General features: G+C 55.4%; 40 protein-coding genes. 20 read left to right on the forward strand and 20 right to left on the reverse strand.

Annotation, left to right across the window (positions count from 1 at the left end; translation table 11 throughout):
- Positions 1-154: integrase core domain-containing protein (locus J7399_RS20315; protein ID WP_209089866.1), on the forward strand; the 154-nt coding region annotated here is incomplete at its 5' end.
- A gap of 228 nt (positions 155-382) precedes the next feature.
- Here the strand turns inward: J7399_RS20315 and J7399_RS20320 are convergent.
- The gene (locus tag J7399_RS20320) at positions 383-2,098 is read right to left on the reverse strand and encodes a phosphoenolpyruvate hydrolase family protein (RefSeq protein ID WP_209089744.1); all 1,716 of its coding nucleotides are present in this window, start codon (positions 2,096-2,098) and stop codon (positions 383-385) included.
- The gene (locus J7399_RS20325; protein ID WP_209089752.1) at positions 2,095-2,736 is read right to left on the reverse strand and encodes a phosphoenolpyruvate hydrolase family protein; all 642 of its coding nucleotides are present in this window, start codon (positions 2,734-2,736) and stop codon (positions 2,095-2,097) included. Before J7399_RS20325 ends, J7399_RS20320 begins: the two co-directional genes overlap by 4 nt.
- A gap of 188 nt (positions 2,737-2,924) precedes the next feature.
- Here J7399_RS20325 and J7399_RS20330 point away from each other — a divergent pair, with 188 nt between their 5' ends.
- Genes J7399_RS20330 through J7399_RS20365 form a run of 8 tightly spaced genes read left to right on the forward strand, consistent with a single transcriptional unit; the run spans position 2,925 to position 10,024 of the window.
- The gene (locus tag J7399_RS20330) at positions 2,925-3,791 is read left to right on the forward strand and encodes a branched-chain amino acid ABC transporter permease (RefSeq protein WP_209089755.1); all 867 of its coding nucleotides are present in this window, start codon (positions 2,925-2,927) and stop codon (positions 3,789-3,791) included.
- The gene (locus tag J7399_RS20335) at positions 3,791-4,768 is read left to right on the forward strand and encodes a branched-chain amino acid ABC transporter permease (RefSeq protein WP_209089757.1); all 978 of its coding nucleotides are present in this window, start codon (positions 3,791-3,793) and stop codon (positions 4,766-4,768) included. The genes J7399_RS20330 and J7399_RS20335 overlap by 1 nt, the downstream gene beginning before the upstream one ends.
- 1 nt (position 4,769) lies before the next feature.
- A complete protein-coding gene (locus J7399_RS20340; protein ID WP_209089759.1) occupies positions 4,770-6,008 on the forward strand; it encodes an ABC transporter substrate-binding protein in 1,239 nt (412 codons plus the stop codon).
- Complete coding sequence (locus J7399_RS20345) at positions 5,999-6,772, forward strand: ABC transporter ATP-binding protein (protein WP_209089761.1); 774 nt, start codon at positions 5,999-6,001, stop codon at positions 6,770-6,772. Before J7399_RS20340 ends, J7399_RS20345 begins: the two co-directional genes overlap by 10 nt.
- On the forward strand, positions 6,762-7,481 hold the full coding sequence (locus J7399_RS20350; RefSeq protein WP_209089763.1) for an ABC transporter ATP-binding protein: 720 nt from the start codon (positions 6,762-6,764) through the stop codon (positions 7,479-7,481). The genes J7399_RS20345 and J7399_RS20350 overlap by 11 nt, the downstream gene beginning before the upstream one ends.
- A gap of 29 nt (positions 7,482-7,510) precedes the next feature.
- Positions 7,511-8,719, forward strand: coding sequence for a Tm-1-like ATP-binding domain-containing protein (locus tag J7399_RS20355; protein ID WP_247743002.1), 1,209 nt, complete (start codon positions 7,511-7,513; stop codon positions 8,717-8,719).
- Between the two features lies 1 nt (position 8,720).
- Positions 8,721-9,581: a phosphoenolpyruvate hydrolase family protein gene (locus J7399_RS20360; protein ID WP_209089769.1), complete on the forward strand. Its 861-nt coding sequence runs from the start codon at positions 8,721-8,723 to the stop codon at positions 9,579-9,581.
- Positions 9,581-10,024, forward strand: coding sequence for an SRPBCC family protein (locus J7399_RS20365; RefSeq protein ID WP_209089772.1), 444 nt, complete (start codon positions 9,581-9,583; stop codon positions 10,022-10,024). The genes J7399_RS20360 and J7399_RS20365 overlap by 1 nt, the downstream gene beginning before the upstream one ends.
- A 428-nt stretch (positions 10,025-10,452) precedes the next feature.
- On the opposite strand, the gene J7399_RS20370 is transcribed toward J7399_RS20365, so the two are convergent.
- The 3 genes from J7399_RS20370 to J7399_RS20380 all read right to left on the reverse strand — a co-directional run bounded on the left by J7399_RS20370 (position 10,453) and on the right by J7399_RS20380 (position 13,309).
- A complete protein-coding gene (locus tag J7399_RS20370; RefSeq protein ID WP_209089781.1) occupies positions 10,453-11,730 on the reverse strand; it encodes a TRAP transporter large permease in 1,278 nt (425 codons plus the stop codon).
- A 6-nt stretch (positions 11,731-11,736) separates the two neighbouring features.
- Positions 11,737-12,264 carry a TRAP transporter small permease gene (locus tag J7399_RS20375; RefSeq protein WP_209089784.1) on the reverse strand — a complete coding sequence of 176 codons (528 nt, stop codon included), beginning with the start codon at positions 12,262-12,264 and terminating at the stop codon, positions 11,737-11,739.
- Between the two features lie 64 nt (positions 12,265-12,328).
- Positions 12,329-13,309: a sialic acid TRAP transporter substrate-binding protein SiaP gene (locus tag J7399_RS20380; RefSeq protein ID WP_209089787.1), complete on the reverse strand. Its 981-nt coding sequence runs from the start codon at positions 13,307-13,309 to the stop codon at positions 12,329-12,331.
- Between the two features lie 299 nt (positions 13,310-13,608).
- Between J7399_RS20380 and J7399_RS20385 the strand changes: the two genes are divergently transcribed.
- The gene (locus J7399_RS20385; protein ID WP_209089792.1) at positions 13,609-14,373 is read left to right on the forward strand and encodes a helix-turn-helix domain-containing protein; all 765 of its coding nucleotides are present in this window, start codon (positions 13,609-13,611) and stop codon (positions 14,371-14,373) included.
- Between the two features lie 918 nt (positions 14,374-15,291).
- Positions 15,292-17,577, forward strand: a complete 2,286-nt coding sequence (locus J7399_RS20390; RefSeq protein ID WP_209089795.1) for an ATP-binding protein — start codon at positions 15,292-15,294, stop codon at positions 17,575-17,577.
- Between the two features lie 293 nt (positions 17,578-17,870).
- Here J7399_RS20390 and J7399_RS20395 read toward each other — a convergent pair whose 3' ends face one another.
- The 4 genes from J7399_RS20395 to J7399_RS20410 are packed head-to-tail and all read right to left on the reverse strand — an operon-like array spanning position 17,871 to position 22,271.
- Positions 17,871-19,364: a cryptochrome/photolyase family protein gene (locus tag J7399_RS20395; RefSeq protein ID WP_209089798.1), complete on the reverse strand. Its 1,494-nt coding sequence runs from the start codon at positions 19,362-19,364 to the stop codon at positions 17,871-17,873.
- A 26-nt stretch (positions 19,365-19,390) separates the two neighbouring features.
- The gene (locus J7399_RS20400) at positions 19,391-20,626 is read right to left on the reverse strand and encodes an FAD-binding domain-containing protein (protein ID WP_209089808.1); all 1,236 of its coding nucleotides are present in this window, start codon (positions 20,624-20,626) and stop codon (positions 19,391-19,393) included.
- Positions 20,623-20,760: a DUF2256 domain-containing protein gene (locus J7399_RS21235; RefSeq protein WP_209089811.1), complete on the reverse strand. Its 138-nt coding sequence runs from the start codon at positions 20,758-20,760 to the stop codon at positions 20,623-20,625. The genes J7399_RS20400 and J7399_RS21235 overlap by 4 nt, the downstream gene beginning before the upstream one ends.
- Positions 20,757-22,271, reverse strand: a complete 1,515-nt coding sequence (locus tag J7399_RS20410; protein ID WP_209089814.1) for an FAD-binding domain-containing protein — start codon at positions 22,269-22,271, stop codon at positions 20,757-20,759. The genes J7399_RS21235 and J7399_RS20410 overlap by 4 nt, the downstream gene beginning before the upstream one ends.
- A gap of 299 nt (positions 22,272-22,570) precedes the next feature.
- On the opposite strand from J7399_RS20410, the gene J7399_RS20415 reads away from it, so the two are divergent.
- On the forward strand, positions 22,571-22,885 hold the full coding sequence (locus J7399_RS20415; RefSeq protein WP_348539492.1) for a hypothetical protein: 315 nt from the start codon (positions 22,571-22,573) through the stop codon (positions 22,883-22,885).
- Between the two features lie 14 nt (positions 22,886-22,899).
- Here J7399_RS20415 and J7399_RS20420 read toward each other — a convergent pair whose 3' ends face one another.
- Complete coding sequence (locus tag J7399_RS20420) at positions 22,900-24,528, reverse strand: hypothetical protein (RefSeq protein WP_209089816.1); 1,629 nt, start codon at positions 24,526-24,528, stop codon at positions 22,900-22,902.
- A 32-nt stretch (positions 24,529-24,560) separates the two neighbouring features.
- Positions 24,561-24,896, reverse strand: a complete 336-nt coding sequence (locus J7399_RS20425; RefSeq protein ID WP_209089819.1) for a hypothetical protein — start codon at positions 24,894-24,896, stop codon at positions 24,561-24,563.
- Positions 24,897-24,965: 69 nt separating this feature from the next.
- Between J7399_RS20425 and J7399_RS20430 the strand changes: the two genes are divergently transcribed.
- Positions 24,966-25,916, forward strand: a complete 951-nt coding sequence (locus tag J7399_RS20430; protein WP_209089822.1) for a YcaO-like family protein — start codon at positions 24,966-24,968, stop codon at positions 25,914-25,916.
- A 27-nt stretch (positions 25,917-25,943) separates the two neighbouring features.
- Here J7399_RS20430 and J7399_RS20435 read toward each other — a convergent pair whose 3' ends face one another.
- From J7399_RS20435 to J7399_RS20450, 4 genes are all read right to left on the reverse strand, one after another.
- Positions 25,944-27,272 carry a hypothetical protein gene (locus tag J7399_RS20435; RefSeq protein WP_209089826.1) on the reverse strand — a complete coding sequence of 443 codons (1,329 nt, stop codon included), beginning with the start codon at positions 27,270-27,272 and terminating at the stop codon, positions 25,944-25,946.
- Between the two features lie 88 nt (positions 27,273-27,360).
- A complete protein-coding gene (locus J7399_RS20440) occupies positions 27,361-29,325 on the reverse strand; it encodes a hypothetical protein (protein WP_209089829.1) in 1,965 nt (654 codons plus the stop codon).
- A gap of 209 nt (positions 29,326-29,534) precedes the next feature.
- Positions 29,535-30,260: a response regulator transcription factor gene (locus tag J7399_RS20445; RefSeq protein ID WP_209089831.1), complete on the reverse strand. Its 726-nt coding sequence runs from the start codon at positions 30,258-30,260 to the stop codon at positions 29,535-29,537.
- Entirely contained in the window at positions 30,257-31,450 is a 1,194-nt protein-coding gene (locus J7399_RS20450; protein ID WP_209089833.1) for an ATP-binding protein, read from the reverse strand. The genes J7399_RS20445 and J7399_RS20450 overlap by 4 nt, the downstream gene beginning before the upstream one ends.
- A 211-nt stretch (positions 31,451-31,661) precedes the next feature.
- On the opposite strand from J7399_RS20450, the gene J7399_RS20455 reads away from it, so the two are divergent.
- Genes J7399_RS20455 through J7399_RS20475 form a run of 5 tightly spaced genes read left to right on the forward strand, consistent with a single transcriptional unit; the run spans position 31,662 to position 36,950 of the window.
- The gene (locus J7399_RS20455; protein WP_209089835.1) at positions 31,662-32,675 is read left to right on the forward strand and encodes a substrate-binding domain-containing protein; all 1,014 of its coding nucleotides are present in this window, start codon (positions 31,662-31,664) and stop codon (positions 32,673-32,675) included.
- A gap of 3 nt (positions 32,676-32,678) precedes the next feature.
- Complete coding sequence (locus J7399_RS20460; protein ID WP_209089837.1) at positions 32,679-34,151, forward strand: sugar ABC transporter ATP-binding protein; 1,473 nt, start codon at positions 32,679-32,681, stop codon at positions 34,149-34,151.
- Positions 34,148-35,074, forward strand: coding sequence for an ABC transporter permease (locus J7399_RS20465; protein WP_209089839.1), 927 nt, complete (start codon positions 34,148-34,150; stop codon positions 35,072-35,074). The genes J7399_RS20460 and J7399_RS20465 overlap by 4 nt, the downstream gene beginning before the upstream one ends.
- Positions 35,071-36,048, forward strand: coding sequence for an ABC transporter permease (locus J7399_RS20470; protein WP_247743000.1), 978 nt, complete (start codon positions 35,071-35,073; stop codon positions 36,046-36,048). Before J7399_RS20465 ends, J7399_RS20470 begins: the two co-directional genes overlap by 4 nt.
- The gene (locus J7399_RS20475) at positions 36,045-36,950 is read left to right on the forward strand and encodes an SMP-30/gluconolactonase/LRE family protein (protein ID WP_209089841.1); all 906 of its coding nucleotides are present in this window, start codon (positions 36,045-36,047) and stop codon (positions 36,948-36,950) included. The genes J7399_RS20470 and J7399_RS20475 overlap by 4 nt, the downstream gene beginning before the upstream one ends.
- A gap of 169 nt (positions 36,951-37,119) precedes the next feature.
- Here the strand turns inward: J7399_RS20475 and J7399_RS20480 are convergent, their stop codons facing one another.
- The 5 genes from J7399_RS20480 to J7399_RS20500 are packed head-to-tail and all read right to left on the reverse strand — an operon-like array spanning position 37,120 to position 42,457.
- The gene (locus tag J7399_RS20480) at positions 37,120-38,013 is read right to left on the reverse strand and encodes a carbohydrate ABC transporter permease (protein ID WP_209089844.1); all 894 of its coding nucleotides are present in this window, start codon (positions 38,011-38,013) and stop codon (positions 37,120-37,122) included.
- 3 nt (positions 38,014-38,016) lie between these two features.
- A complete protein-coding gene (locus tag J7399_RS20485) occupies positions 38,017-38,922 on the reverse strand; it encodes a sugar ABC transporter permease (protein WP_209089846.1) in 906 nt (301 codons plus the stop codon).
- 52 nt (positions 38,923-38,974) lie between these two features.
- Entirely contained in the window at positions 38,975-40,225 is a 1,251-nt protein-coding gene (locus J7399_RS20490) for an extracellular solute-binding protein (RefSeq protein ID WP_209089849.1), read from the reverse strand.
- Positions 40,226-40,252: 27 nt separating this feature from the next.
- The gene (locus tag J7399_RS20495) at positions 40,253-41,329 is read right to left on the reverse strand and encodes an ABC transporter ATP-binding protein (protein WP_209089859.1); all 1,077 of its coding nucleotides are present in this window, start codon (positions 41,327-41,329) and stop codon (positions 40,253-40,255) included.
- 3 nt (positions 41,330-41,332) lie between these two features.
- Positions 41,333-42,457 (reverse strand): enolase C-terminal domain-like protein, encoded by a 1,125-nt coding sequence (locus tag J7399_RS20500; protein ID WP_209089862.1) that lies wholly within the window; start codon positions 42,455-42,457, stop codon positions 41,333-41,335.
- Positions 42,458-42,597: 140 nt separating this feature from the next.
- Here J7399_RS20500 and J7399_RS20505 point away from each other — a divergent pair, with 140 nt between their 5' ends.
- Both J7399_RS20505 and J7399_RS21240 read left to right on the forward strand, forming a co-directional pair.
- Complete coding sequence (locus tag J7399_RS20505) at positions 42,598-43,299, forward strand: GntR family transcriptional regulator (RefSeq protein ID WP_209089864.1); 702 nt, start codon at positions 42,598-42,600, stop codon at positions 43,297-43,299.
- A 49-nt stretch (positions 43,300-43,348) separates the two neighbouring features.
- The gene (locus tag J7399_RS21240) at positions 43,349-43,555 is read left to right on the forward strand and encodes an L-rhamnose mutarotase (RefSeq protein ID WP_348539493.1); all 207 of its coding nucleotides are present in this window, start codon (positions 43,349-43,351) and stop codon (positions 43,553-43,555) included.
- The last annotated feature ends 144 nt before the right edge of the window (positions 43,556-43,699 follow it).

Below are 43,699 nucleotides of genomic sequence, written 5' to 3' on the forward strand. Positions count from 1 at the left end.
CGGTGAGGTCTTCTACAGCTTGCGAGAGGCGCAAATCCTGATTGAACAATGGAGGAAACACTACAACACCAAGCGACCACACAGTGCCTTGGGCTACCGCCCGCCGGCCCCGGAAACCATCGTCCCGTTGAAACCCAGGCCGAGAATGCACTAACATTCAAATTGGACCACTCAGGTGGGGCTGATCAATTAGTCGATGTGCGCACGACATCTAGGTCATTTAGAAGCTTTCCAAGGGGGACATCTCAGCCCGAGTATTGAAGCTCCGAAGTGTCCGTCAGTGCGGACATTTAGCGGCCCCAGTTTTGAAGCGATCAGACGTTAGACTAATGGTCAGCCATCGCGCCAAGCTCGCGCTGCTGTTTCCTTCAGTGCCGCTTTATCAGGTCTGCAGGCCATGTTTTTTTATTTTGTTGTAGAGCGTGCGTGTGGTGATGCCGAGCTCTGCGGCGGTCTGGCCGCGGCGGAAACCGTTGCGGGCCAGGGCTTCGGCGATCCATACTTTTTCGGATTTAGCGGTTGCGGGGAGTGCGGGCTCTTCAGGTGTGGCAGGGGCCGTTTGCGGCTTACTGCGCAGGAACTCGACCGCGCGCAGGTCGATGGTGCCGCCATTTGCATTGCGGATGGCGCGCTGCACGGCAAAGCCGAGTTCGCGCACATTGCCGGGCCAAGGGTGCTCTAAAAGCGCGCGTAGGGCGGCGTTTGAGAATTTTGGTTCCATGCCGGTCTGCTTGCGTCCCAGATGCAGGGCGAGCTCGGGGATGTCATCCACTCGCTCGCGCAGCGGGGGCAGGATGACTTCGTGACCGGAGAGGCGATAAAACAGGTCACGGCGAAATGCGCCGGTCTCAGCGATCTCGTCAAGCTGTTCGCAGGTGGTGGAAATGATCCGGGCCGACACATCGCGGAGAGTATGATCGCCGACGCGCTGCACGACCCTTTCATCTGCGAATTTCATGAGCTTGCCCTGATGGTCCAAGGCAAGAGCTGAGACTTCGTCAAGGATCACCGTGCTGCCCGCCGCCTGTTCAAGCGCGCCGCGCTGGCTTCCGCTGCTGCCGCCACCGCGCCCTAACAGATAGGTTGCGCCATCTTCTGAGGTCAGGGCAGGACAATCGACCACAACCGGCTGACGCCGCGCGGCGGGGCCGCTTTCATGAAGGTGCAGTGCGGCGCGGCTTTTGCCTGTGCCGGTTTCTCCGACGAGCAGAACGGGGATATCCGCGTGGGCAAGGTCATTAAGATCAGCGCGGATGTGTTGCATGGCATGGGACGAGCCGACGAGGTCGTGACCGGAGCTTTCTGAGCTGGAGGAACTGCGCGCCAGCGCGGGGATGGCGGTGAAGCCGCGCGTCACTTCGTTCAGGGTTTGCTCGACAGGCAAGCGGTCCAGCGTGGAGCCGGCCACAAAGCCTTCGACCCTGCAGATGCGCGTGACGGCCAAGGCCTCCTCGGGAGATGTGATCGGGCCGCCGTGGCAGAGCTTGTCGACGGTGGCTGGCACACCCTCCAGCACCCGATCAATCAGCCGGGCGGCCGTGTCCAAAGTCAAATGGGTGCTGACCCCGGTCGCGCCGCTGGTAAAGCCGACATTCACGCAGATCGCCGTGGCGCCCGCATCAACCATCCTGCGCGCCTGTTGGTTCGTGCGTACATATGCGAAAGAGGTCAGCCCGGCCTTGGAGGCGAGGCGCACGAGGTCAAGCTCACGCGCAAAGCCCAAACCCTCTTGCTCCAGAACTTCGGAAATGCGCCCGTCAAGCAGGGTTGTGGAGGGAAAGTTGCAGATGCCGGAAAAGCCCAGATCGCGGGTGCGGCTGACAAGGTTTTCGATATCGAGGGTCGGGTCGCTGACGGAGTATCCGGCTGTCAACGGAGCATCGCAGCGGCCAAGCATTTCACGTTCGGCAAATTCGATCACCCAATCATTTGCAGAACGGACCGGTAGGAAGCTGGTCAATGATGATGCGCCTTGCACCCTGAACCGGCCTGCGTTGAGCGCAAGCAAGTAATCCGCGCCGGCTTTGTCCGCGGCTTTTGCCGTCAGGCCCGAGCCGACGACGGCCGCAAAGAGGAAGGGTTTTTCGGATGTACTCATGGCGCGCCCCCAAACCAGATCACCCCGTCTGCGGTCAACGTGCTGAGTGGCAGTGACTTCTCGTGCCATGCGGACGTATAGACCAGCACTTCGACAGTCGAAGCCTCGGATTTGAGCGCGTTGATTAACCTTTGTAGAGATCCGAGTACCATGTCTGGCGCGATGCCACCTTCTGAGACCAGCAATCCCGGGTGCAGCACCAACCGCTTGAGGCCGGCCTTCATGGCTGCACGTGCCTGTTGCAAGGACAGAAAGAACGCCATCGCATCCAACCCCGCGCTCTGCGCCGACGCGAGAACGTCATATTCAAACTCTGGCGTGGCGGGGATTGTGGCCATTGTCTCCTTTAAGATGCCTTCCAAAAGGATCGAGGAGGGCCAGTTTGCCACGCCTTTATACCCTAACTCTTTGAGGCGCGCGAAGAAGGCGGAGGTGGAGCCAAACGGATCGCTGGCCAGTATCGACGCCCAGTCGCCCTGGTTTGCCGTTTCGCGCAGCGCCCGGTTGTGATCCATGCGCGGCATCACAAAAGACAGATCCGCCTGACGGGGTGTCAGGCCATCAAGCACAGGGCAATAGATGCGGTTTCGCGGGACAGGTGCTGTGACGCAATGTCCGGTCAGGGTCAGTTTCTGCATTCCGATTTGTAGGAAGAAATAGGTCTTAATTGGAAGTAAATTCTGAAAATTTCCGGTATTTGCAAAGAACGGCTTCTTGATGATTATCTAAGTACCTGAAAATAATAGATTAATTTTTCGCACGACAATTCATCAAGATCTGCGCCCTTGCAGAAATTTCCGGCATGGTCTTCGGCAACGGAGGACTCATGACACTTTTTCTTATTGTCACCTTGAACGGTTTGACGCTGGCAGCGCTCTACTTTCTCGCAGCCAGCGGCTTCAGCCTCATCTTTGGTCTGATGCGGACCGTGAATATGGCGCATGGCGCGCTTTTGCTGTTGGGCGGCTATGTCGGGTATAGCGTTGTTGACCTCACCGGTTCCTGGGCGCTTGGCGTCATGGGCGGTGGTGTTGCGGCGGCCTTGGCAGGGGCGTTGGTTCAGTTCGGCGTTCTAGGCTGGATGCAGGGCGACGAACTGCGCCAGACGTTGGCTTCTATCGCGATTTCGATCATCATGGCGGACCTGATGCTGTGGTATTGGGGCGGTATCACCTATCAGGTTGAGCTGCCGGAGGCATTGGCGGGCGGTCAGCGTTTACCGATCCTCGGCGTGGGCTATGCCAATATCCGTCTGGCGCTGATGGGCTTTGCCTTGGTGGCGGGCATTGCGCTGTGGCTCTTGATCCAAAAGACCCGATTTGGCGCCGTGATCCGCGCAGGTGTGGATGACCAAGACATGCTGCGGGCGCTTGGCTATCCGATCAATCGCATCTTTGTTCTGGTCTTTGCCCTTGGTGGTTTGCTGGCTGGCATGGCAGGTGTGGTTTCGGCGAGTGCGTTGTCGATTGCGCCGGGCACGGATCTGCAATTCCTGCTGTCGTCGCTTGTTGTGGTGATAGTGGGCGGCATGGGCTCAATCGGTGGTGCGGCGCTTGGGGCGCTTTTGGTGGGGCTCGCCGAGCAATACGGGCTCGCCTATGCGCCGACCTATGGTGTCGTTTTCACCTTCGCAATCATGGTGCTGGTTCTCGCGGTGCGCCCGCAGGGGCTGCTTGGAAAGGCTGAACAATAATGAAACACGCTGCAATCCTGACCCCGCTTTTGCTCCTGCCTCTGATGTTGAATGATTTCTGGCTGACCCAGGTTGCGACCCGCGCGCTGATCCTTGGAGTTATGGCGCTGAGCCTGAGCTTTCTGGCCACATATCTTGGCGTTGTCTCCTTTGCGCAGGCCACGTTGGCCGGAGTGGCGGGATACACCGTCGCCTATTTCGGGCCGAACACTGTGGGTGTGGGCACTGAGTTATCCTTCTGGCTGACGGTGCCGCTGGCCTTGGTGTTGGCGACCCTTTCGGGTGCGATTGTCGGCCTGATCGCGCGTCGGTCACGCGGGATCTACGCCATCATGATCACTTTGGCGATTGGCGTGGCTTTCTTCTACTTCACCCGCCAGAACTACACCTTCTTTAATGGCTGGACCGGTTTCTCCGGCGTGCGCGCTCCGATGATTGGCGACATGAGCCTGCGTGATCCGCTGCCGCTTTACCTTCTCTCATTGGCAATTGCCGTGATTGCGCTGGTGCTGGTCAACGGCTTTGTCCGCTCGCCTCTGGGGCTGGCCATTCAGGCTGTGCGCGACGCGCCAGGGCGCGTGCTGGCTCTGGGGATTTCAGTCACCACGCCGATTGTCGCAGCCTTTGCCTTCTCGGGTTTTCTGGCCGGAACCGGTGGCATTCTGAATGCCTGGTATCAGGAGCGTGTGTCGTCCTTTTCGGTCGGGCTGGGGCCCATCATCGACCTGCTAATCATCGCGGTGATCGGTGGTCTGCGCCACCCCAGCGGGGCGTTTGTCGGAGCGGTGGTCTTTGTTCTGCTCGACACTTTTGCTGTCGATCTGATTGACCGCGAACGCTTCAACACACTGATCGGCGCCGTTCTGTTGCTGATCGTGATCGCAGCGCCCAACGGGTTGCAGCAGCTTGTGACGGACTGGGGCGCGCGCCTGCGCCCAAGACAACAAATTGAGCAAATCAAAAGGGAGGAACCTTAACATGAACAAGCTCAAACTCGCAGCATCGGTGCTCGCGCTCAGCGCGATGGCCGTGCCGGCCTCGGCCGCCGACATCAAAATCGGAGTGATCTCGATCCTTGAAGGCGCTTTTGCCGCGCTGGGTCAGGATGGCATCCGTGGCGCCGAATTGGCGGTAAAAGAAGTGGGCGGTGAAGTGGACGGCAAGTCCATTGAAGTGATCACCATGTCCTCGGACGCAAGCCCTGACAGCGCAGTGAACGCGGCCCGCAAGCTGATCGAGCAGGATGGCGTTGACATGATCGTGGGCCCGCTGTCTGGGTCCGAAGGTCTGGCGCTGCGCGATCTGTCCAAATCTTACCCGGCTGTGACCTTCCTTAACGGCTCTTCTGCCGCACAGGACACCACGCTGCGTGACAGCTCCGAAAACTTCTTCCGCTTTGGTGGCGACGGTGCCCAGTGGATGGTGGGTGTGGGCGACTATGCCTACAACGAAATGGGCTATGAAACGGTGGCCGTGATCGCCGAAGACTATTCCTTCCCCTACACGCAGGTTCTGGGCTTTATGAGCGAGTACTGCAAAGCTGGTGGCAAGGTGCCTGAGAAGTTCTGGACCCCTATCGGGAACAAGGATTACTCCTCGGTTGTGTATTCGATCCCACAGGATGTGGACGCGATCTTTGTCGCGCTTGGCGGCGCGGATGCGGTCAACTTCCTGACGCAGTACAGCCAGGCGGGTGGCGACAAACCGATCATCGGCGGCTCGATCACCATCGACCAATCGATCCTTGACTCCAAAGGTCCTTTCAAGAAGCTCCTGGTTGGCGCGCCTGCAGGCACCCCGACGGTGAGCGATTATGACGGCGAAGAGTGGAAAGCCTTCACTGCCAGCTACACCGAAGCCTTTCCCGATGGTTTCTCGGCCCCCTCGATCTTTGCGCATCACTACTACATGAGCGCCAAGGCGGCGATGCTGGCTCTGGACGAGGTGGACGCGGATCTGTCGAGCGATCAGGAAGCGTTTCGCGCAGCTCTGACCGATCTGACATTTGTCACCCCGACCGGCGGCACCATGCGTCTGGACGAAAACCGCAACGGCATCGTCGACAACTTTGTGACCGAAGTGTTTGAACGTGAGGACGGCACTCTGGGCAACCGCGTGGTGAAAGTTGTGCGCGATGTGAACCAGCTGCTGGGGCAGGAAAAAGAAACCTTCCTGGCCGCAGGTCCGGTGAGCCGGGACAATCCTTCGTGCCCATAAGTGCTGCAAATACCACCGTCAATGCCCTGGAAGCTCAGGGCATTGGCAAGCGCTTCGGCGGGTTCTGGGCTGTGCAGGACATCACCCTGTCAGTCCGTCCCGGCGAACGCCGCGCGATCCTTGGTCCGAACGGGGCGGGCAAGACCAGCCTGTTTAATGTGCTGACCGGCGATCTGAGCGCATCGACCGGCTCGATCACCCTCTTTGGAAAAGAGGTGACACGCGAGCCGATCAACAAACGCATTCGGCGTGGGCTGCGCCGGACGTATCAGCACGCCCATCTGTTCAACGGGCTAACCGTGCAGGAAACTATGTTTCTGGCGGTGGCCGGGGTGCGCGGCGGCTGGGGTCAGATCATGCCCGTGCGCAAGACCGACGCACGCATGGTCGAGGCAGAGCGGCTGGCCCATGTCGCCGGCGTCGCCGATGTGCTGAGCCGCGAAGTGTCCGAGCTGAGCCACGGTCAGCGCAGGCAGCTCGAGATTGGCATTGCTCTGGCGGAGAACCCTAAAATTCTGCTCCTTGATGAGCCGGCGGCAGGCCTGTCTCCGGCGGAGCGCCCCAAGCTGAGTGCATTGCTGATGTCACTGCCCAAAGACGTGACTGTCGTGCTGATCGAGCATGACATGGATATTGCATTGCAAACCTCTGAAAGTGTGTCGGTTCTCTATAACGGCCGGATGCTGGCCGAAGGCGCGCCTGACGAGATCATGCGCAATGAACAGGTGCATGAAGTTTATATCGGGGGCGCACATGGCCACTGACGCTTTGCTTGAAATACGCGGGCTCGACCTGCGCTATGGTTCGAGCCATGTTTTGCATGGGGTGGATCTGAATCTGGGCGACCGGCCGCTGGGCATTCTGGGACGCAACGGCATGGGGAAGACCAGCCTGTGCAATACCATTCTGGGCCTGCACCCGAACTCAGCCGGGACGATCCGCTTTGACGGCGTTGATCTGTCCGGGCTGGCCCCGGAAAAACGCGCCAGCATGGGCATCGGTTATGTGCCGCAGGGGCGGCGTGTGTTCCGCTCGCTGACGGTTGAAGAGCACCTGAAAATTGTGGCGCGCAAAGGCGGCGCGTGGACGATTGACCGGGTTTACGCGACCTTCCCGCGCCTTAAGGAACGTCGCCGGAATTTGGGCAATGCGCTATCAGGCGGTGAGCAGCAGATGTTGGCCATCGGCCGCGCGCTGTTACTGAACCCGCGTCTGATGGTTCTGGATGAGCCGACCGAGGGGCTGGCCCCGGCAATTGTTTCGGATGTGGTGAAACTGATCGAATTGATCGCCCAAGAAGGCATCGCGGTGCTTTTGGTCGAACAGAACCTGCATGCGGCTTTGGCCTCGGTCAAAGATGTGGCGATCATGGTTGGCGGCGAGGTGGTCGAGCGGATGACCGCGCAGGCGCTTGAGGAAGATACCGCCATGCAAAAGCGACATCTGGGGCTTGAGCCCGGGCAGGCGGGCTGAGGCAGCGGCAGGAGGAGAAGAACGTGAAGATGATCAAGAAAGCCTATGTCGTTGGCACGGCGGACACAAAAGCAGCGGAGCTGTCATATGTGCGCGATCTGATTGAAGCTGCTGGAACGCCGACAGTTCTGGTCAATGTCGGCACCAAAGGCGGCGAAGAGGTGGCGGATGTCAGCGCGGCAACCGTCGCGGCCTGCCATCCTGAAGGCCCTGCCACGGTGTTCGTGAACGATCGCGGGCGCGCCGTGGTCGAAATGTCCAAGGCGCTTGAGGCTTATGTATTGGGGCAGGAAGATCTGGGCGGCATCATCGGTCTGGGCGGCTCCGGCGGGTCGGGCATTATTGCCCCTGCCATGCAGGCATTGCCCATTGGCCTTCCAAAGGTGTTGGTCTCTACGCTCGCCTCTGGCGATGTCTCAGCCTATGTGGGCGCGTCGGATGTGAATATGTTCCATCCGGTCACGGACGTGTCCGGGATCAACCGCGTGTCGCGCAAGCTGCTGGCCAATGCGGCCCACGCGTTGAAAGGTATGATGACCCACGCCATTCCTGAGAGCGCGGATGATCGCCCGGCTTTGGTCCTCTCGATGTTTGGTGTGACCACACCAGCGGTCCAGGCCATCACCGACGAATTGTCGAACGCGTTTGATTGTCTGGTGTTCCACGCCACTGGCTCTGGTGGTCGCTCAATGGAGCAGCTGATCGATCAGGGGGAGATCGCCGGTGCGCTGGACATCACAACCACCGAAATATGCGACCTGATTGTGGGCGGATTTCTGTCTGCGGGTGAAGAGCGGCTGGATGCCGTGGCCCGGACCGGGATCCCTTACGTAGGCTCTTGCGGCGCACTCGATATGGTGAATTTCTGGTCGCCAGAGTCCGTGCCGGCCGAGTTCAAGGGACGCACGTTTTATCACCACAACGCTCAAGTGACATTGATGCGGTCCACAGCCGAGGAATGCGCCCAGATCGGGCGGTGGATTGGTGAAAAGCTCAATGCCTGCAAAGGGCCGGTGCGCTTCTTGCTGCCGCTGCGCGGGGTGTCGGCGCTCGATATCGAAGGCGGCGCATTCCACGATCCAGAGGCAAACGCCGCGCTGTTTCAGGCGTTGCGCGACACCGTGAAGATCACGGCAGATCGCCAGCTTGTCGAGCTGGACATGCATATCAACGACCCTGCTTTCGCCGCGGCGGCGATCAGCAGCTTCAAAGAAATCTATACGGAAAAGGACAGCTGACATGGCGGTTACAGGACGCAAAGACATCCTTGATCGGTTGCGCGCGAAGATCGCGGCAGAGAAGGTCATCATCGGCGGCGGCGCGGGCACGGGCCTGTCGGCCAAATGCGAAGAAGCAGGCGGAATTGACCTGATTGTCATCTACAATTCAGGCCGCTATCGCATGGCCGGACGCGGCTCGCTCGCGGGCTATATGTCTTATGGCAATGCCAATGAGATCGTCAAAGACATGGGGCGAGAAGTGCTGCCCGTCGTGAAAAATACTCCGGTTTTGGCGGGTGTGAACGCGACCGACCCGTTCTGCATTATGGATGAGTTTCTCGATGATTTGGCAGGCATGGGCTTTGCCGGTGTGCAGAATTTCCCCACCGTGGGCATCATTGACGGCCGTTTCCGCCAGGAGCTTGAAGCGACGGGCATGTCTTATGAGATGGAAGTTGAGATGATCGCGAAGGCGCGCCAGCGCGATCTGCTGACCACGCCATATGTGTTCAGCGCTGAGAACGCAGCGGACATGGCCAAAGCGGGCGCAGATGTCATCGTGGCGCATTTCGGCCTGACCACAGGTGGCGCAATCGGCGCGGGCGATAGCGCACCGACAATCGAAGACTGCGCGCGCCTTTATGATGAATGGGCGGCGGCGGCCCGCGCGCACCGCGACGACCTGATCTTTATCTGCCATGGCGGCCCGCTGGCCGAGCCTGAGGATGCGCAAGCCTTCCTTGATCTTTGCCCTGACTGTCATGGGTTCTATGGTGCCTCATCGATGGAGCGCTTGCCGACCGAGCGCGCCATTTCCGAGCAAACCGCAAAATTCGGCGCAATGCGTTGCGGGACCGCAGCCAAAAAGGGAGTTGCCTGATGATCAAATCTTATTCTTCTACCGTTATCGCTGTGCCGGTGGCGCAGGTCTGGGAGCGAGTGCGCGATTTTAACGGGCTGCCGAGCTGGCACCCTGCCGCCACGGACAGTAAGATCGAAGAGGGGCATGCCAATGGCGAGGTGGGCTGCGTGCGCAACTTTGCCCTAACCGATGGCTCTGGCCGCATCCGCGAAACGCTGCTGGCGATCTCCGATCTCGAGCACACGTTGTCATATGACATGCTCCCCAATGGGCCTTTGCCGTTTGTGAACTACATCGCCAAGATGAAATTCACGCCGATCACTGACCGCAACGAGACTTTTGCGGAATGGTGGGCAGATTTTGAGGCCGGAGACGGTCAGACCCAGCATTGGCATGATTTCGTGGCCAATGATGTGTTTGTCGGCGGGTTTCGTGCTCTCGAGGACAGCTTTAAGGGGTGAGGTCTTGCTTGCTGGCCGGTTAAGTCTTGGCCAGCAATTTTTTCGTCTCTTTCGAAGTGCAATGATCATTGAAGTTAGATGGCAGCGATGCGCGCCGGTCAGGTTGGAGACATCGCGAAATCTGTCGACCCGGCCCAGAGCGCGGCGCAGCACTTAGGTGTTGTCGGCCACCGCTTTGGCCTGTTGCACAGTGCCTGTTGGCAACCTGCGCAATAATTTCACCCGACACAGCGCACTTAGGCGGGCCAATGTCAGTCTTCTTCGCTCGGTAGCCGCACTGAGGTAGCCCTCGACGTGGCTCTTGATGTTTGTAGCGACCGAACGTGAAACGTTGTGAAGGTAACACAATACAAAACCGAACAGAGCTAACCTTTGATCGCTGGCTCTAATGTGGGCATTTCGACTTCGTGATTGTCACAAAAACTGGCTCATCCATAGAGCAGTTCAGGCAGCCAAAGCACCAGCTGCGGTATGAAGGTGAGCAGCAGGAGTACGCCAATCAGCGGAACTAAGAAGGGCAGGGTGGCCTTTACACACTGCTCAAAGGGCACTTTTGAGACCCGGGAGAGTACAAATAGCACCATGCCCACAGGTGGCGTCAACAAGCCCAGCATCAGGTTCAAAATGACGATGATGCCAAGGTGAATGGGGTCGATCCCGAATTGCGCGGCCACAGGCATCAAGACAGGCACCAGAATCGAGATTGCGGCGATGGTCTCCATGAAGAGGCCCACGATCAGAACGATCGCCATGATCAGCAGCAATACTACGGCTTTGCTGTCGGTGAAGGACAACACGAATTCAGCAAATTGAGTGGCGATCTGATTGGCTGTCAAAATCCAAGCAAACACAGAGGCTGCACCAACTATCAGCATAATCGCGGCCGTGGTTTCGATGGTTTCCAAAGAAATCACGGCAAGTTTGCGCAGAGTGAGTGTTCGGTAGACCAAAGTGCCTAGCACCAGCGCATAAGCCGCCGCGCAGATGGCTGCCTCAGTTGGTGTGAATGCGCCGGACACAATGCCACCGACGATGATAACTGGGGTCATCAGGGGCAAGAAGGCTGCCTTGAAGCGGGTGCCAATCAGGGTGGCGCTAAAAGCAACGTCGCGGGGATAGGCGCGTTTGCGAGACATCCACCACACCATCACCGACAGAGCGCCCGCCATCATCAAGCCTGGCACAATGCCAGCGACGAACAATTGGCCAATCGAGACCGATGCCATGACGCCAAAGATCACCAAAGGCAATGAAGGCGGAATGATGGGGCCGATGGTGGATGACGCTGCGGTGACGCCCACGCTGAAATCGTCATCATAGCCCGCTTCGCGCATGGCTTTGATTTCAATTGCGCCAAGACCACCGGCGTCAGCCACTGCAGCGCCGGACATCCCTGCGAAGATAATACTTGCGCCGATGTTCACGTGGCCAAGACCGCCATGCATCCAGCCCACAATGGCGCGGGCAAAACCGAAGATACGCGCGGTGATGCCGGCAGAGTTCATCAGCGCACCGGCAAGGATAAAGAAGGGGATGGCCAGTAGCGGAAAGCTGTCCATGCCATTGACCATGTTATGCATCAATAAAACTGGCGGTAGGCCGGAATGCAGAATGTAGGCGAAGGAGGAAAGCGCGAGCGAGAATGCGATTGGCATGCGCAGCAGCATCAAACCAAAGAGCGATGCGAAAAGTATGAAGAGGCCCATGGGTTCTTAGCTCCGTGTCGCGGATTTCAGTCGTGTGAAGAACTGTAGAATGATGATCAATGCATTGATCCCGGCCAGAGCCATCACGCCCGCGTAAAGGTAGTATTTAGGGAAAGGGAGAGAGACCATTTGCTGAAACGAAGTGCGCTGGATAAGCTCCCAAGCTGACCACAGGATGGTCAAAAACAGTGCACAACTCGCCAGTAGAGCAAAGAGATGGACCCACTTCAGGTGACGGCCATAATACTTGTCTACAAATTCGAGTGCGATGTGCGACCCCATCACCTGACAGCGGATTGCACCGCAAAAACTCAGCAAGATCAGGAGATACCGCGCCGCTTCCTCCGTCCATGCGATTGAGTCGTTGAGGACGTAGCGGGTGAAGAACTGCAGGAACACAACACAAAACAACGCCGCAAAAAGCGCGAGAAGTGGGTAATCGGCTATGCTGATTTTGAAGTTATTGAAGTGCAGCTCGTCTTCTTGAGCCAGGGCGTCAAAATCGATTTCAGGCGCTTGGGTCATGTCCTTCATCGGACCTTTCCTTTCCATATGTTGCTGAGCCTGCCGATCGAAATTGGCAGGCCCAGAACCATTTTTATTCTTTGATCGCTTGCAGGCGCGCGAAGATCTCTGGCGTCCAAGGCACATCTGCGCTGGTCAGCATTGGAGACACCGCATCCATGAAGGGTTTGCGATCCACTTCGTTGACGGTCACGCCCTGTGCGCGGAACCAATCAGCGAGTTCTGCCTCTGAGGCAACAATTTCATCAGAGGTGCTAGAGGCGGCTTCCGCCAAAGCATTCAGAAGGGCTTGGCCGTCATCGCCCATTTTGCCGAGGGTGACCGGCGACACTACCATTGCCAGAGAGTTGGTGATGTGGCCCGTTAAGTTGATGTTGGACTGCACTTCATGGAACTTTTTAAACTGGATGGTTGGCAGTGGGTTTTCCTGCGCGTCTACAACGCCTTGTTGCAAAGCGAGATAGACCTCCGCGAAGGCCATTGGTGTTGGATTTGCACCAGTTGCTTTTGGGAACATCTGATAAGCAGGCGCATTTGGCGTGCGGATTTTCAGCCCGTCCATATCTTCTGGCGACATGATTGGCTTGTTGGAAGTGACGTGGCGTGCACCATAGTAAGTCATTGCGGCAATGGTGTTGCCGGAAACCTTGCTGTAGGCCTCGCTCATTTCTGCAAACAAGTCGGAACCGACGTAGGCTTTCCAGTGGTCGTAAGAGCGCATCGTGAAGGGATAATCAGAGATGCTGATCGGACCATAAGACTGACCCAAGAAAGCAATACCTGTGTAGATCACATCGACCGTGCCCAGAGACAAGGCTTCGTTCAGCGCAGCTTCTTTGCCAAGTTGGGAAGCTGGGAACACCTCCATCGTGTAGCGACCTTCGGTGACCTTCTCCAGTAGGTCTGCGGCCCGCTCTGCTGCTGCGTGGTATGGCGTTGAGGCTTCATAGACGTGGCCAAAGCGTAGGACTTCCTGCGCCCAAGCGGTGGATACGCTTGCAGTGAGCGCCAAAGTTGCGCCTAGGGCAACGGTGCGGATGTGATGTAGTTTCATTTTTTTCTCCCTGGGTATGTTTTGAAACTTTTGGCTAAAATGCTGGTGCGTTCGCTAAGAGCGGTGTTCTTACGGAAACCGAGGTTTTGTCCCGGCTTTTTGGAGGGGCGCTCAAATCCAAACTGAGGAGGTCTTTGGAACGATGGCGTACTGCGCAGCTTTGCAACAAGCTGCGTTTTTTCGACGATTGCGCCCTGCGAGATGTCTCCAAATCTGGCATCAACTCACATCTTCCTCCCTGATGTGGGTTGAATGATTTGCATATTTGAAACAGTGTGTCAAATACGAAAGGGTGACGCATGACGAAATCGACTCAATCCTCCTATTCCGCACCAGCTCTCACGCGTGGGCTGAAAATTCTTGAGATTGTGAGCAAAGCGCCAGAGCCGCTAAGCACCCAGGACATTGCCGCCGAACTCGGTCGCAACCGAAACGAAGTGTTTCGGATGATCGCGGTTTTGGAAGCTGAGGGTTTTTTGGAAAAAGCAGGGGCGGGCTATGGGTATGTGACCACATCTAAACTGCTGGAGATGGGACTTAGTGCCCCAATTATAAAAGATATTTTTGAGGCGATTTCACCGATGGCGGACCGCTTTTCTACCCGTACAGGTGCACCATGCCAATTGGTTTTACCAAGCGGCGATGAGATGGTTGTTATGAAGCGATGGGAACCGCCTCTGCGGATGTCAATCAGCGTACCCATTGGTTCTCGCAGACCGTTGGAAGACTCGGCATCGGGTATCGTAATGCTCTGTGCAATGAACCCATTTCACTACTCAGAGACTGAGGCGCGCATTCGAGAGCGAAACCCAGAATTTTGCTCCGACGACTTGGAAGAATACCGCGGATCTTTGGCTCAGAATGGAGTATTGCGCTTCAACAGCCGTTTTATGGGCGGAGTTGTGGATCTCTCCGTGCCGTTGGTTTCTTTGGGCGGACAACTTCATGGAGCACTCACGGTGCCTTACGCCAACAACGCCACATGTGAGGCTGATGTGGAAGAGATTGAGGCCGAGCTTCTAAAGATCAGAAACACCATCGCGACTTCGATTCTACGCGCCTGATATGTTCAATATCAGTCTCGTCAGTCTGATTTAGGGCAGGACGCAATTGTTGTTCGCTTCCAACTTGGAGAGGTTGTGCTGCCCGTGGGTTTTCGGCCTCTCAAAGCAAAATTTGACTAGAGAGTTCATGCTCCTCGGCTAAGCCTAGCTCGGTAGAGGCGTTGTTTTCCCCCGAAACCAGCGAATAGCGCATGAAAAAGGACAAATTTCACACTTGTTGCATTCTGCTACTGGCTTCAGTCAGAGCTAAGACGAACATCGAACTTAAGTGTTTGCGCTTGGCAATATTGCTTTGCATTTGGCGTGCTTTGTGTGTCGGATGGGGCGGTGCAGTCAGTTAGCTAGGAGTATGAGCTTCGGTGCTTTTGGCACTGCCTTTTGGGTCCGTTCTTCGGCCCTAAGTGCGATTGCTTAGAACGAAACCGATGCTGATCGCCGCCAAAACTGGGATCTCACGCAAGAGCTTGGCCAGCCTATCATCAGCGTGATCATGTCCACCATAGATTGGCGACGGAAAAGCTGCGACTAGGCCCACATTAACGCAGCGGTGTTAACGCGGTATTGTACTCTTTTGCGGCAGTTTAGTATCGGTGTTTGGTGAGGGAGGAAACGCTGTTGTATGAAATGTCACACTGGACTCTTGTGCGGCTTCAGCCAAGGCGCGACAAAAAGGGTTTGTTTCCCACGCATTTGGTTGGGAAACTTGAGCACCTGTAACCACACCTTTTGCTTGGTCACTTGCCTATTGAGACAAATACCTTCATTTGCACCAAATAGGGTGCCTGGCCTGATAAGCTTCTCCGATGCAAAGAGACATTTGGCGAGTGTCAAGATCCCAACACAATTTCACAAATGCAATACCTGGGCGCTCCTGACAGAAATTCGCAGTTGGTCCACCAATCAAAAGGCAACGTGGTAATGGAATTTGCTCCAGCGAATGTACAGGATTTGCATGATCTTGTTGCACGCCAGACAGATCGACTTGCGACGGCAATGTGGATTTATGATTTCGACGCAAAGCGCGTCATTTGGGCCAATGCAGCCGCGTTACGTGTTTGGGATGCGGTGACGTTGGACGAGCTGCGCTCTCGTGATCTGGGGGCAGACATGTCCGATACGGTCCATGCGCGTCTTCAGCAGTATCGGGCAGATTTGTCGAACCCTGACCTTGTGTTGAATGAATCCTGGACATTGTATCCTGATGGCAAACCTCAGCATCTGAATGTGACGTTGCTGGGCGTGACGTTGCCTGATGGACGTATTGCCATGTTGTGTGAAGGGACAAGTGATAAGCAGCGCGCGCCAACCACCGTTCGCAGTGCTGAAGCGCTATTGCATACACCGGTTGCGATCTCTCTTCATATGGAGAATGGTGAAACGCTTTATCAGAATCCTGCAGCACGAGAGACCTATGATCCCAAGAAATCTTTTTGGTCGCGATTTGTGGATGCTGAGGTTGCTGATGAGCTTCTGACAGAGCTTTGCGTGGGAGAAGACACGCGTAAGGTTGCGCGCGTTCAGACCACTTTTGGAGAACGTTGGCATGAGATTATCATGCAAAAACGCGTGGATGCGGTTGACGGTGATATCGTCATTTTGACCAGCGAAATTGATGTAACTGAGGTGAAAGAGGCTGAAGAACGCGCTGAGGCGGCAGATCGTGCCAAAACAGAGTTTCTTGCGGTGATGAGCCATGAAATTCGCACACCTTTGAACGGTGTCATCGGCACAGCCGACCTTTTGGCGGATACAGCTCTGGACCCGCAGCAAAGCCAGTTTGTCGCGACCATCAACAGTTGCGGTACATCGCTTCTGACCATCATCAACGACATCTTGGATCTCTCCAAGCTGCGCGCCGGTCAGATGACAATTCAGGTACAGCCTTTTGCACTGACGCAAGTGTTTGAAAGTGTTGGTGCACTTATGTCTGCGCGTGCAGCCGAAAAAGACCTTGATCTGACAGTACGGGTCGATCCGGTCTTACCCAAGACTTTTGTCGGTGACGCAGGTCGACTGCAGCAGGTGGTGCTGAATTTCGTGAGCAACGCCATCAAATTTACAGATAGCGGATTTGTGCGGGTTGATGTCACCGGAGCCTGCGACACGGATGGTCAATGGCGTCTGGTGTGCCGTGTGCAGGACACAGGATGCGGTATCCCGGAGCATGAGCTGGGCCGCGTTTTTGATGAGTTTGCCCAAGTGGACGGGACGTACACGCGCAGTCATGACGGGACCGGGCTGGGGTTGGCGATCAGTTCGACGCTGATCACCCTTATGGATGGGGACATCTCTGTCGAAAGCACTTTGGGCCACGGGTCGACGTTCGCTTTTGAAATCAACCTGAAAGCCGCTTCAGACGTAACGCTCGCACAGGATGCCAAGGCGCAGATTGGCGGCAAAACTGTTTTGGTGGCGGATAATGACACAGCGCGGCGTGCCATCTTGTTGGAGTTGCTGACGGCCTGGGGCGCTGCGACACATGTGGTTTACTCAGAGAGATGTTCGGATCAGTCTCTTCCGCAGGCAGATCTCGTGATCGTTGACGAAGGTAGCCTGTCGGTATGGCAGGAGATGTCACACAACCAAAGCGATGCGTTACCAATTTTGCAGTTGAACTCTGTTCAGTCGACGCCGACGGAACTGGACATGCAAGCCACTAGCGGGATTGTCCATTTGATGAAACCCCTGCAAGCGACGCAACTGCGCAATGCTATGATGCGCCTTCTGAGCCCGGATGGTTTCAAACTATTGGCCGAAGCGCCCAAGCCCATTGCATCTGAAAGCCCTGTTTCCACGCCTCTTGTGGACTCTGATGACGAGGGAGCAACGGGCGCAGTGGACGTTTTGATCTGTGATGACAACATGACCAATCAGCGCTTGCTTATGGCGATTGTAAAAAAGCACAACTATCGTTTTGTAGTTGCTAAAAACGGGGTTGAGGCCATTGAGCGCTATCAAAGCCACCAGCCCCGTATGATCCTGATGGATGTCTCCATGCCTGTGATGGATGGTTTACAGGCGACCCAGAAAATCCGCGAGTTGGAGGCAGACACATCCTCCTATACGCCAATCATTGCCGTGACCGCGCATGTGAATCAAGGTGAGCGCGAGAGGTTCTTAGCCTGTGGTATGGATGACTACCTTGCCAAGCCTTATCGAGCTGGTGAGGTGCTGGATCGGATAGCGGGGTTTCTTTCGACATAGCGCATTCTGAGCTGCCTTATTCGACTGGTCTAGTATGCTTGTTGGTGCATTGTCGATCTGGCCATGCAATTTTGCCCACTGGTTCCTCACCGGATTGTAGGTCTGTGGAGATAGTTGAGCTGGTGTGTCGAATATGAGCGCTTTTAGCGGGCTGGTGTCGGACGCAGATCATTGCCTTGCATCTTGCGTTTTCAGGAATGTAAGTGAGAGCGAACTAAGCTCTGCGGGCATTGAGAGTTCAAGCGGACTTAGCAACGCTATTTGCGCTTCAATAACCTCATGTTTGGCCTCATTCATGCCAGACCACTCAGAAACTCTTCGGCGTTTTCTAAATGCTTCGCTTTTGCCTCCGGTGAAATCTTTGCGCCTGTCCGGCAAATCATGGCCCAGCGGGGATTTTTGGCGAGCGCGTCGGAATGTTTGAAGATGAAGCGCCAATATAGTCCGTCCCAAGTGTCGGACCAATCTCCTTTGGGCCAATGGCTCATTTTGCGAATGTAGTTTGACCCGGAAAAATATGGCTTGGTGGTGATCAGACCACCGTCAGCATGTTGGCTCATGGCATAGACGTTGGGAACCATGACCCAGTCATAGCTGTCCACAAACATTTCCATAAACCAGCGGTAGACATCATCTGGCTTGATCTCGCACAGAAACATAAAGCCGCCCAGCACCATCAACCGCTCTGTGTGGTGGCAATAGCCGGTTTCCAAAATACGTTTGATTGTGTCGTCAATCGGGGCAATTCCGGTGGTGCCTTCATAGAAGGCAGCAGGCATTGGCCGACCATGACCCCAGTGGTTTGAGGTCCGCATGCGCACGCCCAGATCCTCATAGGTGGCGCGCATAAACTCGCGCCAGCCAATGATCTGGCGGATGAAACCTTCGACCGAATTGAGCGGAAATTTTTTGCGCTTGGCGTAGTCCAGGGTTGCGCTCAAAACCTTATCGGGCGTGATCAACCCAATGTTTAAGACAGGCGTTAGAACGGCGTGCCAAAGCCAACTCTCTCCCTGCACAATGGCATCTTCAAAATCACCGAACTGCGCAAAGCGCCTTTCAAGAAACTGATCTAGCCAATCTGAGGCCGCGCGGTGCGACGTTGGATAATAAAGGGTGTCGAGATGTCCAGGCGCGTTTGGAAAGTCGCTCAGAACGCTGTCTTTCGCGGCTTGATCGATATCGTCGTGGTGGGGCCAGTCTATCCAGGGCAGGCTTTGCAAAAGCGCTTTGGGCACCTTCTTGCGATTGTCTTCGTCAAAACTCCATTGACCGCCCAAGGGGGCATCGCCGTCCATCAGGACGTTCAAACGGCGGCGTTGGCTTTTATAGTATTCCGCCATAAACCAGCGTTTGCGCCCGGCAGACCACGCTTGATTGTCGGCGCGCGTGTTCAGAAAGCCGGGTGAAGGCAGGACTTCAAGCGCGAGCCCCACCTCGGCGGCCGCCTGCCGCAGCCGTCTCTCAGCGATGAAATCGACGGGGTCGGCCATGACGACATGAGAGATCTGCTGGGCGGCGAGCCGTTCGAAAAGGTGCAAGCAAGCTTTGGTGCAAGGTTCATATGGGATGAGCTCCACATCAAGCCCTTTGGCCTCCAACTCTTGTTGATATCTGGCCATGCTCGCCCGATGGAGCCAGAGCTTCTGTTTGTGCATCTGAGTGGGATATTGCGGATCGCCAAAGAACAAAGGGTCCTCAAACAAGGCCACCTTTTGCAATGGAAAATCAAAGGCGGGGTGCTGGGCAAATAATTGATTTGGAAGCACAAGAGCGGCGTATGTCACGGTGTTTCTCGGTTTGAGTGATGGGCTCAGCGGACCAGATCCAGCTCACGCAGGATGGAGGGGATCTTTTTCTTGAGACCAAAGAAGCCGGCCTTGGCATGCGGCCAAGAACGCGCATCATAAGGGCGCAAAATCCGATGCAGGTGTATTCCAGCGGCGCGCAGTTTCGGCTCGGCGGCGTCCAGCCGCGCGCGGGCTGGGCCAACAGGGCAATAAGGTGTGACGATGGTGTTGACGTTGCATTCTTTGGCTGCCCTGATCAGGGGTTCCGCCCAATCCTCATGGGCCTCTCCGACCTTCCCAAAAGGCAACAATGCGCTATCCATGGCGTCCTTCGCGAAACTTGATGCCACATCGCCGATCTGGCCAGGTGAGCGGCCATGTGTCGCCGTTAAGCCAATCACATCGACGAGCGGACATGGTACGGTGTTTGCCACCTCCATGTCTTCTTCTGTGATCAGGAGCAGATATGGCTGCGTGGGCGGCTGATTTGAACGGGCGTGGAGCGCGATGCGCGGATGCTGTTCCGTTTCAACCAAAGGTTCTGCGATATCGGCCAAACCTTGAGGCTGAAACCTGCCATTGGTGTATTTTGCGATATTGTCGGGGCGCGCCAGATAGGTCTTCCTCTTCGTATGGAGCCCAGCCACCCAGCGCCAGCTCAACGTGTTTGAGGCAGGATCCCCGTCTACAAGATGGCGCATGAAGACATCCGCCCCCAATTCCCATGGCAGCCTGAGCGTGAAAATCCAGATTGAGGCCACCCACATCCGCGCGTGATTGTGAATATAGCCGGTAGCGGTGAGCTCTTTCATCCAATGATCAAAACAATCGATGCCAGTGCTGCCGGAGATCGCATCCTGATACGTGGTGTTTAACGCGTCATCGCCTTCCAGCCGCTTTAGGCACGCCAGAAGGTTTCTCTGATAGCTGGTCCAGACACTTGGCCGCTGTTCCAGCCAGCCCTTAAAATAGGTGCGCCAAAACACTTCTTGTATGAATTTCTCGGCAGCTTTCTCCCCATGGGCCGCCAGTACACGAAAAAGCACTTCTTCCTCAGTCACTAGGCGGTGCCTCAGCCAAGGCGACAGCACGGAAACATTGTTGCGTCTGTCAGACCCGAAATCATAATTCCGGGTGCGCGCATAGTGACGTCCAGTGCGAGATACAAACTGTTCCAGACGTGTCAAACCCGCTTTTCGCGTGGGTTCAAACCGCACCTGTTCCAGAGGGTCGTCCAGCTCTTCAAATCCCGAGGTCATGCGGCCGCCTTGCAACGTTGCGAACAGTATTTGACGGCCTCCCAGTCCCTCTCCCATTTTTTGCGCCACGCGAAGGGTCGTTTGCAAACTGGGCAGAGTTTCTGCGGCAAATCCGCTTTTTTGCGCATTTTCATGTGACGTCTCCGAGGGGCAGGCTGAGTTGGGCAGGGTTCGCGGCGATCTTTGATTTTCTCTTGTGGGCGCGCCCGGATTTGCGGCTGGCATGTTTGGCGGCAATGGCCTGTGCCTGATCTCGAAATTCAGCCCGCCGCCGCACCGCCCAAACCTTTTCTCGTGCGGCCTTTGCCGCCGCCAAGTGGTCAAAAACACGCCTCGGATATCTTTGATCAATAACGGCATCGGCGTTTTCCGCGTTCCATGGCTCATGGAGATCTTGATCTGTTATCTCGGCCAGCTCAGGCACCCAGCGGCGAATGAACCTGCCTTTTGGGTCCTGATCCAAACCTTGCTTGACCGGATTGTAGATGCGGACAGTGTTGATACCGGTTGTGCCGGATTGCATCTGGACCTGGCTCCAGTGAATACCGGGTTCATAGTCTGTAAACATCCTTGCCAGATGTAGCCCCGGCGCGCGCCAGTGCAGCCACAGATGATAGCTCGCGGTGGCCATCACCATCGCGCGCATACGAAAATTCAACCAGCCCGTGGCGCGCAAAGACCGCATGCAGGCATCCAGAAACGGATAACCTGTTTCGCCCGACGACCACGCATGTAGAATTTCCGCTTCTGGGTCTTTGGGGCGCAAATCGTCATACAACGGGTGCAGATTGCGAAACTCGATCTGGGGTTCGTCTTCCAGCTTTTGAATGAAATGGCAGTGCCAGTGCAAACGGGCGGAGAAAGACCGCATCGATTTCTGCCATTCCGTGGCGCCTGCTGGCAACGCGCACCGGGCGGCTTCTGTGGCCTGAGCAACTTCGCGGATCGATACTGCGCCCCATGCAAGGTATGGGGACAACCGCGAGCAGGCGGCGGCCCCTCGCAATGGGCTGGACATCAACCGTTGATACTGCTCGCCGCGCTTGTTCAGAAAGCTGCTCAGAACCTCCAATGCCACTTTACGCCCGCCCGCCTGCCGGTGGGGACAGGGTGTCTCTTGCAGTCCTAGGTCTTTGGCGCTGGGAAGCGTGCCAAGCTCGAGGCCCAGTGGTGTAAGCTGCGGAGGGGATACTGTTGGTTGCACCATCTGTGCGTCCCAACGATTGGCCCACCCGTTTCTGGATTTCAGTCGGCGAATTACGCCGTGGTTCTGAAGCTCATACCATGGCACGCCAGCTTCGTCGCACCAGGCTGCAACCTCTTTGTCCCTGCGATAGGTCCAGTCGTTTCCTGTCTCTTCATGCGACCAAAGTGCATCCAGGTAGCCTCGTTTCTTTAGGGCTTCAAAGGTCTCGATCACTGTGCCAACTCGAACAATGAGTGGCTGTCCGAGCCGTCCGGTTTCGTCGCGCAGTTCAGCAAGGGTTTCCGCCACAAAACCCCACTGCCGCTCTGATGCGTCCGGTTGCAGCCACAGGCCTGGTTCAACGACATAAAGCGGCAGCACAGGACCACGCCGTGCGGCCTGAGCCAAGGCAGCATGATCTGAGACACGTAAATCCCGCTTGAACCAAACGACTTGCAAACCCGCGCTTCTCTTTGTGAGTTTTTGTTTGAGATCATACGCGTGATGTCGCGTAACAGATCAGAAAAAGCGCTGATAGAGCGCGTTGATTGCTTGAAATTTGGGTATGCGCTATTTGGATTATGCCGCTGGTTGGGCAGCTGCTGCAGCAATATTTGACTGGGGCTCCGCGGCCAAATTTGGCAAGTGGCTGAAGCTCTTGACTAAGGCCATTTCGCGGCTGAAGCCAATGCCGCTCATAAGGCAGTCTTTGGTGAAGGGGTAATCCCTTCCGTCACCTATTGCGATCCTGAGGTAGCATGGAGCGGTTTAACAGAAACAGGAAGCCAAAGCGCAGGACACCAATTTTTGAAACGACTTTTTGTGGATGGCATCGGGCCGATCATCATCCATGGGGCGAGAAGAGGAGCCGATCAAATCCCGATACCAAGCGGATTCTTGGAGGGGGTGTTGTTGGTCAGGGCGCGGGCGATCTGATCGCTGAGATCGCCTTGGCGATAGAGATGGGAGCGGATACAGAAGATATCACATTGACCGTGCACCCTCATCCAACTTTGTCGGAGACAATAGGACTGGCTGCCGAACTGTTCGAAGGCACCATCACCGACCTTTAAGTATTGGTCGCCGCTCATAACCCAGCGACGCGCAGGAGGTTTGCAACCCAAGTATAATGCTCACCATTCTTGAAGCAGGTCGGCCAGGCCCAGTTTTCTGCGGTAAAGCTGGGTTGCAGGTCACGGATTTGGCGAGCGTGTCTGCGGGCGAGTGGTAGGTTTTTTGCGTCCGCGGATAAAACACATAGCACCACGCGCGCGCGTACGCTGCCTGGGCTGACGCGCAGCACATTATGGGCGTGTTGCCATGCGCTCTGGTCACCGGACAAGGCCAGCGCCATGGCCAAATTGGCCTCGATCCAGATTGGCGGGTGGGGGGTGAGTGCGAGGGCCTGACGGCACAGCGCGATCTCGCCATCGAGTTGATCGTCATACCCCAAAAGCCCTGCGTGATATCCGAGCAGTTCGGGACTGTTCTGAAACTGATCCAGAACCTGTTGCATAAGGCGGCAAGCCTCGCTGGTTTCGCCAGCGACATTGCGGGTAAATGCCTCAAGTGCTGCGCAATAGGCATCATTGGGGTGGCTTGCACGCAGAGTCTGGCAGGTAGAAATCACCTGATTGAGTGTCTGCTCAGGCGTGGTATCCATACCCAAGCGGATCATGTCCAACCGGCAAAACCCGATCGCGACGTGGGCAGGCAAATAGCCCTCATCCAGTGAAAGACAGGTCTCATATTGTTGGATTGCACACCTTAGCCCGTCCTGTGTGGTGTGGCTTTCCTGAATGCGACCTTGCTGAAAGGCGGTCCAGATTTCGGTTGTGGTGGTGCGCGAGGACCAGATGTCGGACCAGTGGCCGTCACGCAGGTTCAGCTGCAAGGCCTGTACGACCTGCATTGAAATTTCTTCGACGGCATTAAACGTGTCTTGTGCCTGAAACCGGAAACGTCCCGCCCAAAGACAGGTTTTGTCGAGTGACGAGGTCAACTGCGCAGAAACACGCATACCCTCGGCGCCGATGATCACCCGTCCGCTTAAGATGTACCCCTCGACCGGGCCTTCCTGGCGGCTGGCATCCCGCAATTCAATCACATCGGAAAGCGTTCCGAGTAAGAACATGAGTTCGTCGTGGATTGAGCTCGCTGCAATATCCAATTCGGCATCACTGCCGACCTGCTCCATCTGTTCGACCATAACGGTGGGGCGCTGACGTCCCCATTGGGGTAGCCCTCTTGGCTGAAACGGCAATCCGTTAGGGGTTTCCTCACTTGTTTCGAGATCCCAATAGGCCTGCCGTTCTAAGGTCAGCCAGTCCTCAAATTCCGGATCAGCGACGTCCAGTCCTTCGAGCAATTCAGAGCGGTCCGGCAACAACTGCTCATCAAACAAATCGACCTCAAGCGTGTCCAGTTTGATGGTAACGGTTTCACGATCGATTTCCAGAAAATCGAGGCCGAACTTGCCGAAATGTTTGGTCAGCACGCTCAGCTCTTTGCGCAGTGAAGAGGCTCCCTGCGCCGGAGCGCTTGTGCTCCACAGCCGGTCCTGAATCCAGACCCGGCTGCGGACCGTGTTTTTTGACAACAAGACCAGCGCGATCAGCGCTTTGGCCTTGGTGCCGCGCGGCGTTGCGTCCCGCCCATCATCGCAGATGATCTGAAACGGGCCCGAAAGGAAAATCTTGGTTCGAGCTTGGCTCATGGTCATCCGTCAGACAGGCCGCAAAGCCTTTGTTACTTGCCGCACCCGCGGACCGAGATTTCACCCATAGCTTCGGCTGCGATATCGCGCAGATCATACTCGTCCAGAGGGGAGGGTTCGGGTTTGCCTCTCTTTGAGGAGATATCCGGGATCACCACGTGAACCTGTTTTGGGCTATCGTATACAAAAGTAATCTCCGGGTTCAGGGACTCGCCGCTTTCGCTGGTGCCGGCGAACATGTTCCGAATGGATTTTTCGCCTGCTTCGCGGTTTGCGCCTTGCGACTGATCGGACGCAGCCGCCAGTTCAAGAATTGCGTGGCCAAGTTCCTTAAGTGAGAAACTGTCATTCAGTTTCAATCGTGCCATTCCAAAAGTCCTTTTTCTAGTTCAATAATAATAGTTAATAACCCCTTAAGCAGTTTGCCGGAACTGAAAATGACCGACACATTCATTCAAAGTGCCGAAACCGGGAAACTTATTTCCAAACCATCCTTTGCCGACTTTCCTGACAACGCCCCAATTCATGTGGCGTTTCGGCTGATCGAGCTGCGTGCGGGCAGCATTTCTCCGCCAGGAGCGATGAAGCGGCGGGTGGCTTTCGGGGTAGCGGATACTCCCGAACAGGCTGCGCGATTGTCGGGTTTTGAGGCAATTGAGCGTTACGCCCTGCAATACAGTTCAGATCAGGATCGGACCTGCCACAGTCTGATTGCGTTAGGTGGTGGTTCATACGAAATGCCGAGGGCGGCCTTGGCGATTGGGGCGCCAGACACCAATGGCGCCGTTACCTCCAAAGGGGCCGCAGCAGGACAAACACATGCTGATGCTGCTTTGCGCGCGGTCTATGAATGCCTTGAGCATGCCTTGGATCAGATGGGGGAGTATACTCACCGCGTCGCGCCAGACTGTTTGCCGCAAGCCCTAAATGCGTGGCTATCGCGGCATTTGCGCAAACTTGACATCCATGTGCAGCCGGTCCCCGACATTGGGCTACTTGTGCGCGCCGTGTGCAGTGATTTCGATGGTGGGCGGCCTAGCTATGGCACGGCTTTTGCCAACGACTTGGAACAGGGAGCATTGAGCGCGGCAGGGGAAGCAATCGTGTCGTGGCGCAATATGGTCACTTTGGACCACAAAGGGGTCACGCCAAAGGATATGGACGCTGAGGAGGCGCGTTTCTTTGAGCTCTACCGTGGTGCGCGAGGGGATCGGCCGATGTCGCCACAGCAAAAGTTTAGCCGCGAAGCATGGCAAACTTTGCCACCCGATCTTAATCGCGCTCTGGAGTACGCGGCCAATGTCTTGGGCAAACCGGTTGCTGTGTTTGACATGACCGCTGCAGACATACCTCTGCCTGTTGTAAAGGCCGTGCCTGTTATGAGTTGATATGCTCATAAACCGGCCAGCGCTCTGCTAGCTTTCGCGCAACCCCCGCGTGCCGGGAACCACTCCTAGCGGATTTTCATATTGATCCGCGAAGGTGGCAATCTGTTTGCATCTTTCATAGCTCGGCAGCCCGCGGGTAATTGAGGCACACGGTCGCGTGGGGATGTCGCGAAACTCATCATTGGCGATCGGGCGCGGCGTATCTCCGATCACAACCAGCGGTCCCACCTCGATCAAGCGCGCCAAAAGGTAGCCTGACACAGGCGACGTTCGCGCCCCGTTGGTCCAAAGCAGGTCATCCAGAAAATGCGGATCTTCGTCGCCGGGGCCGAACTCAAGCCGCATCATCATGCCGTCTGTTCCTCGAGAAAAGCGCCCCCATTCTTGTGGAACAGGTTCACCATCAAGGCTCAGATCCTTGGTTCTGAGCGCACGCAGGTAAACCCCCAAAGGATTGGCAAAGGCCATCACCCGCCCCTGAGGCGGGTTTTTGCCGCGCAAGAAAACCTGATCGTAGGCTGCCTGAGCTGCGCCGGTATCAGCATTACGGCAATAAAGATCTTCGCGATCTACCGACAGGAAGATTTCTTCCAGTTTGGCGCGTCTGCGTTTGCCATCCTGATTGACCGCATAGGGAAATGACCCGAAATGCACGACAAAAATCAGATCGCTGAGCCCGTTGATGTTTTCGGCCATGAACAGCACATGTTCCATATTCAATGGGTGTTCGGGCGGTTGTGCCCTGCCGAACCCAACCAACCTTCTGCGGAAGATCTCGGTGCGGGTTTTGACAGTTAAGCTATTCCATTGCTGCTCAGAGATGCCAAACAGCTCTTCGGCCTCATAACGTCGGCCAGTGATACTGGTTACACACTGCAGGAAGTAAGGCAGGTCATGAACCGCCATCGCTTGCCACCACTCCATCAGTTCGGTTGTTGCAATGAACCGTTTGGGCCGCAGATTTCCATCGCTGTCAGGGCGCATGATCAGCGCATATTCTAGGTATTCATTATGCAGCTCTGCCCGTCCAGGCCATCCCCAGTCCGAAAGTTGAACAGCCAGTTCTTCGCCGAGACAATCCAGGGGTTCACGCGGGTTCGCTGGCCATTTGATAGAATGAGCGATTTTGCCATCAGCGATCTGCGACGGGTCAGTGACCAAAAAAGGGTTGGCTTTGTGCGAATTTATCTTGTCGAGTATAGTGTCGTTCCATACGGCAAGAACCGCATCGCTTACATCCGGGTCCGCGCGTCCTGGCGACTGAAAAGTGTACATCGTTACGTCCCTCAAACAATTCGGGATTAAGTTTGTGCGACCGCAAGAAAGTCCCTGCTGCCGCGCCTTCCCAGAGAGCATAGATTGGGGCAAGCTCTGCGGGGGATGGTGAAGAATTCACCGGCGCGGCCACCAAAGCATTCACCGGTATGTCGTTTTTGCTCGCCTGTCACGATTGGGGTTGCGGTGGCAGGTGGCGGGTCCACCAATCACTCAGGCTACAGCCAGATACGCGGATTTCAGAGCTGCCGGCCCCATTGCCAGAGATCGTCAGAAAGTCACCATCGAAGGTTTCAAGCGTCATGGTCACATTCGAGCGGAAGGTCGCCATATGTTCCGCTAAGATGCCGACAGCAATCCGCTCGCCCATGCGCAGGCTGTCGAAACTGTCGCTATAATAATTCACACCGGCCATGCAGCCCGCGAGGGACATGTTTTCAGCCAGTTTGTTCAACTCACCGTTCAAGGTCAGCACGTCAGAGGCATCGTCACCCTTTGTTTCCTTTAGGTTCAGGCCTCCGTCTTCCGGCACAAATGCAGCTGGCGCACCGGCCTCTTTCAACGACATCGGTCGCTGGTCCGCGCTGTGGGTGCAGAAAAATGCTTTGAGTACAGTCACACACCCGCCAGCTATCGTTGCATGCCCGGCCCCATAGGACGGATGCATGGGCGATCCTCCCGGGGAAGCCACCGGCAACAATAGGTTGCGTGTCATTTGGGGCAGGCGGCTCCAAGAGCGGGTGTTGTGCTTGAAGCGTCGTTCAGATGGAGCTGCAACAATCGCTTCAATCAGGTTGAAGTCCTTGGAAGAGGCCGACCCCAGCTTGTCCACATGCTGAGTGGCCATCGCCTCCGCCGCGCCAAGCTCTGCGCCATAGCCGTTTTCAACCAAGCAGGCCACGCTGCCCAGTTTTTCGGGGCGTGCCCGGTTATGTGTCTCAAATTTCTGCCGCCAAGAGGCCCTGTGCGCCCGTTTGGCGGTCTCTTTCAAAAAGGACAAAAGATGCTCTTTTCCCGAGTCGTCAAAATGTCGCCTATCCTCATGTTGGGATAGGCCAAGATCACTTTTGGTATTCCAATCAAGCAGCAATGCGGCCGCATTTAGATAGGGCTTACAAGAGGCATCAATGCAGGCCAGCGTGGCGAGGTCACGCGGCGTTTCAATAAACTTTTTTTTGCCTTCAAAAGCAGCGCGCTCTTTTTTTGTATTGGCGCCGTTTTGCACATCCAGCCACTCTGCCCAATCACGTAGATAATCTACACCGGGTGCGCGTTCGATGATCCGCGGGTCCCAACGCCCGATCTTAAATTGAGCGCTCTTGTCTGGAAGCGCATCGCTCTTTTCTTCTGGCCCAGCAGCCCCTTGGAGCAAAAACTGCGAAACATAAGGGCCATCCGCGCAACCGGCACTCGACCCGCGGAAAAGAGTTTGCGGCGTCAGGTTTTCGCCATCTCGCGTGCGCCTGTTGGAAGAGACCATGCTGAGCGGATTGCCTTCGGCATCGGTTGGCGTTTGCTCAGGGTCAAACCAAGGCATATTGGATAAGGCAGCAGCGACTTGCTGAGAGGTCTTGCTGGTCCGCATGGCTTCAAACGAAAGATCCCGGAGATACGCCATGGCATAAAGTTCAGCCATTTCGGCTGCCAACTCATCCGACCCTAGGCAGGGCGCGGGCGCTAAGGCAACAGAGTTTGCTTCTGGCGCTTGCGCAACCAATTGATGGTACGCAAAAGGCATGTCCCAATTGCGCCAAGAAAATTCGCTACCTTCCGCATTGGGGCGGGTTTGGAAGCTGCCGCAATATGCCGGTGAATCAAAAAGCGCGATCCGGTTGCCCATGTTGTCCGTGTAGCTAGGATCCGAAATTTCTTCAAAAAAGTTATTGTAGGAATACGTTGTGACGATTCCGAAAGCATTGTGCTCCAATCCTTTGGAAAACCGCGTTGGCCATGTGCCGGGAAATGCGTCTGCCTCGCCGTTGCAGCGGGTTTCAACGGCCAAAGCACTCAGAGGAATGGCTGCCGCACGGCACTTGAGTGCCTCGACCACTTGGCTGGATTCCGATACTTTAGTGGTGGCGTAAGCAACATTTGCTTCTCTTGTCATGATGCCCTCCTTGGTGCTTGGGTGCATCAGGAACAGGCGGCATTACCGGATCGTTACCGCTTTCGCTGAGATCGTTACTTTGAGAAAAATTTGACCGAAATTTAGGACGGTTTTGGTGTTTGTCTTTTTCCGAAAATCTTGCGCTTAGCGAGGCTAGGTAATGGATTGGCGGATTAGTCAGCTAGGAATTAGCGGTGATTGAGCGATAGGCTAAATGGCAAACTCAAAACTCAGGGTCAAAAAGTCGCCTTGCTTAACCATTCACCAAGGTCTTTTTCCGCAGATGAGATGACTTCGGTATTCAAGATCTGGTTGCGTATCGCTTTTGACACTGCCCTGACGCGCTTGTTGATCGCTACATCAGCATGCGCCAGGGGCAGGTCGTTGACGTCCAACTTTTCATAGATTGACAGCAACCGGTTCTGCACAGTCCGTAGGGCGAGTTTGCGGCGCTGCGCTATGATCTTGTCCGGCAGTCCAAGCGCCAAATCAGAGAGAATTGCTAGCTCGACTTCGGTTAATGCTTCACTTGAGCGGCTCTGTTCGCTTTGAATCTGATGGATCTCGCGATCGACCATGATCTGGCCTTCGAGCAGCACCGCGCGTAGCGCCAGTTGCATGCGAGAGGGGCTCGCGGTTTTGAGCACGTATCCATAGGCGGCTTCTCTAGGGACGATCCGCGCAATGCCACGCAGATAAGCTTCGTCAGAATAGTTTGACCAGAACAGAATGCGCGTGCTCGGCCGCTCGGCCCAAATCGTGCGCGCGGCCTCAATCCCGTTGCGCTCTTTCATGCGCAGGTCCATCACAATCGCTTCGATAGCATCGTCGCGAGCCATCTGTTCACCCTCGCGGCCGTTTGTGGCCAATTCCACTTCTATAGCTTCAGGCAGCGCTTCGGAGACCAGTTCCGTGAGGTAGCTGGCATGCATAGCATCATCTTCAACCAGGAGAACCTTCATGCTGGAATCTCGTCCTTGCTGGTGCACTCTGATGTCGGTAGACAGACAATGACCTCGGTGCCATTGGAATAGGAGACATCGAACTGAGCGGCGATGAGCCGGGCGCGGGTGCGCATATGCATCAGGCCGCCCGATGCTCTTGCTGGCTCCAGTGCGGGATGTTTTTGACCATCATCGTGTACCGATAGATATAAACCGTCGCGGCAGGCGATCTCGACTGTGATGGACTGCGCTTGCGCGTGGCGAACAGCGTTGTTAATCGCCTCTTGCGCGATCCGAAACAGTGCGATCCGTTTTGCTTGAGGCAACTGATCGACAAGCCCATCTGACAAGTCGCGTACATCAATCTCCAGTTGCTGGTCCGGCCCAACGGCGCGCTCCAAATGTGTACGAACTGCGTGCTGAAACCCGAAAAGTTCCAACAGAGAAGGGATCGACATGTCTATGATGGTTCGCAAATCCTGAATGCATCTCTGCATATGGTCGCGCAAAGCGGCGATATCTCGTTGCGATTTGCAGCATTCCAACTCGCGGCTTATCCGCGTCAGGTCCGCCAGCGTTTGGTCGTGCAGGTCCATGCCAATCCGCTGGCGTTCCTGTTCCAGAGCATCGGTCAGACTTGACGCCCCAAGCCGCAAGCCTTCTTCGCGCGCCTGCACTTCAGCACGCATGATGGCCTCGCGTTTGGCTTGTTCGGTGGCGCGCAACGCATAAAAGTAAGGTGCCAAAATATCGGCAATATTGCGTACCTGCTCGACGGCGTTTTCGTCGTAGTAGTCTGGCTGTTGGGATGAACAGTTGAGGGCGCCAATCGTGCGGCCCAGCACTTTCATCGCGACATTGACACGACTGCGCATCTGGTGCCGGATGATCGGTCCTGCATCAGCGCCTTCAAATATGTAACGGGGGTCTTCTAAGGCGTTGCCCGTTAGCAGGCTGTCACACTTGCCGGTCAGGATATCGCGCACAGGTGATACCGCGACCGGAGCACGCGTACGGCTCCAACTGGTGCGAAGGCCGACTTCGTAACTTGTGTTGAGCTGCCCGTTTTCATCGACCAGACAAACATCCAAGTGATCCACATGCAAAATGCGGTCGATCTCGGATTTGACCGAGCGCAGCGCGGATTTGATATCGAGGTTTCCCGCCAGATGGTTTGAGATCCGCAGGTAATAGGCAAGATCAGCCATTTAAGACCCTTTGCAAAGCAGGCCTTGAGACTATAGCCAGAGCGATACCGCATGTCATGCGGGTTGCCGCAACCTCTTTGCGGGAAGCCGCAAGCAATGCGCGTGCACTACTCTTACCCTTGTCGCCGAAACCCGGAATCTTTGTCGCGCAAGCCCCTTTTTAGGGCTCAAGAATGCATGTGCGGCGTTGTGGCCGCTCAGGGAGGATACAATGAGACTTAAGGCCATTTTATTGGGTGCTACGACCGGATTAGCCGCTTTGGTTGCGACACCTAGCATAGCGGACACATCAGACAAACGCATTGCGTTGTCCAACAACTACGCGGGAAACTCATGGCGCCAGGCGATGCTTGAAAGTTGGCAGAAGAATGGTGACGCAGCGGTGGCTGATGGCGTCGTTGCTGCCGCTGACGCGTTCACGACTTCGGAAAACCAAGCCACCGAACAGGCGGCTCAAATTCAGAACATGATCCTGCAGGGGTATGACGCTATCGTTATAAACGCTGCGTCGCCGACAGCCATCAACGGCGCAGTCAAGGCGGCCTGCGATGCAGGCATTACCGTTGTATCGTTTGACGGTATTGTGCAAGAGCCCTGTGCATGGCGCATTGCAGTCGACTTTAAGCAGATGGGACGTGAGCAGGTAAAATACTTGGCTGAGCGCTATCCCGATGGCGGCAACCTTCTGGAGATCCGTGGACTTGCTGGGGTTTTTGTTGACGACGAGATCAGCGCGGGCATTCATGATGAAGTCAAGAACACGAATTTCGAAATTGTCGGGTCGGTTCATGGTGATTGGGCTCAGGACGTGGCGCAGAAAGCGGTTGCCGGTATATTGCCCAGCCTGCCCGATATTGTAGGCGTCGTGACCCAAGGGGGCGATGGATATGGCGCCGCGCAGGCGATTGGCGCAACGGATCGTGCGATGCCGACCATTGTGATGGGCAATCGTCAGGATGAATTGCAATGGTGGGCTGACGAAAAAGCGGCCAACGGGTATCAGACCACTTCGCTGTCCATTGCACCGGGTGTCAGCACACTCGCATTTTGGGTGGCACAACAGGTTCTCGATGGGAATGACGTTCCCAAGGATTTGACCGTACCATTCCTGACTATTTCGGAAGCCTCTCTGGAAAAGGCGCTCAAAACCACACCGAAGGGGTCGGTCGCAAACGTGGAATACACGCTGCAACAGGCCAAAGACGTGATTGCGGCGGCCAAATAATTTATGCCTGATACTCAAACGATACCCGGCGCACTAGATGCGCCGGTTGTCTCGCTCGATGCGGCGGATATGTCCTTTGGCCCTGTTCATGCCCTGCGCCAAGCAACAATGGCCGTAGCTGCCGGGGAATGTGTTGGTCTGGTGGGGCACAATGGCGCGGGTAAGTCGACCTTGGCTAATGTGATCAACGGACGGCTTTCGCCGACAGGTGGAGCGGTGACGCATCGCTATGCCAATATCGCGATGACAAACAGTGAGAACGCGCGAAACGCTGGAATTCGTAGCGTGTTTCAGGAGCTATCCCTTTGTCCAAATCTTACCGTTCTGGAAAACCTGCGGATCCCGTACCGGAACATGCCGCGAAGAAATTGGCGGCGCACTGCGCAGCAAAAAGTTACTGACGCACTGGATCTGGTTTTTCCCGGGCATGACATCCGCCCACATGCCACCGTGGGTGCTTTGACCATTGCGCAACGGCAGATGGTTGAGATCGCCATTGCGTTTGCCGATCGGGATAGCGAACCCAGCCTTGTTATTCTGGATGAGCCAACATCGTCGCTCGACGCTGCGATTGCTCAGCAATTGCTGGCTCACATCAACCGGTTTTGTGCTGCAGGCGGGGCTGTTCTGTTTATCTCTCACATGATGGGAGAGATTTTTGAGGTCGCGACCCGGATCATCATCATGAAAGACGGCCAAATTGTTGACGATCAACCTGCCCGAGCGTTTACACGTAGCAGTATCGTGGATGCGATGGGCCATGTTGCACCAGATCATGATGAGGCGGTGGTCGATCGTGCTAACCGCCCACTCGGAGATGCAGTGATCCGCGCCGAAAACGGCTTGAGCGCTCGTAAAGGTGAAATTGTAGGTCTTGCCGGTCTAGCCGGGCATGGGCAGGCCGAAGCGCTGGCGCAAATTTATTTTGATCATTCCCCCTTGTGGAAAACCACAAAGACACCGGAAGTCGTATTCGTCGCCGGCGACCGGTCCCGTGATGGGGTGATGCCGCTATGGTCGATCCTGCGCAACCTTTCACTGACCACCCTGAACGAGTTCAGCCGTAGGGCCATGGTGGATCATGGCGCAGAGGTTGGATTGGTGCAGAGCTGGAAGGAGCGGATCGGTATTCGCACCGATAATTTACGTAATTCGATCCTGTCCTTGTCAGGCGGCAATCAGCAAAAGGTACTGTTTGCCCGCGCGCTTGCCTCCGCTGCACCCATCGTGTTGATGGACGATCCAATGCGCGGTGTAGATGTGGGCACTAAGAAAGAAGTTTATCAGATGCTTCAAGATGAAGCTGCCAGGGGGCGTAGCTTTCTTTGGTATTCTACGGAAACGGACGAAATTTTGGAGTGCGACCGGGTGTTTGTGTTCCGCACCAGTAGAATTGCAGCAGAGTTGATTGGCGAAGAAATAACCGAAGAGAATATCCTGCGTGCTTCCTTCGAAATGCAGGAGGCCGCCGAATGACTGCTGAACGGATGCGATTGCTGCTGCCTGTTCTGTCACTGGCGGTGCTTTTGGGCGCCGTCTTCTACTTACAACCCCGCGCCATGAGCTATTTCGGGCTAAATCTGCTGTTCAATCTGGCGATCCCTGTTGCCTTGGCGACGATTGCCCAGATGATGATTATCATGGTCAATGATATTGACCTCTCCATCGGTGCCTTTGTCAGCTTTTGTGCCTGTGTGACAGCGACATTTGTGCATGACACGCCACTAATCGGCTACTCTATTCTGTTGCTTGCCATTCTGGGATACGCCGCGCTGGGAGCTTTGATACAGTTGCGCGGGCTGCCAGCCATCGTGGTGACACTGGGTATGTCTTTCGTTTGGGGCGGACTGGCTGTGTTGATCTTGCCTTCCCCCGGTGGCGCTTCCCCTGAGTGGCTGAAGGCTTTGATGGTTTTCAAAACACCTCTGGTTCCGATTGCGGTGATAGCACCTCTCATTATTGCTTTTGTGGTGCATGTGCTGATCAAACGTTCCTGGGTCGGCGTGGTCCTGCAGGGGCTCGGAGGAAATGAACGCGCAATGGAGCGGGCGGGCTGGTCTGTCGTCCAGTTGCGCGCGGGGGCGTATGGTTTGGCGGGGCTGTTCGGGGTGCTGGCGGGCATGTGTCTGGTTGGGCTCACGACAGCCGCCGATGCCAATATCGCGCTGCGCTATACGCTCTTGTCGATAGCTGGGGTGATCCTGGGTGGTGGCGAGTTTGTCGGCGGGCGCATTTCGCCGTTTGGGGCTGTGATTGGTGCGCTGACACTGACATTGGCGGCCAGTTTTCTGTCTTTTCTGCGCCTGTCACCGGATTGGCAAATTGGTGCGCAGGGCGCGATCTTGATACTGGTTCTGGCGGTCCGCTTGCTGTTTGTACACAAAGGGGCTACCGCATGACTGACAAGATGCTGTCTTTAGAACCAAGCGCCAATCGGCTTTCTGGCCTGATCCGCAAACCTTGGCTTTGGGCTTATATTGCGGCGGCGCTGACATTTGCTGCGACCAGTTTGGTTGCAGGGTCCGCAGCCGGATCGCTTCTCTATGCGGCACTAACCTTTGCGTCTTTTTCGGCCATTGTCGGTATCGGGCAGATGCTTGTGATCACCATGGGCCCGGGCAATGTTGATTTGTCGATCCCCGCCTCTATGACGCTGGCGGCGACCTTGGCACTGAAATTCATGGACACGCAAATTGAGTTGATCCTGCCCGGATTCTTGATTGCGATCGGTGTGGGCATGGGCTGTGGAATCCTGAATTTCGCTCTGATCCTGCTGCTGCGCATCCCGCCGATTATTGCCACGCTGGCTGCGTCGTTTCTCTACCAATCTCTGGCGATTTGGTCCAACCGTGGCTTGCGGATCAAACCGCCCGAACCTCTGGCAGAATTCGCAACAGGGGGCACCCTGGGTGTACCCAATGTGGCACTGGTCGGGATCGCACTGGCGGTTTTCGCATATGTATTGTTGGAGAGGGCCATTGCGGGGCGTTGGATCTCCGCCATAGGGCAAAATCTGCGCGCTGCACGGTTGAGCGGCGTGCCTGTAAACATCGTACGCTTTGCCGTCTATGTAAACTCTGCTGTTTGCGCCGCGCTTGCCGGATTTCTTCTGGCTAGTTTTTCCGGCGGGGCCAACCTGAACATGGGGGCTGAATACATGCTGATGTCGATTGCCGTCGTAGTCATCGGTGGATCGTCGATCGGCGGAGGTAATTCGAACGTCCCCGGTATCTGGGGCGCAGCGCTTTTCATGTTCCTGATCGTCTCGATGCTGAACTCATATGGTCTGGGGGCCGGGATACGACTGATCCTTACAGGGCTTGTGATTGTGTGCGTCGTCGCGCTTGCCAGTCGGAAAAGATACAACGCATGACCCGTGCACAGCTCTATGACATCGTTAAGCCCGAGTTCCGCGATTTGATTCACGAAAATCTGAGCCTGACACGGATTTCGAGCGGACATGTCTGGACGGAAGGTCCCGTCTGGTTTCCTGCGCATAGACAGCTTTTGTTTTCAGATATTCCGAACCAGCGCCTTTGCCGTTGGACACCGGATGGCGGGACCAGCGTATTTCGCGCGCCCTCGAATTTTGCCAACGGCAACACACGCGATCTGCAGGGGCGTTTAGTGACATGTCAGCACGGAACGCGTTCGGTGGTCCGTACAGAGCATGATGGAAGTCAAAAAGTCATTGCAGATGCCCATGAGGGGAAGCGGCTAAATTCCCCCAATGATGTGATTGTACATTCCGATGGCTCGATCTGGTTTTCTGACCCCGCATACGGAATCCTTTCGGATCTTGAGGGCAGCCGTGCTGACCCCGAGCAAGAGGGTAATTTCGTCTACCGTGTGGCCCCTGACGGACAGTGGATCAGGCCGGTTGCAACAGATTTTGTTCAGCCCAATGGACTGGCGTTCTCAAAGGATGAAAGCCGGCTCTATGTGGCGGAGTCTGGCAGCAGCCATGATGCTTCAGTACCGCCAGTTCTAAAAGTCTATGACGTTTTGACCGACGGAGAGTTAGCGTGTGTGCGCGACTTCGCGGAAATCGACAATGGTTTGCCAGATGGGTTGCGTGTCGATCATTATGACAACGTCTGGTGCTCCGCTAATGATGGCGTGCACGTCTTTGCGCCAACCGGGGATCTGATTGGCAAGGTTTTGGTCCCTGAACGGGTCGCCAACCTTACCTTTGGCGGAGAGCGCGGGAATGTCCTCTTCATCACCGCCACAACCTCAGTCTATTCCGTTTTCGTGAATACCGGAGCGAGCTAAGCGTTCTCGTGTCGTCAATCGGATGGCGATTTGGGCTCCGGGTGACCGAGAGCACCCCACGGAAATCATCGTCGATAGAGCGTATCAAACAGGATTTCGCCCAAGCATTTTTGGTGACCGATGTCGTCAAGACTGCGTTATCCAGCGGCGATCTATATGGCTGGCCAATTCACCCTTTTTCAGCGCCTGACAGTGTTCCCGCACGCACGTATTTTTGGGAAGCAAGAAACAGCAACAGCACCGGTGCGATGACCAAAATTGCCGCAACAATTGCTTCCGGCTTGTTGATTGGAATATCGCTGGCCACATCATTGCCCAATGCGCCGGAACTGCTGACCAAGACGGCAAGGCCGATGGGCAAGCTGTAGAGCTCATCTTTGGTGAGCAGCACAAAGGCCAGAAAATAGTTGCTCCAATTGGCGAGAAAACTGAAGAGGGCGACCAGTGCGATCAACGGTTTGGAGAGAGGCAAGGCGACCTTGCTAAAGACTTCAAATCGGCTCGCGCCATCAATGCGCGCAGCATCTATGAGCCCATTGGGCAGCGAAGTGGCGTAGTAGATATAGGCGAGATAGACCCCAAACGGAAAAAACGCGGTGGCGATGATCATGCCTAGATAGCTGTTGTTCAATCCGAAGGCCTGCATCTGGAGGAAGATCGGCAGCGCAACCACGGTGTTGGGGGTGATCATCGCCACCAGCGTCAGCACCAAAATGGTCTTGCGCAAGGCGAAATCATAAGTTGCCAGTATGAACCCCGCCGGGAGCACCGCGACCAGTGACAGGCTGACGCCGCCGATGGTGTAAATGGCAGAGTTCAGGGCCCATCGGCCAATCTGAAAGTCATTGTAGGTTGTCAGATTGTGCCATGTCTGGGCCAACATCTCAAAGCGACCCAAAGAAAATGGCCCCGATGAAAACAGCGTGGGTTCGTCCCGAAAGGCTGCGAGTAGAAGCCACAGAATTGGTGTGGCGTAAAAGACAAAGGCAAGCCCGAGGCAGAGCCAAACGATGAACCATCCCAACCGGGCATTCAAAGGGGGTGTTTTCTGAGCAGCGGCCATGGGTCAATCCATTTTATAAAACCGCGTGCCAAAGACAACGCAGAGAGAGATGAAGATCGCGACCCCGAGGAGCATGGTGCTCATCGCGGCGGACGCGCCAAAATCACCCAAGTTAAACGCATATTGGAACGCCAACTGGTTTACTGACCAGTCAGGGCGTGAATAGGTCGATCCTGCCAGCGACATAAGCTGGGGTTCCACAAACATCTGGATACCGTTTGCAAAAGACAGGATGGCCATCAGCGCAAGGGAACGCCAGACCATCGGCAATTTGACCCGCGTTGCAATCTGGAACTGGTTGGCCCCATCCACATGGGCGGCCTCAACCACTTCTTTTGAAATGCCTTTAAGCGCGCCGCCAATAACCACGATCCAGCCGCCGGAATAGGCGAGATAGGCCATCAAGGCAAAGACGACAGGGTAGCCGAAATGTGACACGACTTGACGGCGGTTCTCCCATCCAAGCGCTTCAAACAAAGCGCCATAGGGGCTCACGGCGGGGTCCAGAAGAAAGAGCCAGAGGATCACGATAGCGGATGATGTTATCGCGCCAGGTAAAAAGAACGAGGTTCGCAGTACAGACGCCGTGCGATCCGGCAGGGCGTCCAGCATCAACGACAGACCCGCTATGCCGACAACCATCATGGTTAGCCAGATGGCGACATAGGTGATCACATTCTGAATGGCTTCAATCAGGCGGAAGTCATTGAGAACAAATTCGTAATTTGTGAAGCCCCAGAACACCCAGTCGATTGTGTCCATGAAGCTGAGACCGATCGCATAGACAACCGGCGCAATCCCGAAGAAGCCAAGCAATGCCAGATAGGGTGCCATCATCGCGATGATGAACCAGCGATCCTGCCGGCGGCGTTTTTTAGGGTCTGAATTGGGCGCTGAGATTTGTGTCATGGATGCCTGTGAGCGAGCAAGGGGAGGCGGCGTGTGCCGCCTCCGAACAGGGTTAGTTTGCGATCTTATACCCGGCAACTTTGGCGGAGTTTTCTATTTCAGCTGCATAGTCTGCCAGCTTGTCCACGATGCTGTCGTCAGATGCTCCGTCGATCTTGGCAAAGGCTGCCATGATATCAAAGCGGTATCCGGCATATGAAGGATGTCCGTAAGGTGCTGAAGCTTCCATTTTGTCGTAGACATCTGTTGCGGCATACCAAGGATCGCTGGCGACGCGATCTTTCCAAACCGCGGAACTGTCCGCATGGGCAGGCATGGTGGTTGCTTTGCCCTGCAGGCCGGTGTCTGTGGTCATCCACTCAATGAGTTGCACTACCTCATCGGGGTGCTCGGATTTGTGGTAACCGCCAAAAACACCGCCACCCCAGCTCCAAGCGACAGGTTGCTCCTGATCCTGAAACTTCAGAGATTCAGAGGCTGCAACGATGCCGCCATCCAGCTCATAGAGAGGTCGCATTACGTGTTCACCAAACCATGTCGGGCCGTTAAACATCAACAGCTTGCCGTCTTTGACGTCGGTCACAAAGGACGGCTCAAACGGGCCGTGAGGGCTCAGGGCGCCATTCGCGCGCATCCGGTCCACCATGCCTGCGGCTGCAACGCAACCGTCATTCGCCATATCGATTTTGATCGTATCGGTGGATCCTTCCACCAGGAACCCAGGCTCACAACCGCCCGCAATCAGCATATTCACCACCGGTGTCGGTTGCGTACCTGTACCGACGATCATCCCGTTTTGTGCAGCCACCTCCCCAATTTTTTCAAACTCTTCCCAAGTTGCCGGGACCGCCAGTCCCAGTTCATCAAACTTCGGTTTGTTGTACCAAATGATGAAATGGGCCAGATCGTTGCGCAAGCACAGGAGGCGTCCGTCTCCGGTTTCGCATGGCGAGAGTGAGCTTGGCAGGAAGCTGTCAACGACGGTGGCGTCTACCTTGTCGCTGAGATCCATCAGATAGTTTGAACGGCGGGTGGACAATTGCGCAATCTGCTGTAGCTCTGCCATGAAGATCACATCGGGCACATCGTCCCCTGAGCGCATCGCAAGTTGCAATTTTGCAGTCTGGTCCGGCGGGGCGACCGTAACAATATCGAGCTCAATGTTGTCATGGGCGGCATCGAACGCTTTGAAAGGCTCTATGCGCGCTGTGTCTGACCATACAGTCAACTTCACCGGATCTGCCGTTGCACTGCCCGCTGCAAGCGCTGCGGCGACGGTTGTCAGAAGTATCCGTTTCTTCATCTTGGGTCTCCTCCCTTAGTGACCGGATTATCGGATGGATTGGCCTGTGCCATCAAAGACGTGGAAGTCGTCAGGGGCGATTGAGACGGGTACGATATCGCCCCGTTTTTCGCTGGCTGAGGCTGGTAATTGCACGACCAGAGGTGTTTCGCTGCCATAGTCGATATGGGCGTAACTTACGTGGCCGAGTTGTTCTAGTGAGACGATTTCCCCTCTGAAATTCAAAGCGTCAGTTTGCTCGGTTCCGATCTGCACGGCTTCGGGGCGAATGCCGAGCGTCAGATCCGACTGTCCCGTCAGGTCGCACTGGTTCAGAGCAACGGATTTTTGCTCTGCCAGTTCAATCTGAACCAAGTTCGAGCCAGCCGCAGTCGCCGCGATGAAATTCATTTTGGGCGAGCCTATAAATCCTGCGACGAAGAGATTGTTTGGGTGATTGTAGAGCTCCAGAGGGGTGCCAATTTGCTGAATTCTGCCACCGTCAAATGCGACGATGCGGTCAGCCAGTGTCATTGCTTCGACCTGATCATGGGTCACGTAGACCATTGTAGCGCCGACATTGCGGTGCAGTTTTTCGATCTCAAATCGCATTTCAATGCGCAACGCAGCATCCAGATTTGACAATGGTTCATCAAACAGAAACACCTCGGGATTGCGCACAATCGCGCGGCCGATGGCAACGCGTTGGCGCTGACCTCCCGACAGTTGGCTAGGTTTGCGCTCCAGTAGTTCGGTAAGGCGCAGAATACGCGCCGCTTCGTGGACACGACTGTCCACCTCCGCTTTTGAAACCTTATTCAGGCGTAGATTGAAGGCAATGTTCTCAAAGACAGATTTATGCGGGTATAGCGCGTAAGACTGAAACACCATGGCGATGCCGCGCTCAGAGGGAGAAGCGTAGGTTACCTCATGATCACCAATCTGGATCTGGCCCGCGGTGGCATCTTCAAGCCCGGCAAGAATGCGCAACATCGTCGATTTACCAGAGCCTGATGGCCCGACAAAGACCACAAACTCCCCCGGCTCAATGTCAAGATCAACACTAGTAATGACCTCAAGTGCGCCGAAAGACTTGCGAATATTGCGAAGCAGAACCTTGGACATGGATTAGTCCCGCCGCTGATCTACGACAGTTTTGGACAAAGCGGTCGCATCCAGTTTTTCCCGATCAAAGTGATGCCCAATACCCGGCTCCAGAGAGATGTTTAATTGTCCATCAATGATGGAGATCGCCCCCATGTCGTTGAGGGTGTGAATGTGGTCTTCGTCGAAGATGATCTGTTCATAAAAATCATTATTTTCGATGGCTCCGCACAGCTGCGCGTTTTCCAGCCCCATGCCATGCACTTGTGCGCGCATACCGAAGCTATCGGACAGTTGCGCGATCTTCATCGAGCCCGTGAAGCCACCTTTGAAGTGGAAGCTGACACGGGTCATATCGAGCGCCCCGGCCTCAATCCAGCTTGCCGCGTTCCAGTGTACGCCGTCAGACGTTTCTGCTGCCAGAATGGGTATATCAAGCTTGTCCGCGAGCTTGGCGTAGGACCCGAGGTGGAATTCACGCATCGGCTCTTCGTACCACATGTACCCTTCGTCCTGCAGGGCCTTGCCGACGGTCAGCGCATCGGCGTAGTCCCAGCCTGCTGATCCATCAAACATAAGCGGAGCGTCAGGCCCAACCCATTTGCGCAGGGCGCGGATCAATTCAATGTCTTCTTTCACCAGCCCCCAAGCATGTAGTTTGTATGCCCCAAAGCCGACATCTCGGCAGGTTTTGATGTTGCGCTCATAGGTCGCCAGATCTTTCCAGGTCGCTGTGGAGGCATAGGCCGGGATCGACGTTCTGGAGCCCCCTAGCATCACATGAAGGGGCATCTCAGCCACTTTGGATTTGAGATCCCAGCACAGCATATCGAGGATGCCAAGTTGGCGTTGGTGGAACTCTTCCATGCGGTCGACTTCCCAAACGCGGGTCCACATGCGCTCGGTCATCAGAGGGTTGTCACCGATGAAATGCGCGAAACGGCGCCTGACGACGTCGAGTACCGCGTCCCCCATTTCAACGATGACAAAACCGGATCTACCGCACTCTGTCTCCATGAGGATAGACGCCAGTCGTGGACCTTCGCCGTCAGGTAAGCCGCCGTGCGACGTTGGCAAACCAAAACGCCAGATGATTTGTGGCGCACGTGGTGCCTCATGAACCCAACATGTGAATTTGGCTATCTTCATTTTAATCCTCTTTTTTGCCACCTTAAAAATATTTTAAAGCCTGTAAAGAATATTTTTTTGGTTTAAAAATTCTCCCTGGGGTTTTCAGGAGCCTGGTGTCAGTGCTAAAAGAAGCAAAAAATTGATCGGAAAAGCAGCGCATGACGGAGATGGTTTTGGATCAGGTTTACATCCCTGAAACGCTTGAAGAACTGCCAAAGCATTGGAATGCGGGATTTGAAAAGTTCATTCAGGCCGTCGGGACGGGCCAATTGCCACCGGGCACGACATTAACTCAGGCACAGCTATGTGATTTACTTGATTTGTCGCTGACACCACTGCGAGAGACATTGGTTTTGCTGGAGGAATACGGCCTGATCGAAGTGAAGCAGCGCGCAGGTGTGACCATTCTGAACCCCGAATTGTCATTTGTTCGCGAAAACTATCAGTTCCGGATCCTCATTGAAGAGGAAGCACTTCGATCTTTTGCTGCAAGCGTGAATGACGACTGGCTGAAAGCTGTGCGGGATCGCCATTTGATGTTAATCGATTGCTTGGAGCGGGAACCGGACAACATGACAAACGTCGCTGCTTTTGTGGCTCTGGATCAATTTGTTCATTCAAGTTTTGTCGAGGCACTTAACAACAAGTCCATGCTGGCGACCCACAATCGGCTGCAACAGAACATTCGCATGGTGCGCTCAATGCAGAAAAATGCCGCCTATGTACGCAATTTGCTGAGTGCTGCGAATGAACATCTGGCGATCTTCGAACAGGTTGAAAAGAAAGACCACGATGGAGCAGCCCAGAGTTTACGCAGGCACTTTGAGGCGTCTATCTACCGAGCAGTGGTGTCTTACTAGCCTAGGCAATTTTGCGGATGCAAGAGGTCAGCATATGCAGCGAATGGGGATGGTGATTGGCATCAAGCCGGAGAAAATCTCGACCTATAGGGACCTACATGCACAGGCTTGGCCTCAAGTGCTGGCCAAAATGACTGAAGGCAATATCCGAAACATTTCGATCTCTTGCACGAGGCTGAATGTCTTTTGTTCGGGTATTGGGAATATCATGGAAGTGACCTGGAAAAAGACATGGCTCTTGTTGCTACCGATCTGAAAACGCAAGAGTGGTGGTGATCCTCCCCCACTGAAGTGGTCCGCCCGTATAGTTAGGAAACGGAGGATCAGATATGGGAATCAAGCGACACAAGCCTGAAGAGATTGTCACGAAGTTACGGCAGGTTGAGGTGCTTTGCGGCCA

Origin of the sequence: Shimia sp. R9_1 (assembly GCF_017743775.1) — a bacterium.
Taxonomy (GTDB): Bacteria; Pseudomonadota; Alphaproteobacteria; order Rhodobacterales; family Rhodobacteraceae; genus Shimia.

What these genes read in the sequence shown, in the direction of transcription:
- J7399_RS20350 (WP_209089763.1), top strand. Translation starts at nt 6,762, where the DNA reads ATGGCCACTGACGCTTTGCTTGAAATACGCGGGCTCGACCTGCGCTAT.
- J7399_RS20390 (WP_209089795.1), top strand. Translation starts at nt 15,292, where the DNA reads ATGGAATTTGCTCCAGCGAATGTACAGGATTTGCATGATCTTGTTGCA.
- J7399_RS20425 (WP_209089819.1), bottom strand. Translation starts at nt 24,896, where the DNA reads ATGGCACGATTGAAACTGAATGACAGTTTCTCACTTAAGGAACTTGGC.
- J7399_RS20490 (WP_209089849.1), bottom strand. Translation starts at nt 40,225, where the DNA reads ATGAAGAAACGGATACTTCTGACAACCGTCGCCGCAGCGCTTGCAGCG.
- J7399_RS20505 (WP_209089864.1), top strand. Translation starts at nt 42,598, where the DNA reads ATGACGGAGATGGTTTTGGATCAGGTTTACATCCCTGAAACGCTTGAA.
- J7399_RS20495 (WP_209089859.1), bottom strand. Translation starts at nt 41,329, where the DNA reads ATGTCCAAGGTTCTGCTTCGCAATATTCGCAAGTCTTTCGGCGCACTT.
- J7399_RS20435 (WP_209089826.1), bottom strand. Translation starts at nt 27,272, where the DNA reads ATGCTCTCTGGGAAGGCGCGGCAGCAGGGACTTTCTTGCGGTCGCACA.
- J7399_RS20355 (WP_247743002.1), top strand. Translation starts at nt 7,511, where the DNA reads ATGATCAAGAAAGCCTATGTCGTTGGCACGGCGGACACAAAAGCAGCG.
- J7399_RS20455 (WP_209089835.1), top strand. Translation starts at nt 31,662, where the DNA reads ATGAGACTTAAGGCCATTTTATTGGGTGCTACGACCGGATTAGCCGCT.
- J7399_RS20475 (WP_209089841.1), top strand. Translation starts at nt 36,045, where the DNA reads ATGACCCGTGCACAGCTCTATGACATCGTTAAGCCCGAGTTCCGCGAT.
- J7399_RS20480 (WP_209089844.1), bottom strand. Translation starts at nt 38,013, where the DNA reads ATGGCCGCTGCTCAGAAAACACCCCCTTTGAATGCCCGGTTGGGATGG.
- J7399_RS20375 (WP_209089784.1), bottom strand. Translation starts at nt 12,264, where the DNA reads ATGAAGGACATGACCCAAGCGCCTGAAATCGATTTTGACGCCCTGGCT.
- J7399_RS20445 (WP_209089831.1), bottom strand. Translation starts at nt 30,260, where the DNA reads ATGAAGGTTCTCCTGGTTGAAGATGATGCTATGCATGCCAGCTACCTC.
- J7399_RS20365 (WP_209089772.1), top strand. Translation starts at nt 9,581, where the DNA reads ATGATCAAATCTTATTCTTCTACCGTTATCGCTGTGCCGGTGGCGCAG.
- J7399_RS20465 (WP_209089839.1), top strand. Translation starts at nt 34,148, where the DNA reads ATGACTGCTGAACGGATGCGATTGCTGCTGCCTGTTCTGTCACTGGCG.
- J7399_RS20330 (WP_209089755.1), top strand. Translation starts at nt 2,925, where the DNA reads ATGACACTTTTTCTTATTGTCACCTTGAACGGTTTGACGCTGGCAGCG.
- J7399_RS20450 (WP_209089833.1), bottom strand. Translation starts at nt 31,450, where the DNA reads ATGGCTGATCTTGCCTATTACCTGCGGATCTCAAACCATCTGGCGGGA.
- J7399_RS20335 (WP_209089757.1), top strand. Translation starts at nt 3,791, where the DNA reads ATGAAACACGCTGCAATCCTGACCCCGCTTTTGCTCCTGCCTCTGATG.
- J7399_RS20500 (WP_209089862.1), bottom strand. Translation starts at nt 42,457, where the DNA reads ATGAAGATAGCCAAATTCACATGTTGGGTTCATGAGGCACCACGTGCG.
- J7399_RS20470 (WP_247743000.1), top strand. Translation starts at nt 35,071, where the DNA reads ATGACTGACAAGATGCTGTCTTTAGAACCAAGCGCCAATCGGCTTTCT.
- J7399_RS20420 (WP_209089816.1), bottom strand. Translation starts at nt 24,528, where the DNA reads ATGAGCCAAGCTCGAACCAAGATTTTCCTTTCGGGCCCGTTTCAGATC.
- J7399_RS20380 (WP_209089787.1), bottom strand. Translation starts at nt 13,309, where the DNA reads ATGAAACTACATCACATCCGCACCGTTGCCCTAGGCGCAACTTTGGCG.
- J7399_RS20340 (WP_209089759.1), top strand. Translation starts at nt 4,770, where the DNA reads ATGAACAAGCTCAAACTCGCAGCATCGGTGCTCGCGCTCAGCGCGATG.
- J7399_RS20360 (WP_209089769.1), top strand. Translation starts at nt 8,721, where the DNA reads ATGGCGGTTACAGGACGCAAAGACATCCTTGATCGGTTGCGCGCGAAG.
- J7399_RS20430 (WP_209089822.1), top strand. Translation starts at nt 24,966, where the DNA reads ATGACCGACACATTCATTCAAAGTGCCGAAACCGGGAAACTTATTTCC.
- J7399_RS20385 (WP_209089792.1), top strand. Translation starts at nt 13,609, where the DNA reads ATGACGAAATCGACTCAATCCTCCTATTCCGCACCAGCTCTCACGCGT.
- J7399_RS21235 (WP_209089811.1), bottom strand. Translation starts at nt 20,760, where the DNA reads ATGAAAATGCGCAAAAAAGCGGATTTGCCGCAGAAACTCTGCCCAGTT.
- J7399_RS20440 (WP_209089829.1), bottom strand. Translation starts at nt 29,325, where the DNA reads ATGCACCCAAGCACCAAGGAGGGCATCATGACAAGAGAAGCAAATGTT.
- J7399_RS20320 (WP_209089744.1), bottom strand. Translation starts at nt 2,098, where the DNA reads ATGAGTACATCCGAAAAACCCTTCCTCTTTGCGGCCGTCGTCGGCTCG.
- J7399_RS20370 (WP_209089781.1), bottom strand. Translation starts at nt 11,730, where the DNA reads ATGGGCCTCTTCATACTTTTCGCATCGCTCTTTGGTTTGATGCTGCTG.
- J7399_RS20460 (WP_209089837.1), top strand. Translation starts at nt 32,679, where the DNA reads ATGCCTGATACTCAAACGATACCCGGCGCACTAGATGCGCCGGTTGTC.
- J7399_RS20400 (WP_209089808.1), bottom strand. Translation starts at nt 20,626, where the DNA reads ATGACCTCGGGATTTGAAGAGCTGGACGACCCTCTGGAACAGGTGCGG.
- J7399_RS20415 (WP_348539492.1), top strand. Translation starts at nt 22,571, where the DNA reads ATGGAGCGGTTTAACAGAAACAGGAAGCCAAAGCGCAGGACACCAATT.
- J7399_RS20485 (WP_209089846.1), bottom strand. Translation starts at nt 38,922, where the DNA reads ATGACACAAATCTCAGCGCCCAATTCAGACCCTAAAAAACGCCGCCGG.
- J7399_RS21240 (WP_348539493.1), top strand. Translation starts at nt 43,349, where the DNA reads ATGGTGATTGGCATCAAGCCGGAGAAAATCTCGACCTATAGGGACCTA.
- J7399_RS20325 (WP_209089752.1), bottom strand. Translation starts at nt 2,736, where the DNA reads ATGCAGAAACTGACCCTGACCGGACATTGCGTCACAGCACCTGTCCCG.